A 55,839-nucleotide genomic window follows, 5' to 3' on the forward strand; every position below is an offset into this window, starting at 1 on the left:
CCGGCAACCCGGCCAAGGGCGGCACGATCTACCTCAGCGCCGCCGACGAGAGCGGCATGATGGTCAGCTTCATCCAGAGCAACTACATGGGTTTCGGCTCGGGCGTCGTCGTGCCCGAGTGGGGGCTGTCGCTGCAGAACCGCGGCCACGCCTTCAGCCTGGATCCCGGCAGCGCCAACGTCGTCGCGCCGGGCAAACGCCCGTTCCACACCATCATCCCGGGCTTCGTCACCGCCGGCGGCCGGCCGCTGATGAGCTTCGGCGTGATGGGCGCCAACATGCAGCCGCAAGGCCATCTGCAGACCCTGCTGCGCATGGTCGACTGGTTCCAGAACCCGCAGGCCGCCTGCGACGCGCCGCGCTGGCGCTTCAACAGCGGGCTGACGCTCAACATCGAAGCGGCGATGGACCCGGCCGTCGTGCAGGGCCTGGCCGCACTGGGCCACCGGCTGGACGTCATCGACGACAGCTACCAGGACTTCGGCGCCGGCCAGTTCATCTGGCGCCTGGGCGACCCGGCGGTCGAGGGCTACGTCGCCGCCAGCGACCCGCGCCGCGACGGCCTGGTCGCGGGCTGGTGATGGGCGCGGTGGACGCAGCGCGCGCCGGCCGCGACAAGCCGGTCGGCGCCGGCCTGGCGCTGGCCGCCGCCGGCTCGGTGGCCTTCTCGGGCAAGGCGATCATCGCCAAACTGGCCTACCGCCACGGCGTCGACGCGATCACGCTGGTCATGTACCGCATGCTGTTCGCGCTGCCGCTGTTCATGGCCATCGCCTGGTGGGCCGGGCGCGGCAAGCCGGCGCTGACACGGCGCGACTGGGGCGTGGTGCTGCTGCTCGGCTTCAGCGGCTACTACCTGGCCAGCACGCTGGACTTCGCCGGGCTGCAGTACATCAGCGCCAGCCTGGAGCGGCTGATCCTCTACCTCAACCCGACGATCGTGCTCTTCCTGGGCGTCGTGCTGTTCCGCCAGCGCGTGACCTGGTGCCAGCTTGCGGCGCTGGCGGTCAGCTACGCCGGCGTGCTGCTGGTCTTCGGCCACGAGGTGACGCTGGCCGGGCCGCGCACGGCGCTGGGCGCGGCGCTGGTCTTCGGCAGCGCGGTCAGCTACGCGATCTATCTGGTGGCCAGCGGCGCCGAGGTGCGGCGCCTGGGCGCGATGCGCCTCACCGGGCTGGCGAGCTGCGTCGCCTGCGTGCTGTGCATCGCCCAGTTCGCCTTGCTTCGGCCGCTGGCGGCGGCCGAGGTGGCGCCGGCGGTGCTGTGGCTGTCGGTGCTCAACGCCACGGCCTGCACGGTGGCGCCGGTGCTGATGGTGATGATGGCCATCGAACGCATCGGCCCGACGCTGACCGCGCAGACCGGGATGATCGGGCCGCTGTCGACGATCCTGATGGGCGTGGTGCTGCTCGACGAGCCGTTCAACGGCTGGATCGTCGCCGGCACGGGGCTGGTGCTGGCCGGCATCACGCTGCTGGCACGCGCCCGCTGAACTTGGGAAGGAAGAGCACATGGACCTGGGAATCGCAGGACGCTGGGCGCTGGTCTGCGCCGCCAGCAAGGGGCTGGGCAAGGGCTGCGCACGCGCGCTGGTCGGCGAGGGCGTCAACGTCGTCGTCACCGCGCGCGGCGCCGAGGCGCTGGAGGCCACCGCGGCCGAGCTGCGGGCGCTGAACCCGGCGGTCGAGGTGCGTGCGGTGGCCGGCGACATCACGACCGAAGCCGGCCGCGCCGCGGCGCTGGCCGCCGCGCCGCAGGTCGACATCCTCGTCAACAACGCCGGCGGGCCGCCGCCGGGCGATTTCCGCCAGTGGGAGCGCGAAGCCTGGATCGCCGCGCTGGACGCCAACATGCTGGCGCCGATCGCGCTGATGCGTGCCACGGTCGACGCGATGGCCGCACGCGGCTTCGGCCGCGTCGTCAACATCACCTCGGGCGCGGTGAAGGCGCCGATCGACGTGCTCGGCCTGTCCAACGGCGCGCGTTCGGGCCTCACCGGCTTCGTCGCCGGCCTGGCGCGCCAGCCGGCGCTGGCCGGGCGCAACGTGACGATCAACAACCTGCTGCCCGGCGCCTTCGACACCGACCGCCTGCGCGGCACGCTGGCCGCCGGCGCCGCCAGGAGCGGCCAGCCGCTGGAGGCGGTGATCGAGGCCCGCCGGCGCCAGGCCCCGGCCGGGCGCTTCGGCACGGCCGACGAGTTCGGCGCCTTCTGCGCCTTCCTCTGCAGCGCCCAGGCCGGTTTCTTCACCGGCCAGAACCTGCTGCTCGACGGCGGCGCCTACCCGGGCACGTTCTGAGCCCCGCGATTCCCATGACCACTCCCGACACCCTGCCCACCGACCGTGAACCGACGCGCGCCGAAGTCGACGCACTGGACACGCCCGTCGTGCTCGAGTTCGGCACCGGCTGGTGCCCGCACTGCCTGGGCGCGCAGCCGGCGATCACCGCCGTGCGCGCACAGTTCCCGGGCATCGCCCACCGCCAGGTCGAAGACGGCCGCGGCCGGCCGCTGGGGCGTTCGTTCGCCGTCAAGCTGTGGCCGACGCTGGTGTTCCTGCACCGCGGCCGCGAGCTCGCGCGGGTCGTGCGCCCGCAGGGGGAGGACGAGCTGCGCCGCGCCTGGCAGGCGCTGGCCGACGCGGCGGCCTGATCAGGCGAGCACGATCTTGCGGCCGAAAGGCGCCTCGGCGTGGGCGTCCTTCTCGGTCACCGCCCAGACCACCGGCCAGTGCGGGCGAAAGCGCGCCGGGCCGTCCAGGTCGGTCAGCACGACGCCGATGTCCGGCAGGTGCTTGTCGGCTTCTTCGAGCAGCGGCGTGAAGTCGGTGCCGCCGCCGCCCTGGAACTCGATGCCGCGCAGGTCCGACTGGCCGGGCTTGAAACGTTCGACACGCTGCACGCGTTCGTCGCCGACGATCAGCACCAGCCCGGTCTCCAGCCGCCGCGTGATGGCCTCGATCTCGCGCGCGAAACGTTCCATCAGCGTGGTGTCGATCGAACCCGAGACGTCGACGACGACCGCCAGCCGCGGCACGCGTTTGCTCTGCGACCAGCCGGGCTCGAAAGGCATGCGCCGCGAGCCCATGCGGCCCTGGTTGGCGATGTAGGAGCGCGCCGGGCGCGACCACGACACCTCGGCGCGCGGCGACAGCGCGCGGCCGAGCTGCATGCGCAGCACCTGTTCCCAGGGCGTGCGTGTCTTCGGCAGGTCGGCCAGCAGCGTGCGCAGCATCGAGTGCGCGCCGTCGCCGGCGTGCGCGCGCAGCAGGCGCTCGCGCCATTCGCGCGAGGCCTCGGCCTCGTCCTCGGGGCTGCCGGCGCCCTGGCGGCCGGGCAGCAGGTCGGGCACCAGGCCGCGCGCCAGCGAACGTGCGCGCGCCGCGCGCGGGCCGTCGGCCTGCTGGCCGCTGGCGTTCTCGCTCTCCTGGGCCGACTTGTCGCTGCTGCGCTTGGCGGCCTTGCCGTCCTCGCTGCCCTCCTGCTGCTTGCGGCCCTGGCGCTTGCCGTCGCGGCCGTCCTGGCGGCGGTCGTCGATCTCGCGGTACAGGCGCTCGACGTCCCATTCGAGCAGCGCCTTGTCCAGCGTCTGCTCGATGCCCAGCGAGGCGGCGAGCAGGCGGTCCAGCGTCACCGCGGCGGCCGGCAGTTCCAGCCAGCTGAGGTGGCTCAGCGTGCTGTCGACGATGGCGTCGGCGCAGAGGTTGAAAAGCTGCAGGTCGACGTCGCCGACCACCTGCTGGAGCTCGCTGTAGCGCTGCGGGTGGCGCAGCGCGACGTGCAGCACCTCGTGGGCGACGAGTCCGGCCTGCTGCGGCAGCGTCAGCGCCTCGAAGGCGGGGCCGTACCAGATCGTGTGGCCGTCGGTGGCGATCGTCGGCACCGGCTCGTCGGCCGCACGGTCGCGGTGGTGGGCCCACAGCGCCAGGCCGCCGGTGGACGGCGCGAACTCGACCAGACGCTGCACCGCGCGCGTGCCGCGGTGCAGGTGCACCGAGGACGGTTCAGGCATCGTGGCCTTCGCGCTGGCGGCGTTCGCTGTAGCGGCGGTAGGCCGGGCTGTCGAGGATCGTGCCTTCCATGCCGCCTTCCAGCGCCTTCTGCATCAGCAGCTCCATCGCCAGCGTCTGCGCCTCGCGGATCGGCAGCGCGACCTGGGTGCGTGCGTCGGGCAGCTGCTCGATGATCTCCAGCGCGCGGTCCAGCGTCGGGTCGTCGTTGGCCGCGGCCAGCAGGCCATAGATCATCCCGTACAGGCCGTCCAGCGTGCGCGGCAGCAGCGCCGCCGTCTCCTCGCCGGAACGTGCGGCCAGCAGCTTGATGACGTCGGCGCCGGACTGGATCTCGCGCAGCACGCCGAAGAACTCGGCGGCGTTGGCCGCGCCGATGCGGCCCTGCACGAAGACCCGCTTGGCGCTCTCGCCGAGGCCGCTCTTGAGCACGTTGGACACGTCCTCCCAGCCGCGCGGGCTGGCGCCGATCAGGTGGTCGGCGGCGAGCTGGGCCTGGGTGTCGTCGAGCTTGTCGGGCCGCACCTTCAGGTAGGCCATGACCTCGGGCGCGAAGTCGTTGGCCATCGCGTGCTGCAGGAAGGCGTCGACGACGGTCTGCACGTTGAAGTGGAACATGCGGTCGGCCAGCGCCGTGCCCATGTCGTGGCAGACCGCGCCGTGGAAGCTGGCGTTGCCCGCGGCCACCACCATCCAGCCCGGCGGCAGCTCGTAGCGGCCGACGCGGCGGTCCAGGATCAGCGAGTAGGCCGAGACCTGCAGCCGCTGGTCGGCGGCGGTCAGCTCGTCGAGGAAGAGCAGGCCCTCGGGCTGGTCGGCCTGGGGCAAGAACTCGGGCGGGAACCAGACCGTCTTCTCCAGCCGGTCGTCGGCGTAGATCGCGCCGCGGATGTCCACCGGCTCGATCGTCGTCAGCCGCAGGTCGATCAGCGGCACGCCGTGGTGCTCGGCGACCTGGCGCACGACCGAGGACTTGCCGACGCCGCGTGTGCCCCAGAGCATCGAGGCGCGACGGCGCAGCACGGGGTCGCCGAACTGCTCGACCAGCGCGGACTTGGCCGCGGCGATCGAGACCGGGGGGATGTTCATCGGGTTGCCGAGCATCGTGGGGCGTTCTTGTCGTGAGGGGGCCGATCAGGCCGAGTCGGCCTGCGCTTGCGGCTCCCAGGACCCGGCACGTGCGAGCCGCGGCACGGGCGGGATCTCCAGCCGGGGCATCTCGCCCAGGCAGAAGAACAGCATCAGCAGGAAGGCCGGCGAATGGAAGACCAGCATGCGCCAGATCGAGTTCTCCGACAGCTGCACCAGCGGCACCGTCGCGGCGCCGGCGATCAGGCCGATGCTGACCAGCAGCGGCACCGCGCGGCGCAGCGTGACGCGCCAGCGTTCGCGGTTCATCGTCTCGTGGAAGCGCCGCGGCGTGTCGGCCAGCGTGTGCGCGAGGTGTTCGAGCGTGCGCGCGAACTTGGTCTCGGCGTCGCGGCTGCGCTCGACGCCACCGCCCTTGAGCCGCAGCGCGCCGCGCCAGCCTTCGCGCCCGCGCGCCAGGCAGGTCCAGGGCCAGCCCATCACCGCCAGCAGGTCGTCGGGCAGGGCCAGCGTGCGCCCGTGCTCGGGCACCAGCTGCAGCTCGGCGTTGACGCCGGAGACGCTGGAGACCTTCATCGTCACATCCAGGCCGCAGACGCGGGCCTGTGCGGCGGTCAGGATGACGCTGCTGCTGCCATCGCCGGAACGGCAGGCGCGGTGCGACAAGGCCGCCCGCCAGCCGCCGCCTGCGACGAACTGGCGCTGCAGCGGCACCGCTTCCAGGCGCTGGACCAGCTCGTCGACGTCCGGGCCGTCGGCGACCAGCACCGCTTCGAGGCCGTCGGCACTGCGTGTGCGCCGCGTCAGGCGGTGGTCGTCGGCGTCGAAGCTCTCCAGCTCGAGCTCTTCGTGCAGCGCGGGCGCGTCGTCGGCGGCGGGATGCTCTTTCGGCTTGAAGCGCAGGCGGCGGGCGACGCGGTCGCTCGCGGCCAGGTCCACACGCCGCCCGCGCCGGCTCAGCGGTGCGACCAGCGTGAGGATCTCGTGGTGGGTCAGCGGGACAGGGCTGCTCATCGGCTCACCTCGTTCACGAACCAAGCGTAGCGCCGGAACGGGCGCTTGTGGGACGCAGCCACGGCAAGCGGTGTACCGTGCCGCCGGAGGCCGGATGGCACCGGACTCCGAACGTTAGCCTTCGGCTGCAAAGTGCGAGAATTGTGCGCGCTGTCGGCGGGGTTGTGCAGCACATTTGCCATATTGCGACCCGTCAAATCGGCCCTCGTGAGGCAGTGCACGCAGTCGGAAGGTGGCGGGGGCCGCAAGCCTCCAGGCAGACCCCGAGATACGGCTTGAGCGTCGTCAAGCGGCGTGTCAGGCCTCGCGCAGCACCCGCCGCATCGCCAGGCCGGCGCGCCGGCGGGCCTGGGTCGCGGCCATCGTGTACTCGCGTTCGGCTTCGGCGCGCAGCTCCAGCGCCCGCGCCAGCGCCTGCTCGAAGCGCTCGACGCTGTAGGTGTTCTCGCTGCCGATGTGCACGCTGGTGCGCCGCGACGGCGCGCCGAAGCGCGGCAGCAGCACCGACAGCACGGCGGTGCGCGTGCCGGTGCCGCGTTTGGTGCGGATGATCGGCCCGGAGATGCCCGGCGGCAGCGTGCTCGTCTTGTGCGCGCTGGGCGAGCGCTGCAGCGTCACCGGAGCGGGCAGGGCGGCGATGCGCCGCATCAGCTCGCGCGTGGCCTGGTCGAAGGCCTGGCGCGCGCCGCTGCCGTCGCGCGAGTGGTCGGAGAACAGCCGCGTGCCCTGGTAGCGCACCTGCCAGCCGTGGGTGGCGCCCGTGTCGATGCGCTGGATGCCCTGGGGCACCAGAAAACGTTCGCCGCTGAAGAGCACGAGTTCGCGGTACTTCATCGCCGGTCCTTGCGCTGCATTCTGCCGCGCCCGCAGAGCGCCCGGCGAAGCCCTCGCGGGCCCCGTGGATGCGTGGAACTGACCCCCGCGAACGGGTCAGTTCGACACATCGCCGTCACACGGCCGGGCTACGATGCGTTCCATTCAAGGCACGAAACCGACCGCACATTGGGCGGAACCGGGAACCCGTGACCCAGTGCCTGGAAGCCCGAGTCGATGCGCCGCCACGGCCTCGCCTCTCGACCCGGGACGAGCCCGCAGCCGGCAACGGCGAGCGGGCTTTGTTTTTTCAGCGCGAGCGGCCCAGGCGCCGGGCGTTGGCCACCGCCTTGCGGTGCACCGGCGCGATGCCGGCGGCCATCACCTGCTGCGCCGTGTTCTGCCAGTGGCGGTGCAGCGCCAGGCCTCCGCCGCCCAGCCAGGGCATCCACGCTGCCCGGCACAAGGCGAAGGCCAGCCGCTGCTGCGACATCAGCATCTGCCAGCCCATCGCCGTCCAGGCGTTGGCGAAGGCGACGCCTTTTTCGTTGACCATGCCGCTGAACTCGCGCCGGTCGCGCGCCCCGGGCATCGGCCCGGCCAGCGCCATGCGCGCCAGGCGGTGGCCGACGACTGCCGGCACCGCGAAAGCGAGTTCTCCGACCTGGCGCGCCAGGCGGGTCTGCTGCCGTCGCGCCGTCATGCGTCGCACTCCAGCGAAAGTGTGTGGGGGGTCATCGTGGCTCCAAGGCAAGGCGCCGTCCGCGGCGCCCGTTCCGGCCTACGGCAGGCGCCGTGCCCGCGTCAGGCGGGGGCGTCGGCCGAGGCCGGGTTGTCGCCGCCCAGTTCGTGCCAGCCGACGAGGGTGTCGCGGCCGCGGCGCTTGGCCGCGTACATCGCGTCGTCGGCGCGCCGGATCAGCTGCCGCAGCTCGGGCCGCTCGCCGGCTTCGCAGCCGGCGTAGCCGATGCTCAGGCTGAGCGCTGCGCAGCCTGCCGGCACCGCGATGCGCTCGGCCTCCAGCCGGCGCCGCAGGCGCTGCAGCAGCCGCGGCGCCTGTGCCGGCGCCAGGCCCGGCAGCAGCAGCACGAACTCCTCGCCGCCCCAGCGGCCGCAGCGGTCGGTGTTGCGCAGCGTCGCGCCGATCACCGCGCCCAGCCGGCGCAGCACCTGGTCGCCGGCGGCGTGGCCGCCGAGGTCGTTGATGCGCTTGAAGTGGTCGACGTCGACGAAGGCCAGCGTCAGCGGGTGGCCCAGGCGCGCGGCGGCGGCGATGCCGTGTTCGAGTTCGGCTTCGAAGGCGCCGCGGCGCAGCGTGCCGGTCAGCGTGTCGATGCGTGCCGCTTGGCGCGCGGCGACCACCTGGCGTCCGAGCATCATGCCCAGCCAGGTGATGTGGAAGATGCCCGAGACGATGGCAAACGGGATCAGCGAACGCGCGCCGCGCACCGGGTCGACCTCGAAGCGGCTGGGCACGACCTCCGGCTGCAGCGTGATCTGCACCAGGAAGGCCGCCACCGGCAGACTCATCAGCGCGAACGGCAGCAGCGGCAGCCAGCCGTAGCGGCCGAACTCGGCCAGGATGCCGGCGCGCAGCCAGATCAGCGGACCGACGAGCAGCAGCAGGAAGCAGCCCTGGTAGACCGCCAGCCGCAGCACCTGGTCGGCGCCGGCCGGCAGCGGCAGCCACATCGCCGTGACGCCGACGGCGCAGACGCCGAACCAGAAGCGCGCCTGGCGCAGGCGGTGGTGCACGAAGGCATCGGCGCCGCAGCAGACCAGCGTCGCGCTGGCCAGGCCCAGCGTCATGATCCACGGCGCCACCGGCCCGAGCGCGCCGTCCTGGCCGACGTGCAGCCAGGCGGTCGCCGCGTCGCTGGCGCACAGTGCCAGGAACATCAGCGCCGGGCGGCGCTCCTGCGGCATCAGCAGCGCGATCAGCCCCCAGCACAGCGCGAACAGCGCCAGCTGGATCAGCGCCAGCGCCAGGGCGAGCTCGTGTGCCACTCAGGCGCGGGCGCCGCGGCGGAGCAGCAGCCGCCAGACGAAGCGCAGCCCGAGCAGCGTCGCCAGCGCCTCGGCCAGCGTCGTGATGAAGGCCAGCGCCGGGTGCCGGCCTTCGGCGCGGCGGCGGAACTTGGCCAGCGCACGGTCGCGCGAGGTCTCGATGCTGTCGTAGAAGCTCGGGATGACGAGCAGCGTCAACAGCGTGCTGGTGATCGTGCCGCCGATGATGGCGACGGCCATCGGGCGGTAGAACTCGCCGCCTTCGCCGACGCCGACGGCCACCGGCAGCATGCCGGCGATCAGCGCCAGCGTCGTCATCAGGATCGGCCGCAGCCGCTGGCGGCCGGCGGCAGCCAGCGCCTCCTCGCGGTCCAGGCCCTCGGCCTCGCGGGCGCGCGCGGCATCCAGCAGCAGGATCGCGTTCTTGGCCACCAGGCCCATCAGCATGATGACGCCGATGAAGCTCATCAGGTTGAGCGTGCCGCCGGTGGCCAGCAGCGCCAGCACGACGCCGATCAGCGACAGCGGCAGCGACACCATCACCGCCAGCGGCGTCGTGAACGAGCCGAACTGCATCACCAGGATCAGGTACATCAGGCCGATGCCGGCGATCAGCGCCGTGCCCAGGTCGCGGAAGATCATCGCCTGGTCGCGCGAGGTGCCGGCCAGCTCCAGCGCGTAGCCGGGCGGGAAGTCCAGCGAGCGCGCGATCTTCAGCGCGTCGGCCGTCACCTCGCCGGCCGAGCGGCCCTGGGCGTTGGCGGCCACCGAGATCATGCGTTTGCCGTCGGCGTGCTGGATCTGCGACGGCCCGCGGCCGACGGTGACGGTGGCGATCTGCTCCAGCGGCACCAGCGCGTTGCTGCCGCTCACCGCGATCGGCAGGCGCTCGATGTTGCCGGCGTCGACGCGGTCCTCGGGGTGCAGGCGCACGGCGACGTCGCGCGTCTCGCCGCTGGGGTCGATCCAGTCGCCGGCCTCGACGCCGGCGAACGCCACGCGCAGCGCCTGCGCCGCGTCGCTGGCCGAGATGCCCAGCGTGTTGGCGAGCCCCCGGTCGAGCTCGATCTTCAGCTCGACCTGCGGGTCCTGCTCGGACAGCGCGACGTCGACCGCACCCGGCACCTGGCGCAGCCGGGCCATGAACTCGTTGGTGATCTCCAGCAGCCGGCGCGAGTCGGGGCCGGAGAAGCGGATCTGCACCGGCTTCTGCGCGCCGTTGTTCAGGTCATCGATGACGGCGTACTCGGCGCCGACCAGGCGCGAGACGCGGGCGCGCAGGTCGGTCGCGATCTCGGTGCCCGAGCGCCGGCGCTCGGTGCTCTTGCCGATGTCGACGAAGACGCGGCCGCCGTTCGGATTGACCGAGCTGTTGGTGGCCACGGTCTCGGGCATCTGGCGCGCCAGCGCCGCCGCGGCCTCGACCTTCAGCCGCGCGTATTCCAGGCTGCTCGAGGCCGGCGTGCGCACCTCGACGGCGATGGTGCCGACGTCCGAGGTCGGCAGGAAGCTCGTGCCGCCGAACTTGGCCTGCAGTCCCAGCGCGACGAGAAAGCTCGCCACCGCGAACGCCGTCATCCAGCGCCGGTGGTGCAGCGCCCAGCCGACGACACGCGAATAACGTTCGGCCAGTTCGTCGAACCAGGCGTTGAGGCGCGCCAGCCTGGCCTCGATGCCGCGTTTGGGCTGCAGATGCCGCCCCGGCGGGTCGCCCCAGTAGGCCGACAGCATCGGGTCGAGCGTGAAGCTGACGAACAGGCTGACCAGCACCGAGGCGACGACCGTCAGGCCGAAGGGCCGGAACCACTCGCCGGCCAGGCCGGGCATGACGCCGATCGGGATGAACACGGCGACGATGGAGAAGGTCGTCGCCGTCACCGCCAGGCCGATCTCCGAGGTGCCCTGCAGCGCCGCGGAGATGCGGTCCTTGCCCATCTCCAGGTGGCGCACGATGTTCTCGCGCACGACGATGGCGTCGTCGATCAGCACGCCGATGGCCAGCGACAGGCCCAAGAGGCTCATGAAGTTGAGCGTGAAGCCGCAGGCCCAGACGGCGATGAAGGCCGCCAGCACCGAGGTCGGCAGCGACAGCGCGGTGATCAGCGTCGAGCGCCAGGAGTTCAGGAACAGGTAGACGACGAACACCGTCAGCCCGGCGCCGAAGACCAGCGCGTGGATCACGTTGTCCAGGCTGCTCTGCGCCTCCTCGCCGCCGTCGCGCGTGACGGTCAGCGTCGTGCCCTCGGGCAGCGTCTTGCGGATGTCCTCGGCGACGCGGCGCACCTGGTCGGCGACGCTGACCGTGCTGGCTTCGCGGGTGCGCGTGATCGACAGGCCGACGTTGGGGTTGCCGTTGCGGATCGAGCGGCTGGTCAGCTCGGCGTAGCCGTCCTCGATCACCGCGACCTGCGACAGCCGCACCAGCTCGTTGCCGCGGCGCTTGATGACGATCTGGCCGAAGTCCGCCGGGTGCTCGATGCGGCCGACCAGGCGGATGCTCTGGTCCTCCAGCGTGCCGCGCACCTTGCCCACCGGCGCGGTGGCGTTCTGGGCGCGCAGCGCGGCCACGACCTCGGTAACCGAGACCTCGTACTCGCGCAGCTTCTGCGAGCGCAGCAGCACCGAGAGCTCGCGCGACAGCGAGCCGTTGACGTTGACCACCGCCACGCCCGGGATCGCGCGGAAGCGGTCGGCAAGCTGGTCCTCGGCCAGGCGCGAGATCTCGGCGTGGCTCTGCGTCGTCGACGACAGCGCCAGCTGCATGATCGGCTGGGTGTTCGGGTCCAGCCGCTGCAGCACCGGCTCGCGCATCTCCACCGGCAGCTTGTGGCGCACCGAGCCGATCGCGTTGCGCACCTCGTCGGAGGCCAGCACCAGGTCCTTGCCGAAGTCGAAGACGATGACCAGCGTCGCGCTGCCTTCGGCCGAGGTCGAGCGCAGCTGGTCGACGCCGGAGATGCCCTGCAGCGCCTTCTCGATGCGGTCGACGACCTCGCGCTCCACCGTCTCGGGCGAGGCGCCGGGGTAGGGGATGGTCACGGCCAGCACCGGCTGCTCGGCGTCGGGCAGCTGGTTGACCTTCAGCCGCGACAGCGCGAGCAGGCCCAGGGCCATCAGGCCGATGATGACGACGACCATCGCCACCGGCTTCTTGACGCTGAATTCGGACAGCAGCATGCCGCGCCTCACTTGGCGGCCGAAGCCGCGGCGGCGCTGGCGGCCGCGCCCAGCTCGTAGGCCTGGCCCGGCGCGAGCGTGCGCGACGGGTTGCGCAGCACGCGGTCGCCGGCGGCCAGCCCGGCGAGCACCGGGTAGAGCCCGCTGCGCTCGTCGCGCTCGCCCAGCTTGACGGCCACGCGCTGCAGCGTCTTGCCGTCCAGGCGCCAGACGGCGGCGGCCTCGCCGCTGCGCACGATCGGGCTCTCGGGCAGCGTCAGGCGGTCGCTGCTGCCGGTCTCGACGCGGCCTTCGGCGAACAGGCCGGCGACACGCGGCGCCTTGGCGGCGTCGGCGAAGTCGACGATCAGCGCCACCTGGCGCGTCGTCGCGTTGGCCGCGGCGTCGATGCGGCGCACGCGGCCGGCGAACTCCTCGTTGCCGTAGCCGTTGACGCGGAAACGCACCGTCTGCCCGGTCTTCAGCTCGGCCACGCGGTCGGCCGAGACCAGGCCCTCGAAGCGCATGCTCGTCGGGTCGATGACCTTCACCAGCTCGCGCCCGATCTGCACCGTGTCGCCGACCGAGACGCGGCGCTCGCTGACGACGCCGTCGAAGGGCGCGCGCACCAGCGTGCGCGTGACCTGCTGTCGTGCCGACACCGCGCGGGCGCGGGCGGCGACGAGTTCGCTCTGCGTGGTGTTGCGCCGGATCTCGGCGTCTTCCAGCGCCTGCGTGGAGATCATGCCCTGCTGCTGCAGCGTCCTCAGGCGCTGCACCTGGCGCTCGGCCTGCTCGTAAGCCTGCGTCGCCGCGCGCACCGACTCGTCGGCCGAGGTCTGGCTCTCGCGCAGCGCGGTGTCGTCCAGGCGCATCAGCAGGTCGCCGCGGCGCACCGCCTCGCCGTTGTCCTTGAGCACCTGGACGACGACCGCGGCCACCTCGGCGGCCAGGTCGGCGCGGCGTTCGGGCTGGATCGAGCCGGTGATCACCGGGCCGCCGGCGATCGCGCTGGACTGCACCGTGACGATGTCTTCCGGGGCGACGATCAGCGTCGCGGCGGCGGAGGAGGCGGCGCCGGCGGGGCCGGGGGTTCCGGGTTTGCCGCAGGCGGCGAGCAGGCAGGCGAGACAGACGGCGGTCAGGACGCGGCGCATGGATTCCGGCTTGGCCGCGGGGGGCGCGGCGCGGTCGACAAAAGCCGCGAGCGTAACGTCAGCCGGCACCGGCCGGGCGCCGGCTGCGACGAACGGGGGGTGGCGCGGCGCGGAGGCTCCGCGGCCGCGACGAACGCCGCCCCGTGGGGACATCGCCGGCCGCGCTACGCTTGGGCGCTGCGCCGCCGTGGCCGGCGCGCCTGCCGAGACGATGTTCGAGACCCTCAAAGACCTGTTCGACACCCTTGTCCCGCCGCGCGATGCGCGCGACGACGTCCCCCCGCTGCAGCTCGCCTGCGCCGCCTTGCTGGTCGAGGTGATGCGCTCCGAGAGAGAGGTCACACCGGCGGCGCGCGCCTCGGTCGTCGCCGAGCTGCGCCAGCAGTTCGGCCTCGCCGACGACGCGCTGCAGCAGCTCGTCGCGCTCGCCGAACGCGCCGTGGCCGAGGCCAGCGACCTGTTCGGCTTCACCTCGGCTGTCGACGAGGCCTGGGACACCGGGCAGAAGATCGCCATCGTCGAGGCGATGTGGCGCGTGGCCTATGCCGACGGCGTGCTCGGCGACCACGAGCAGCACCTGCTGTGGCGCATCGCCGACCTGCTGCACGTGCCGCACGGCGCCTACGTGCATGCCAGGCGCCGCGCCCGCGAGGCGGCCGGCGCATGAAGGCCTTGCGGCAGGCTTTGCCGTCGATGGCCGACCGGCGCACTGACCCAATCCGGTGCGCTGTCCCCTCCGGCCCCCGTACACTGGCGCCCCGGCTGCCGCGCGACGGCAGCGGTGATCGCCCATGACGACGTCTCTTCCGCCCCCCAAACCCTTTTCGATGATCCGCGAGTTCCATCTCGCGGACTGGTTCACCCTCGGCAACGCGATCTGCGGCATCGGGGCGCTGTTCTCGACGATGACCTATCTCGAGACCGGCGACGTGCTGCACGTGTACTTCGCCGCCGCGCTGGTGCTGGCCGCGCTGGTCTTCGACGTGCTCGACGGCCGCATCGCGCGCTGGCGACAGAAGAGTTCGGCGATGGGTCGCGAGCTCGACTCGCTGGCCGACGTGATCTCCTTCGGCGTCGCCCCGGCCATCATGGCCTACGGCGTCGGCATGCAGGGCCTGTACGACCGCATCGTGCTGGTCTACTTCGTCGCCTGCGGCGTGTCGCGGCTGGCGCGCTACAACGTCACTGCCGAGGCGCTGTCCGAAGGCACCGGCAAGGTCAAGTACTTCGAGGGCACGCCGATCCCGACCTCGATCCTGATCGTCGCGATGCTGGCCATCGCCGCCGCGCTGGGCGACGTGCGCCAGGAACTCTGGTTCGGCCACCTGCAGTTCGGCGGCTTCACGCTGCACCCGCTGGTGCTGGTCTACGCGATCTCGGGTTCGCTGATGATCAGCCGCATCCGCATCCCCAAGCTCTGATCGCCTGCCCGGCGGGCGCTGGCGCCTGCCGGGTTCTCCACGCGCCAGCCGCCGCCAGCCGTTCACGTTCGTCCCCGAGGATCCTGCCGTGACCGTCCTGACGCCGTCCGTCCCCTGGCGCCGTGCCGCCGCCGCCGTCGCCGCCTGCGCGGCCGTGGCCGCCTGCGCCGCCCCCGCACCGCTCGTGCCCGAGCGCCCCGTCGTCCTGCTCGGCGAGGTGCACGACAACGCCGCCGCGCACGCGCTGCGCCTGGCCGCTTTCGAGGCCTTGCTGGCGCGCGGCGCGCGCCCGGCGCTGGTGATGGAGCAGTTCGACCGCGAGCGCCAGGGCGCGCTCGACGCCGCACGCGCCGCCGGCGGCGACGCCGACGCGCTGATCGCCGCGGCCGGCGGCCCGGGCTGGGACTGGAGCTTCTACCGCCCCTTCGTCGCCGCCGCCCTGCGCGCCGGCGTGCCGATCGTGGCCGCCAACGTCTCGCGCGCCGATGCCCGGCTGGTGATGCGCGAGGGTCTGGCCGCGCAAGGCTTCGACGCCGCGGTGCCGGCGCCGGTGCTCGACACGCTGGCCGGCGAGATCGAAGGCTCGCACTGCGGCCAGCTCGACGCCGCGATGGCGCGCCGCATGGCGCTGGCCCAGGTGGCGCGTGACCAGAGCATGGCGCGCGCGCTGGAAGCCCACGCCGCCGGCGGCGCCGTGCTGCTGGCCGGCAACGGCCACGTTCGCACCGACGTCGGCGCGCCGCGCTGGCTGAGCCCGGCGACACGCGCGCGTTCCGAGGCGATCGGCGTCGTCGAAGCCGGCGACGAGGTCAGCGCCTTCGACCGCCGCGTCGAGGTGCCGCGCCAGAACCGCGCCGACCCCTGCGCCGCGATGCGCGCCGCGCCGGCGGCCTCGGCCGCGCGCTGATCAAACGGGCGGCGCCAGCAGGCCCTCGAACAGCGGCTGCAGCATCAGCCGCGCGACGTCTTCGCTGCCGGCCTCCGGCACCCACAGCGGCAGCTCGGCGCCGGCGTTGACGACGGCCAGCAGCACCTCGGCGGCCAGCGCCGGGTCCAGCGGCCGGATCGAGCCGTCGACCAGGCCGGCCAGCAGCAGCTCGGCGCAGCGTGCCGCCAGGCGTTCGCCGCTGCGCTGCACACGTTCGCGCTCGGCGGCGTCGGGCAGGGCGCTGGTGGCCGAGGCGCGCAGCAGCGGCCCCTGGGCCGACAGCTGGAAACGCGCCATCGCGCGCGCCGCCGCGCCGGCGCGTTGCCAGCCGCTGCCCGGCGCCGCCTCGGCGGCGCGCAGCGCCGCGCGCTGCAGCTCGAAGCTGCGGTCGAAACAGGCCGAGATCAGGTCGTGCTTGGTGTCGTGGCGGTGATAGAAGGCGCCCTTGCTGAGGTGCAGCCGCGCGGCGATGCGCTCCACCGACGCGCCGCGGTAACCCTGCTCGTTGACCAGCGCCGTGGCCGCCTGCAGAAAGGCCTCGGCCGCGGCGTCTTCGGCCGGCGGTGCCAGCACGATGGCCGGCCGCTCGGCCACCTGCGCCCAGCGTGAGCCCGGCGCCGCCAGCCCGTGCGCCAGCAGCTCGGCGACCCGCGCCGCAGCACGTTCGTAGCACTCCAGCTCGTGCCTGACGATCCAGGTGCGCAGCCAGTTGGCCACCGACAGCACGACGTGGCCACGCGCGTTGCGCTCGGCGCGCGACAGGCGCGGCGCGTCCTCGGCGTCGAGCAGCGCCCGCACCCGGCGGTACATCGTGTTGTAGGCCGCGAACACCGGCTCGGCCTGCGACTCGGGCAGCGCACGCACGTCGTTGAAGGCCACCAGGTCGGGGCGCCGCCCGGCGTGCACCTCGGCCAGCCGGGCGGCGAAGCCGCAGAAGAAGCGCCGCAGCCGCGCCTCCAGCGCCGGCTCGGCGGCGGCTTCGGCCGCCAGTTCGTCGACCGCGGCGACGGCGCGCAGCAGGCAGGCCGCGGCCAGTTCCTCCTTGCGCCGGAAGTAGTGCGTCAGGCTGTTCGTCGCCAGCCCGACGGCGCCGGCGATGTCGGCCAGCGTCGCGCCGCGCAGGCCTTGTTCGTTGAAGCGGCGCGCCGCGGCGTCCAGCAGCGCCTCGCGGCGACGGGTGCCGTGCGGGGCGTGGGCGGACGCGGCGTCGGGCGGCGGGGAGGCGGTGGTGCCGGGCATGGCGCAACGATGCCGCCCGAGTTCCGTGCCGCGCCCTGTGGTTTGTGCCGATGTCGGGTTTTCGAGGGTCCGGGTATGGTCGCTTCCGCGGTCGATTCCTTGTCTTTCTCTCGCTTGATCGGGGGCAACAAGGCCCCGGCCGAAAAACGGGTTTGTCCAGGCGGCGGGTGCCGCCGGTGCCGGAGACCACGCGATGCTGACTGCCGAACCGATCGAGCTGCCGCTGCTGCGCCGCCCGCTGCCCGCCTGGGCGACGCTGCCGGCGCACCAGGAACTGCGCCTGGGCGAGAAGGCCGCGCTGCAGTCCGGCCCCTGGTTCGCCGGCCTGTCGCCGGGGCTGCGCGACGCGATCCTGTCGCGCGGCCAGGTGCGGCGCGTGGCCGCCGGCGTGCGCATCGGCAGCCGCGGCGACCTGTCGGCCTGCTGGTTCGGCGTCGCGCGCGGCGCGGTGCGCCTGGGCACGGCGCTGTCCGACGGCCGCAGTTTCACGCTGGACTTCGTCGGCCCCGGCCAGTGGTTCGGCGACATCGCCGCCATCGACGACCGGCCCTCGGACCTGGACGCCGTGGCCCACATGCCGTCGACGCTGGTGGTGCTGGCCAAACCGACGCTGCGCGAGCTGATGGACCAGCACGCCGAGCTGCGCGACGCGCTGCTGCAGCTGAACTGCCAGCGCCTGCGGCGCATGTTCCGCCGCTTCGAGGAACTGCACACGATGCCGCTGGCCCAGCGCCTGGCGCGCCAGGTGCAGCGGCTGGCGCGTCAGTTCGGCCACGACGGGCCCGAAGGCACGCGCATCGAGCTCGACGTCTCGCAGGCCGAACTGGCGGCCAGCGTCGGCGGCAGCCGCCAGCGCGTGAACCGCGCCTGGCGCGCGATGCTGCAGCAGGGCCTGGTCGAACGTTCGGGCTCGCGCCTGGTCGTCGTCGACGAAGCCGGCCTGGCCCAGGTGGCCGCACACGGGCTGGAAGACTGCCCCGAATGAGCTTAGTGTCGGGGCGCCGATGACCGCCGCCTCGACCCCGTCCGCTCCGTCCCCGCCGCAAGCCGCCTGGCACGCGCTGGACGGCGCCGCCGTCGCCCAGGCGCTGCAGAGCGACATGACCCGCGGCCTGAGCGCCGCCGAAGCCGCGCGCCGCCTCGCTGCCCACGGCGCCAACACCTTGCCCGAGCCGCCGCCGCGGCCGGCCTGGCACGTGCTGCTGCAGCAGTTCCGCAGCCCGCTGATCTACATCCTGTTCGTCGCCGCGCTGATCGCACTGGCGCTGGGCCACTACGGCGACGCCGCGGTCATCCTGGCCGTCGTCGCCGTCAACGCCGCCATCGGCGCGGCGCAGGAAGGCCGCGCCGAACGCTCGATGGCCGCGCTGCGGCAGTTGTCGGCGCTGCGTGTGCGTGTGCGCCGCGACGGCGCCGAGACCGAGGTGGCGGCGCGCGAGCTGGTGCCCGGCGACCTGCTGGCGCTGGCCGCCGGCGACGCGGTGGGGGCGGATGCCCGCCTCGTCGACGCCGCCCAGTGCCGTGCCGCCGAAGCCGCGCTGACCGGCGAATCGGTGCCGGTGGCCAAGAGCACCAGCCCGGTGCCCGAGGCCACCGGCCTGGCCGACCGCCACGACATGCTCTATTCCGGCACCTACGTCACCGGCGGGCGCGCGCTGGCGCTGGTGGTGGCCACCGGGGCGCACACCGAGGTCGGCCGCATCGCCGGGCTGACCGAAGGCGCGGCCGACCAGCGCACGCCGCTGGAGCGCCGCATCGAACGTTTCGGCCGCTGGCTGGTGGGCGCGTCGCTGGTGCTGTTCGTCGCCGTGATGCTGCTGGGCCTGTGGCGCGGGCTGCCGGCCGTCGAGGTGCTGATGGTGGCGATCAGCCAGATGGTCTCGGTGGTGCCCGAGGGCCTGCCGGTGGCGGTGACGATCGCGCTGGCCGTCGGCATGCAGCGCATGGCCTCGCGCGGCGCGGTGATCCGCCGCCTGTCGGCCGTCGAGACGCTGGGCTCGACCACCGTCATCTGCAGCGACAAGACCGGCACGCTGACGCGCAACGAGATGACGGTGACGCGGCTGTGGTGGCCCGAGGGCGCCGCCGGCCTGCGGGCCGACGTCGCCGGCAGCGGCTACGCGCCCGAAGGCGCCATCAGCCGCGACGGCGCCCCGGCCGCCGGCCCGGCGCTGACGGCGCTGGCCGAGGCCGCCGCGCTGTGCAACGACGCCACGCTGCGCCAGGCCGCCGACGGCCGCTGGAGCGTGGCCGGCGACCCGACCGAAGGCGCGCTTTGCACGCTGGCCGCCAAGGCCGGCGTCGACGTGGCCGAGGTGCGCGCCGCCGCGCCGCGGCTGGCCGAGCTGCCCTTCGACGCCGACCGCCAGCTGATGGCGACGCTGCACGACGACGGCCGCGGCGGCGCGCGCCTGCTGGTCAAGGGTGCGCCCGAGGCGGTGCTGAAGCTCTTGCCGCCCGGCGAGGCGGTGGCCGCGGCGCGTGCCGAGGCCGAGGCGCTGGCCGGCGGCGCGCTGCGCGTTCTGGCCTTCGCCGCCGCCGACGGCCTGCCGGCCGACGCCAGCCCCGAGCCCGAAGCCCACGCCGGCCGGCTGCGCCTGCTGGGGCTGGCCGGCCAGATCGACCCGCCGCGCGAGGAAGCGCGTGCGGCGGTGGCCGCCTGCCACGCCGCCGGCGTGCGTGTCGTCATGGTCACCGGCGACCACCGGCTGACCGGGCTGGCGATCGCACGCGCGCTGGGCATCGCCGGGCCCGATGACCGCGCCGTCGACGGGCCGACGCTGGAGCGCCTGGGCGAAGCCGAGCTGCGCGACGGCATCGCGCATATCGCTGTCTTCGCGCGGGTGCAGCCGGCGCAGAAGCTGCGCATTGTCGAGGCGCTGCAGGCCGGCGGCGAGGTCGTCGCGATGACCGGCGACGGTGTCAACGACGCGCCGGCGCTGGCGCGTGCCGACGTCGGCGTGGCGATGGGCATCACCGGCACCGAGGTGGCCAAGAGCGCGGCGCGCATCGTCGTCACCGACGACGACTTCGCCACCATCGTCGGCGCCGTCGAGCAGGGGCGGGTGGTCTACGGCAACCTGAAGAAGGTCATCCTCTACCTCTTCGCCACTTCGCTGGACGAGGTGGCGCTGCTGCTGCTGGCGCTGGGCGGCGGCCAGCCGCTGCCGCTGCTGGCGGTGCAGATCCTCTGGATCAACATCGTCACCGAAGGCACGCTGACCGTGAACCTGGTGATGGACCCGCCCGACGGCGACGAGATGCGCCGCCCGCCGACGCCGCGCGACGAGCCGCTGGTGGACCGCGCGATGCTGGGCCGCATCGCGCTGATGGCGACCACCGCGGTGGCCGTGACCTACGGCTGGTACGCCACGCGCGTGGGCGCCGGGCTGCCGATCGAGCAGGTGCGCACCGAGACCTTCACGCTGATGGCGATGTGCCAGTGGTTCAACGTGCTGAACTGCCAGTCGCGCTGGCGCTCGGTGTTCAGCCTGGGTTGGTTGCGCAACCCCTGGCTGGCGGGCGGCCTGGCGCTGGGCATCGCCTTGCAGGTGGCCGTGGTGCACTGGGCGCCGCTGGGCGCGCTGTTCCACACCGTGGCGCTGCCGGCGGCCACCTGGGGCACGCTCGCCGTGCTGGCCAGCGCCGTGCTGTGGGTGGAGGAGGCGCGCAAGCTGCTGGCGCGGCTGCGGGGCGGCCCGCGCCGCGCCGCCCACTCCTCAAACTGAACGGAGCCTCCCTCACGGAGGGAGGCTGGAGGGTGCGGTTGAACATGCGGGAGCACCCTCTCGGAGGGGGCTCGGGGGAGCCGTGCATTCAACCGCAGGTGAGCAGTCTGGGCGGCAAGGCCGCCAGGACTGCTAACCGACTTGCACCGACACCGTGCGCGGCTTGCCGGGTGCGAGCTTGGGCAGCTCGACGCGCAGCACGCCGTTGCGGTAGCTGGCGCGGGCCTCTTCGCCGCGCACCGGCACCGGCAGCGGCACCGTGCGCTGGAACGCGCCGTAGGCGCACTGCATCACGCGCCAGCGGCCTTCGGTGCTTTCGCGCTCGAAACGCTTGCTGCCGCGCACGACCAGCGTCTCGCCCTGCACCTGGACGTCGAAGTCTTCCTTCTCCAGGCCCGGGGCCTCGAGGCGCACGACGAGGCGGTCGTCGTCCTCGAAGACTTCGCCGCCCATCATCGCCCAGCCGGCGCTGGGCATCCACAGCGTGTCGTCCACGTGTTCGCGCGCGGGCAGGGCGGTGTCGTCACCCGGCCGCAGCCGGGTCAGCGCGCCGGCGGCCGACTGGCGCAGGCGGTCCCAACCTTCGGTGACGCTGTCCCACAGCGTGCCGAAGCCTTGGCGGATCTCGTCGATCTTCATGGCGTTGCTCCGATGGGGATGGGGTGATGCTGCTGGAAAAAGCGCCGGCCGCGGCGGCGGCCGGCGTGTCGTCACGCGGTCAGGCGACCTGGACGGCGATCTTGCGCGGCTGGGCGTGCTCGGCCTTGGGGATGCGCACGCGCAGCACGCCTTGCGACAGCTCGGCGCTGACCTTCTCGGCGTCGAGCTCCTTGCTCAGCGTGAAGCCGCGGCGGTAGCGCGAGAGCTGCACCTCGGCGTGCTGCGGCTGCAGCGCCTGCGGCAGGGCCAGCGCCATCTCGGCTTCCAGCGTCAGCTGGTCGCCTTCGACGCGCAGGTGCAGGTTCTCGCGCGGCACGCCGGGCAGGTCGGCGTAGAGCGTGATGCCGGTGGCGTCCTCGACGACGTCCACCGGGGGCAGCAGCGCGGGCTCGCGGGCGGCGGTGGTGGCCGCGGTGTCACGGGTTTGGGTGACGGCGTTCATGGTGTCCTCCGAAGTCGGGCGTTCAGTTGACGGCGATGCGGCGCGGCTGGGCGGCGGCGCGGCGCTGGACGCTGACGCGCAGCACGCCGTCCTTGTAGTCGGCCGTGACGGCGTTGGGGTCGATGTCGTCGGGCAGGCTGACGACGCGGCGGAAGCGGCCGGTGAAGCGCTCCTGCAGGTGCACGGTGCGCTTGCTGTCGCTGCCGGCTTCGGCTTGCGGCGGCAGGCCGGCCTTGCGTTCACCGTCGATCGTGAGCACGCCGCGGTCGAGGTTGACGTCGATGGTGGCCGGGTCCAGGCCCGGTGCGAAGGCGTAGACCTCGAACGCGCTGTCGGTGCTGCCGACGTTGAGCGCCGGATACCCGCCGCGGCCGATGCCGCGAATGCTGGGTGAGCCTTCGAACACCGACGTCAGGTCGCGCTGCAGGCGATCCAGCTCGGCGAAGACGTCGCGCGGGAACAGGGTGCGGTACATGGTTGACCTCCTAGTGTCGGGTTGCGGCCGGCGGGGCTTGTTGGGTGCCGCCGCTGGCTGTACCGGTCAGTTAGGGGTCGGGTCTGGCGCTTTCAAGAGGGGTCTTGTTGCGTGCCTTGGGGGCGTCTTGTCGCTACTTGTTGGCGCTCGGGACCGTGTTTGGGTGGTGCGGCTGTGTGGATTTGATCTGGCGCAGTCGGCGGCGCCGGGTCGGTTGCACGCTGGCGCTCGCTGTATGCCGCGGTCGTCGGGTGGCCGGTTCCGGTCATGTCCCCCGGCCCGGCTGCGCCGGGCCTCCTCCTAATACTTCTACAGGGACTTCCCACCGAGTCAACACGCGATGGCTCCGGTCAATCGTCTTCCAGCTGAGGCGTGCGCCGCGAGGCTGCATCGGCACAGAGAACAGACTGCACATCTACAGACGGCCTTGTTGCACGGCTTGCCCGTGCGGGCCCAGATACGAACCGCTCGGCGGGGCTCCATTCCCTACTCGTCGACGCCTGTGGCGCGACATTGGATTAGTCGAGCTTGCCCGCCGCCGGTCTGACCTGTGTGATGCATCTTCTGCCGCACGCCTGGAGGAAGTCGGTGAATTCGGGGCCGGTCGCGTCAACAGGCGGCGGCCGCGCCGCCGGGTTTGCTGCTGACGTGGTCGGGATCGAAGCGCTGTCCCTTGGCGAGTACCGCCCAGAGGATGCGGGCGTTCTTGTTGGCCATGGCCACGACGGCCTTTTGCCAGCCCACGCGCGCGGTGAGTTGCACCAGCCAGCGCGAGATCCGGTCGTCGCGTTTGTGCGCGGTCATGACAGCGGACTTGGCGCCCTGGATGAGCAGGGTGCGCAGGTAGGTGTCACCGTGTCGGGTGATGCGTCCGAGTTTGGCTTTCCCGCCGCTGGAGTTCTGGCTCGGCGCCAGGCCGACCCAGGATCCGAACTGCGCGCCGCTCTTGAACTGGCGGAAGTCGCCGACGGTGGCCACCGCTGCCGAGGCGCCCACCGCTCCGATGCCGATGAGCCTGGCGGCCGTCTGCACCTGCGCGTCGGCCTTGAGGTGTGCGGTGATGCGCTCGTCGCACCAGGCGATGTGGCAATCGAGTTCGACCCACTGCAGCCGCGCACGTTGCAGTGCCACGCGAGCCAGCCACGGCATCTCGCTGGTGGCGTCTTCCAGCGCGTCGGCCAGGCCTTCGCGCAGCGCCTCGGGTGTCTGAGCGAAGCTGATGCCGAACTCGGCGAGCAGGCCGCGGATGCGGTTGATGCAGGCCGTGCGCTCGACCTTGTAGCCCTCGCGCAGCCGGTGCACGGCCAGCACCGCTTGCTGCTCGGCGCTCTTGACCGGCACGAAGTGCATCTGCGGGCGGCTGGCTGCCTCGCAGATGGCCGCCGCGTCGTTGGCGTCGTTCTTGGCGCGCCGGCCCTGCAGTCGGTACGGCCCGACGAAGTGGCCCGCCAGCAGCCGCGGCTGCAAACCCATCTCTTGCAGCCGGCGGGCCCAGTGGTGCGCGCCGCTGCAGGTCTCCATCGCCACCGTACAGCCCGGCGGCAGTTGCGCGCACCAGGCCAGAAACTTCTCGCGCGGCAGCGCTCGGGCCACCACCACGTGCCCGGCGGCATCCACCGCGTGCACCTGGATCACGCGTTTGGCCAGATCCACGCCTACTCGGACGACAGGCATTGCAGGAGGCTTTTCCACGGACTTCTCCTTTCCAGCGTCGGACTGATCCCTCCCTCAATCCTGGCGTCTCGGCGACGTGCTGGTTGCGGGAAGTCCCTTCGTATTCCCTACACCGGCCACCCGACGTCCGCGGCAGGGCTGGGTTGTCCTCTTGATCGTGTTGGCGTCCCCCCCAAAGGGGGCGGTGTGCTTGGCGGACCTCGGAGAGCGCCTCAAAATCAATTATCTGAAGTCTTGTGGAACGCGAAGTATGTCGACTGAAGTTATATCGCAGAGTCTTGCGATTAATCTGAAATCTAGCAAGATTGCGCACAACCATGGGGTCGTCGTTAGCTTCCGTGAGTGGGTGGGAGGTGATCCAAAACTTGTGGTTGGGTCTCCCGGACAGCCGAACGTAATCCGTGTAATGCAACTGGGGGATGCGGTGCTCTATGAGACGCTAACCCACGGCCTGATTGAGGTCCGTCTCACGGATTCTCGGTCCTCGGACATTGTTGTTCTCTTGACTTGTGTTAGTCCGCGTCTGGGGTTTTCTGCTGCTTTCGATGAGTCGGATATTCAGAATGCGCCGTTTTCAACGGATGAAGTGACGCGAATTGAAAGCGACATAGCGTCAATCAAGGAGTCAATGTCAAGTCGTGCTGACATTGAGGCTGACAAGCTGGAGCTTTTGTACCGCAAACTGGATGAGATTGCGGCGGCGTCCCGGCGAATGGGAAGAAAAGACTGGGCAATGTTCGTCGCTGGCACTCTTACAAACGTGATAGTCGGTGCAGCATTCTCGCCGGAAGCTGCTCGTGCGCTTCTGGTGGTCACAAATTCGGCGCTGGGTTGGATATTCCAGAATGCTCTTCGCTTGTTGTCTGCCTGAAGTATTGGGTATCGAGTTTTTTGGCCGCAGCAAGCTGGGCGAAAGTGCCTATCGTTGATTCTTCGTTGGGCGCCCTGGGTAAAAACTACTGCGAGTTCTATGACTATAAGAAGAGCATCAATTCGGTTGCCCGTCATCCCACGCCCGGTCGAAGGATCGGCGGCTGTTTTTGTCGCGGGCGAAGGATTCTCCGGCCCGTTCTTCAAGGGTGATGGTGCCATTGATTTGGTTTGTGGTCGTTGCTTGCATCGACTTGCTGAAGCACTTCACCCTGGTCAAATTCAGAATCTGGTTCTCCAGTGTCCGGCGTGTCACGGTCACAACGTTGTTGTATCAATCCACGCATTAGAGAATTTCGTCTCTCAAGTACAGTCCGTCCCTGCTGCGCCGGAGAAGATAACTCATCTTAAAGTCGCTCTTGAGAACGCGCGCGAAAAGAAGTCATCCACGCAAGAAGTGATGGCGCTGATTGAAGAGATCGCGCCAGACTTTGACACAATAAAAGAACTTCTGGTCCCTAAGGGTCCTGGTGATTTCTATGGTCTTCTAGGTTTTGTGATTGGATTCTTGGCTTGGCTTCAAGCACGAAAGCAGTCAAAACAACCTCCATCCGTAGTAATCAACAATTACTTCTCGGAGAGAGATCCATTCCGCGGAGTAGGACCAAACGAAATATGCCCTTGCGGCAGCGGGAAGAAGTACAAGCGGTGTCACGGCAAATGATGCCCAAGTCGCCATTCCATCGGCCCGCCTCCGGCGGCTGGTGAATTCAAACATTAGACAACTCGAGTATCTTTCTGTTCTCTAGCGAGCCATGTCCAAGACATCAAATCCGAGACCCAATCCAGATTCTGTAAACGAGCAGATGGCGGAAGACAAGCAAGCCCTCTCGGATATGTACCCCGCGCTAGCCGAGCAAAAGCCGCAGCATCCGATCGAGCAAGCGATCGAGCGCTATTTGCTATCGCTCCGGAATATTGGCCAAACTATCACCATTGTGATGCCCCATTTGCAGAAGTGGCAGATCGCGGAGATCAACAAGTGCGAGAAGAAGCTCAGCCACTTCCTGCCGAACGAGGGCGCTGGCCCCGAGCCGCATACCGTTCAGCTTGACTCCGCTCGAGACTTCGCTGAACTTACCTCGACGTTGAGGCAGTTGGAAGAACTGCACACCAATAAGTCTCTTCCTGTGCTGGCTCGAAGTCTCTTTATGCAGATGTTCTGCGAGTTTGATGCCTTCATGGGATCTCTTTTGAAGGCTGTATACATCAAGAACCAAGAGCTACTTAAGGGTATTGCGAAAGAGATTACTCTTCGGGAGCTCTTTGCGTTCCGTGATCTTGATGCGGTAAAACGCGCCATGCTGGATAAGGAGATCGAGACATTTCGCAGAGATAGCTACGTCGAGCAATTTGCAAGTCTTGAGAAGAAATTTCAGATAACACTGCGGAAGTTCGATGAATGGGCGGAGTTTGTTGAGTTGGGTCAGCGAAGAAATGTATTCACTCATAACGATGGAACGGTAAGCGATCAGTATCTCACTGTCTGCGAGAGGGAGGGGCTGCAATTCCAGTCTCGTCCACTTCTTGGTTCAACGTTGCAGGTTGATGCTAAATACTTTGGACGTGCGTTAACCGTTATGTCAAAGGTGGGCTACATGATAGGTCACACCCTTTGGGCAAAGGTTTTTCCCGGCGAGCATGATCAACTGCATGAGTCCCTCAACGACCGTCTTTACCAAGCGCTGGAGCACAAGCGCTGGAAGACGGCGACCGAACTCGGTTCTTTTGCGTTATCGGATCCAATGCGCAAGAACGCTTCTGACATACAAGTTCGAGTACGAGCAATCAATTGCGCCATCGCATACAAGTTTGCCGGCGACGATGCGTCATGCAAGAGGCTTCTTAATTCTTTCGACTGGTCGGCCAGTTATCGCGACTTTAAGCTCGCGATCCTCGTCTTGACAGATGAGTTTGATAATGCGGTAAAAATGATGGAGCGCATTGGCAGGTCCGGCGAAATCCTTGAGCAATCTTCGTATTACACTTGGCCGCTCTTCAATAAGTTTCGGGAGCGGCCTGAGTTCTATGTAACATATGAGAAGATTTATGGTGAGCCGTACCTCGCGCAGGTATCAACCGACGGGAAGAGTGCAATGGTCGGGGTTCACGATACTGGCATGAGGTCAGATACTAAAAAAGCAGAGTTTCAACGGGCAAAAACCGATAAACCTTCGTTCGCTCGGTCAGATAACGGGACGCAGCGGCAGTCTGCTGCAACGTCGAGGTCGCGTCGTAAATCCGCATCGGCCAAACGCGTCGCCTCTCAAGAAGCTCCTTCTAAGTGATTGCGGCACAGTGGTTCGTGGCGAGGTGCCGTCCCCGATGAACTGTCAGAGTGCCGGCTTGCGGGTGGCTCGGGATCAACACATCGGCATGCCTCGTCTCCCATCGATAACCAGGATAGATATCTTTCATGAGCGTGGGTGTGAAAACCGGGATCGCAAACGCCGTGCGGCTCGACAGGAGGACCGGGTACAGGGGCGAGCGAAGCCGGCGGCCTCGTTCGCGCTTGGTGGTGCCGTCGTGGCTGTGCCTCGTCGTCGCCGCGGTGACGCTCCTCATGGCCGCACCCGCCGCCGATGCAGCGTCGATGAACAAGTGCGTCATCAACGGCACCGTCACCTTCCAGCAGGCGCCGTGCCCTTCGACGCAGCCGCGCAAGGACCCGACGCTCGAAGAGTTGAATGCCGCGGAGAAGGCCCGTCGGGCGGCAGCGGCATCGGCGGCGGCCTCCGACCGCAGGGGGACGGCGCCGATGCCGGCCGCCACGTCGTCCCGCTTCAGTTGCGACGGCCGCACGCGGTGCACGCAGATGCACTCGTGCGAGGAAGCCAAGTTCTTCATCGCCCACTGTCCCAACACCGAGATGGACGGCGACCACGACGGCATTCCCTGCGAGCAGCAGTGGTGCCACTGACGCTCTGACAAGGCGCGCCGCAACCTGCCAGCGCCCCTCCACCGCACGGGAGCCGGTCGCCGGGGCGTGTCCCGCAGTGAAGTATTAGGAGGAGGGCGGGCGCAGCCCGCCCGGGGGACATGAACGGAGGGACACGCCCCGGTGACCGGCTCTCGCGCCAATGCCGGCGTGCCGCCGCAACCCAACCCAGAAGCGGCCGAACCGCAACAAAAACGAAGAGGCCCGCCTCGCCCACCCAGAGCAGCAGCGGCCCAAGAACCTCAAATCAAGGCGCCGAAGCCGCGAGACCCGCAAGCCCCGGCGCCCCAGCCACCGATCAGAAGCTGTCCACCAGCCCCATCCCCGGATCGCTGACCGAGTGCCGGCCGGTCTCCATGCGCCCCGCCAGGCGGCGCAGGAAGCTCGGGTCCTGGTCGCTGGTGACGATGAAGTCGTACCACCAGCCGGTGGCGTCCAGGTTCCAGTACAGGGCCTGCTCGCCGCGGCCGCTGAACTTCAGCTCCCAGGCCGTGCCGCTGCCGCCGGCGGCGCCGCCGCTGCCGGTGGCCGTCAGGCTGCCGTAGACCTTGTTGGAGCGCACGCGCAGCGTCACCGGGCCGGTGCCGTCGTTGCGCGCTTCCAGGCGCAGGCCGCCGTTGCGCGGGTCGTAGCTCAGCTGCACCTCGGGCGACGGCGCCACGCGCGCGCGCAGCGCCGTCAGGTCGCCCTTGAAGCGGCGGTGGAAGCCGTTCGGGCCCAGCACCCAGAAGTCGTAGCGGCCGGCGTTGTCGGTCTGCACGTTCCACACGTCGTCCAGCAGGCGGCGCGGCTGCACCATGTAGCGGTGCGGCACCGGGTACTGCTGGTCGCGGAAGGCCAGCAGCGCGGCCGGGTCCGTCGGGATCGGCTGGCGGCTCGGCATCGCGTCGAGCTTGAGCTTGTCGTAGACGTGGAACACCGCCGCGGCGCGGCCGCTGTTGCGGAAGACGAGGCGCAGCCTGCCCAGGCGCTCCTGCACCTGCGCCACCACGTTCAGCTCGTAGGGCAGGGCGCGCGACGGGCGGTAGCCGGTGGCCTGGGCGGGCAGGCTGCGGCCGGCCGGCGGCGTGATCTGCGGCAGCGCCTGCTGCGCGGCGCGCAGCGCGTCGGCCTCGGCCTTGGTCTTGCGGCCGGCCAGCGTCGGCAGCGGTTCGCGGTTCGGGTTGGCGAAGTTGAAGGCGCTCGTCAGGTCGCCCAGCACCGCGCGGCGGAACGGGGCGATGTTCGGCTCCTTGACGCCGAAGCGCGCTTCCAGGAAGCGGATCACCGAGGTGTGGTCGAAGGCCTGCGAGTTGACCCAGCCGCCGCGGCTCCACGGCGAGATCACGTACATCGGCACGCGCACGCCGGGGCCGTAGACGCGGCCGTCCTGGGCGCCGTAGTCGTAGTTGCTGCCGCCCTTCTGCGGCTGGCCGGTGGTGCCCGGGGGCGAGGGGTAGTTGTTGTATTCGTAGGCCAGCTCGGCGGCCGACAGCGTCGTCTTGCCGGCCAGGCTGCCGTCGGGCAGCGGCGCCGGCGCGGCCGGCGAGGGCACGTGGTCGAAGTAGCCGTCGTTCTCGTCGAAGTTGACGAAGAGCACGGTCTTGCTCCAGACGTCGGGGTTGGCCGTCAACGCGTCCAGCACCTGCTGGATGTACCAGGCGCCTTGCACCGGGCTGGACGGGCCGGGGTGCTCGGAATAGGTGGCCGGCGCCACCACCCACGACACCTGCGGCAGCTTGCCGTTCAGGCAGTCCTCGCGGAACTTCTTGAAGTAGCCGTCGACGTCGCCGGCGGTGCCCGGCATCGTGTTGGCCACGCCCTTGTACAGCGGGTTGTGGGCGTCGTCGCTGGCCGGGTCGTAGGCCGGGTAGGGGCCGCCGTCGGTGCCCACCGGCTTGCCCGAGGCCTGGTTGGCGGCGCGGTACTGCTTGAAGCCGACCAGCGAGTTGTCGCCGTAGTTGTCGGGCATGTTCTCGTAGACGATCCAGCTCACGCCGGCGGCCTGCAGGCGCTCGGGGTAGGTCTTCCACTCGTAGCCCACGCTGCCGTCGTCGCTGGGGCTGAAGCCGTCCCACTCGTTGTTCAGCGAGGCCACGCCGGTGCCGCTGGGGCCGTTGGTGCCGGTCCACAGGAACATGCGGTTCGAGTTGGTGCCGGTGTGCATCGAGCAGTGGTAGCCGTCGCAGACCGTGAAGGCGTTGGCCAGCGCGTACTGGAAGGGCATCTCGGCCTCTTCGTAGTACGACATCGAGGCCGTCTTCTTCACCGCCGGCCAGTAGCCGTAGCGGCCGTCCAGCCAGGCCAGCTGGCCGTCGACCCAGCTGTGCGGCGTGCCCGAGACGCGCTGCGCGTTGCCCTTGGTCCAGTCCAGGTGGTAGGGCGTCACGGGGTTGCCGCTGGCGTCCAGCTGCTCCCAGACGCTGCGGCCGCCGGGCTGCGGCACCGTGAAGCGGTCGCCGAAGCCGCGCGTGCCCTTCAGCATGCCGAAGTAGTGGTCGAACGAGCGGTTCTCCTGCATCAGGATGACCACGTGCTTCACGTCCCGGATCGTGCCGGTCTCGTTGTACGCGGGGATGGCCAGCGCCTTGCGGATGCTGGGCGGGAACGCGCTCAGGGTGGCCGCAGCGATGCCCGAATGGGCGGCGCCCTGGAGGAACTTGCGACGGGAGGTGGTCACGGTGGTGAGCTCCTGGGTTTTGGATGAAGCGCTGCCCGGCACGCGGCCGCGGCAACGGGTTTTCGTCGGCTCCGGCTCGGGCGGCCGGGGCGTGTGCATCCTTGGCGGCGCGGGTGACAGCGGCGTGTCGGGCAGATGCCGGCGGCGCCGGCGCGGGGCCTGTTCCGGGGGCTTGATTCCGGCGCCGATCTGTGCGGCGGCCTCTTGAATCAGCCGCCCCCGCCGCCATCTGCAGGGTCGGAGGCATCACACGGTGGAGTTCAAGGACTATTACCAGGTGCTGGGCGTGGCCCGCGACGCGACTCAGGACGCGGTCAAGAAGGCCTATCGCAAGCTCGCGCGGCAGTTCCACCCGGACGTCAGCAAGGCGCCCGACGCGGCGGCGCGCATGAGCGAGGTCAACGAGGCCTATGCCGTGCTGTCCGACCCCGAACGCCGCGCCGCCTACGACCAGGTCGGCCGCGGCCACCAGGCCGGCGAACGCTTCACGCCGCCGCCCGACTGGGACGCCGGCTTCGAGTTCCAGGGCCGCGCCCCGGGTGCCGGCGCCGAGTTCGGCGGCGACTTCAGCGACTTCTTCGAGCAGCTTTTCGGCCGCGCCGGCATGCAGCGCGGTGCCGCCCGCCATGGCCGCGGCGGCGCGATGCGCGGCGAGGACCACCACGCCAAGATCGTGCTCGACCTCGAAGCCGCGCTGCGCGGCGGCGTGCACCGCGTCTCGCTACGTCAGCCGCAGCTGGGGCCCGACGGCCACGTCGTGCTCGCCGAACGCACGCTGGAGGTGACGCTGCCGGCCGGCGTGCGCCCGGGCCGGCTGGTGCGCCTGGCCGGGCAGGGCGGGCCGGGTCAGCCGCCGGGCGATCTGTTCCTGGAAGTGGTGCTGCATGACCACCCGCGCTGGCGCGTCGACGGTGCCGACCTCGTCGGCGAGCTGCCGGTCGCGCCCTGGGAAGCGGCGCTGGGCGGCGTGCTGCCGGTGGCGCTGCCCGACGGCAGCACGCTGCAGGTGCGGGTGCCGGCCGGCGCCCAGGCCGGCCAGCGGCTCACGCTGCGCGGCCGCGGGCTGCCGGGCACGCCGCCGGGCGATCTGGATCTGGTCGTGCGCGTCGTGCTGCCCAGCGCGCTGGACCCGCGGGCGCGCGCGCTGTACGAACGCATGGCGCAGGAGCTGCCGGACTTCGACGCGCGCAAGGTGGCCGCCGCCGAAGCCGAACGCCGTGGTGGAGACGAGCGATGAGCGAAACGACGCTGCGCCTGCTCGACGAGGCGCTGCTGACCCTGGACGAACTCTGCCGCGCCGCGCCGGTGGCGCCGGGCTGGGTGGCCGAACGCATCGAGGCCGGCTTCGTGCGGCCGGCCGGCGGCGGCCGTGGCGACTGGCGTTTCGACGCCGTCGCGCTGCGCCGCGTGCGCCGCATGGCGCTGCTGGAGCGCGAGTTCGACGCCGTGCCCGAGCTGGCCGCGCTGGTGGCCGACCTGGAGGACGAGATCGCCCGGCTGCGCCGCCGGATGCGGTGAAGACGCGACACGGCGCGTGACAGAATCGCGCGCCGCCGGCGCTCGCCGGCAACCGCTGATCACCGCCGTGGCCGACACCCCCACCACCACCTCGCCGGGCTCCGGCCTCGAAGGGCGCGCGCTCGCCTGCCGGCGCGGGCGCCGGCTGCTGTTCGAAGGCGTCGACATCCAGTTGAAGCCCGGCAGCATCACCTGGCTGCGCGGCACCAACGGCAGCGGCAAGACCAGCCTGATGCGCATCCTCGCCGGGCTGTCGACGCCCGAAGCCGGCGAGCTGCTGTGGAACGGCCGCCCGGTGCGCGAAGCCGGCGCCGCCGCGCGCGAGGCGGTGCTCTACATCGGCCACGCCAATGCGCTCAAAGACGACCTGACGCTGGGCGAGTCGCTGGCTTTCCTCGGCCGCCTGGGCGGTGTGCAGGACGCGAGCGAGCGCGCCGCCGCAGCGCTGGAGCAGGCGGAGCTGGCCGACCGCCGCGCCGCCGCGGTGCGCACGCTGTCGCAAGGCCAGCGCCGCCGCGGCGCGCTGGCGCGCCTGGCGCTGGACGAACGCGCGCGCACCTGGATCCTCGACGAGCCTTACGACGCGCTGGACGCGCAGAGCACCGCGCGCCTGTCGGCGCTGCTGCTGGCGCACGCGGCGCGCGGCGGTGCGGTGCTCTTGACCAGCCACCAGGTCGTCGAGCTGGCCGGCGCGGTGGAATACGACCTGGAAACGCGCCGCGTCCAGAACGCACGCCGCGGCCGCGTAACGGTCTGACAAACATCAAGAAAGCCGCGAAGATCGCGGCACGGTCGGTGCGGCGCGGTTAAGGTCTGGACTCAGTCCAGATCGGCTGTCGCTGCCCCCGCCGCGCCACCGCTGCAGCGGGTCCGACACTTTTGCCGAGACGAACCGTGACCGCCCATTCCCGCCATCCGCGCCGTGCCGCGGCCCTCGTGCTGATCACCGGGCTGGGCCTCGCCGCCCCGGCCTTCGCGCTCGACGAGGGCGCCGCCGAAGCCTTGGTGCGACGCAACAACTGCCTGAAGTGCCACGGCGTCGACAAGGACAAGGACGGCCCTTCGTTCCAGAAGACGGCCAAGAAGTACCGCGGCAAGGCCGGCGCCGTCGACCGCGTGGTCGAGCACCTGACCAGCGGCGAGAAGGCCAAGTTCCCCGACGGCCACGAAGAGGATCACAAGATCGTGCGCGCCGAGCGCGCCGACCTGGAGAACCTCGCGCAGTGGATCCTGTCGCGCTGAGTCGCTGAGGAAGGCCGCTCTTGGCGCGTGATTCCGGTCGACGTCGCTCCCGCTGGCCCTGGGCCGTGCTGCTGCTGGGCATCGTGCTCGGCGCGCTGGGCCTGGCCGGCGCGTCGGTGGCGCTGGACCGCGTCGAGACGCAGGCTTTCTGCACCTCCTGCCACACGATGCAGACGCCGGCGGCCGAGATGAAGTTCTCGCTGCACCACGCCAACCGCAGCGGCGTCGCCGCGGGTTGCGCCGACTGCCACGTGCCGCCCGGCACCGTGGCGCGTGTCTGGCGCCATGCGCAGGCCTCGCGCGAGCTCTGGCACGAGTGGAAGGGCACGATCGCCACGCCCGAGATGTACGAGATGCAGCGCCTGGAGATGGCGCAGCGCGAGTGGGCGCGGCTGGAGTCCAACGGCTCGGCCGAGTGCCGCGTCTGCCATTCCTTCGAGGCGATGGCGCCCGACGTGCAGAAGAAGAGCGCCTACGCCCGCCACCAGCGTGCGCAGGCCGAGGGCAAGAGCTGCATCGCCTGCCACAAGGGTGTCGCGCACGAGCTGCCGCGCGAATGGATCGACCCCGACGAGGACGCCTCGGCGCGCCCCGCGGAAAGGCCCGCGGCGGGGTGAGCCTGCGCATCCCGGTGATCCCACGCCTCCTTACAATCGTTGGTTTGCCCCGCATGAGCCTCATGTTCCGTCTCCCACGTCGATCCCGAGCATGAGTTCCGTGTTGCTGGCCACCACGCAGCGTGACCTGCTGCTCGCCGGGCGTCGCCGCATCGAGGCGCTGCTGCCGCTGGGCTTCTTCATCGTCGCCGCGTCGCTGTTCCCGATCGGCGTCGGCCCCGAGCCGCAGACGCTGCGCCAGATCGGCCCCGGCGTGGTCTGGGTCTGCGCGCTGCTGGCGGCGATGCTGTCGGTGACGCAGATGTTCGCCTCCGACCACCAGGACGGCTCGCTCGAGCAGATGCTGCTGGCGCCGCAGCCGCTGGTGATGCTGGTCACCGGCAAGGTGCTGGCGCACTGGCTGACGACCGGGCTGCCGCTCGTGATCGCCGCGCCGCTGATCGGCCTGCTCTTCGACATGAACGGCGCGGCCATCGTCGCGCTGACCGCGACGCTGCTCGTCGGCACCCCGGTGCTGAGCCTGCTGGGCGCCGTCGGCGCCGCGCTGACGCTGGGCCTGCGCAGCGGTGCCGCGCTCGTCTTCCTGCTCGTGCTGCCGCTGACGGTGCCGACGCTGATCTTCGGCACCGGCGCCGTCGGTGCGGTCGAAAGCGGCCTGTCGCCGGCCGCCCATTTCTCCTTGCTCGGCGCGGTGCTGATCCTCACCGCGCTCGGCGCGCCGCCGGCCACCGCCGCGGCGCTGCGCATCTCGCTCGACTGACCCCTCGGACCATGACCCAACGCCTGCGCTGGTCGACGTTTTCCGCGCCTTCGCGCTTCTATTCGATGGCCGGCCGCCTCGTGCCCTGGTGCTGGGCGGTGACGGTGCTGTTCGCCATCGCCGGCCTCTACATGGGCTTCGGCATCGCGCCCACCGACTTCCAGCAGGGCGACGCCTACCGGATCATCTTCATCCACGTGCCGGCGGCCTGGATGTCGATGGTCATCTACCTCGTGATGGCCTTCTTCGCCGCCGTCGGCTGGGCGATGAACGCGCGCATGGCGTCGATGTACGCCCGGGCGCTGGCGCCCACCGGCGCGATGTTCACCTTCCTCGCGCTGTGGACCGGCGCGCTGTGGGGCAAGCCGACCTGGGGCACCTGGTGGGTCTGGGACGCGCGCCTGACGTCCGAGTTCATCCTGCTGCTGCTGTACTTCGGCTACATCGCGCTCACCGAAGCCATCGACGACGCCCGCCGCGCGGCCAACGCCGGCGCGCTGCTGGCCATCGTCGGCGCGGTCAACGTGCCGATCATCTATTTCTCGGTGAAGTGGTGGAACACGCTGCACCAGGGCGCCACGGTCAGCATGACCGCGGCGCCGAAGATGGCCTCGACCATGCTGACGGCCATGCTGCTGATGACGGTCGCCTGCTGGGCCTACAGTTTCGCCGTCGTGTTCACGCGCGCCCGCGCCATCGTGCTGGAGCAGGAGTCGGACACCGATTGGGTCCGCTCGCTGACCGGCGCTCGTTGAGGGACCTCTGATGTACTGGAACTCCTGGGACGAATTCCTCGCCATGGGCGGCTACGGCCTCTATGTCTGGGGCTCCTACGGCGTGATGCTGGCCGCGATGCTGGCCGAGTCGCACTTCGCCGAGCGCCGCCGGCGCAAGGCCTTCGCCGCCGCACGCGACGGAGGCGAGCAATGAAGCCGCGCCACAAACGCGCCGCGATCGCGCTGGGCGTGCTGGCCGCCGTCGGCGTCGCCGCCGCGCTGGTGCTCAACGCCTTCAACAGCAACCTCGTGTTCTTCTACACGCCGACCCAGGTCGCGACGAAAGAGGCGCCCGAGGGCCGCACCTTCCGCATCGGCGGCATGGTGCGCGAAGGCAGCGTCGTGCGCGACGGCGTCACGGTGCGCTTCGTCGTCACCGACACCGCCAGGGACGTGCCGGTGCGCTTCGAAGGCGTGCTGCCCGACCTGTTCAAGGAAGGCAAGGGCGTCGTCGCCCAGGGCCAGCTCGGCTCGGACGGCGTGTTCACCGCGCGCGAGGTGCTCGCCAAGCACGACGAGAACTACATGCCGCCCGAAGCCGCCGACGCGATGCAGCGCGCCGAGAAGATGAAGCACTCGGCCGACACGCTGTCCAAGGGGGACTCGAAATGATTCCCGAACTCGGCCATCTGCTGCTCTTCTTCGCGCTCGCCGTCTCGCTGGTGCTGGGCGTGCTGCCGATCGTCGGCGCGCACCGCGGCCGCGGCGACTGGATGGCGCTGGCGCGCCCGCTGTCGGGCTGGCTGGCGCTGCTGGTCTTCGCCGCCTACCTGGTGCTGACGATCTCGTTCCTGCGCCACGACTTTTCGGTGGCCTACGTCGCCGAGAACTCCAACTCGACGCTGCCGACGATGTATGTCGTGGCCGCGGTCTGGGGCGGCCACGAAGGCTCGCTGCTGCTGTGGGTGCTGATGCTCGCCGTCTGGACGGTGGCGGTGGCGCTCTTCAGCCGCTCGCTGCCGCTGGCCTTCGTCGCGCGCATCCTCGGCGTGATGGGGCTGGTGGCCGCGGGCTTCCTGCTGTTCATGCTGCTGACCAGCAACCCCTTCGACCGCCTGATCCCGGCGGTGCCCGACGGCCGCGACCTGAACCCGCTGCTGCAGGACCCGGGCATGGTCTTCCACCCGCCGATGCTCTACATGGGCTACGTCGGCTTCTCGGTGGCTTTCGCCTTCGCGATCGCGGCGCTCTTGGGCGGCAACCTCGACGCCGGTTGGGCGCGCTGGACGCGGCCCTGGACGACGGCGGCCTGGATCTTCCTCACCTTCGGCATCGCGCTGGGCTCGTGGTGGGCCTACAACGAGCTGGGCTGGGGCGGCTGGTGGTTCTGGGACCCGGTCGAGAACGCCTCGTTCATGCCCTGGCTGGTGGGCACGGCGCTGATCCACTCGCTGGCCGTGACCGAGAAGCGCGGCAGCTTCAAGGTCTGGACGGTGTGGCTGGCGATCACCGCGTTCTCGCTGTCGCTGCTGGGCACCTTCCTCGTGCGCTCGGGCGTGCTGTCCTCGGTGCACGCCTTCGCCACCGACCCGCGCCGCGGCCTGTTCATCCTCGGCTTCCTGGTGATCGTCATCGGCAGCTCGCTGGCGCTGTTCGCCTGGCGCGCGCCCAAGGTCGGCCTGGGCCAGCGTTTCGGCCTGCTGTCGCGCGAGTCGCTGCTGCTGGTCAACAACATGGTGCTCACGGTGGCCACCGGCGCGGTGCTGCTGGGCACGCTGTACCCGCTGTTCCTCGACGCGCTGGGCATGGGCAAGATCTCGGTCGGCCCGCCGTACTTCGACACCGTCTTCGGCCTGCTGATGGCGCCGCTGGTGCTGGTGCTGGGCATCGGCCCGCTGACGCGCTGGAAGCGTGACGAAGCCGGCCCGCTGCTGCGCCGCCTGGTGCTGCCGCTGGTCGCGACGGTGGCCGCCGCGCTGGCCACCGGCTGGGCCGCGGGCCACATTTCGGCGGTGACCACCGGCGGCCTGGCGATGGCCTACTGGATCGTCTTCGCGACGCTCGTCGACCTGCGCCAGCGGCTGTGGCCGGCCGGCGGCCAGGCCGGCCAGCTGCTGCACCGCGCACGCCTGATCCCGCGCGCGATGGCCGGCATGATGCTGGCCCACCTCGGCGTGGCCGTGTTCGCCTTCGGCGTCTCGATGGTCAAGACCTACGAGACCGAACGCGACGTCAAGATGGGCCCCGGCGACACGACGACCGTCGGCGGCTACACCTTCACGATGAAGGAAGTGCGCGAAGTCCAGGGCCCGAACTTCGTCGCCGCCGAAGGCGTGCTCGACATCACGCGCGACGGCAAGCCGGTCGGCACGCTGTCGCCGCAGAAGCGCATCTACCGCGTGCAGCAGATGCCGATGACCGAGGCCGCGGTCGACGGCAACCTCTGGCGCGACCTGTACGTGTCGATGGGCGAGCAGCTCGAGGGCGGCGCCTGGGTCGTGCGCGTGCACTACAAGCCCTTCGTCTCCTGGATCTGGGGCGGCTGCCTGCTGATGATGGCCGGCGGCCTGCTCGCCGCGGCCGACCGCCGCTACCGCGTGCGCCAGGCTGCTCCGGCCGGCGCGGCGCGTTCCGCTTCCGCCGAGAGCCTCGCATGAACCGTTTCCTCTGGCCGCTGGTGGCCTTCCTGGTGCTGGTCGGCTTTCTCGCCGTCGGCCTGAACCTGAACCCGCGCGAGGTGCCGTCGCCGCTGATCGACAAGCCGGCGCCCGAGTTCCGCACGACGCTGCTGCACGAGCCCGAGCGCAGCGTCGGCAAGCAGGACCTCGTCGGCAAGGTCTGGATCCTCAACGTCTGGGCCTCGTGGTGCACCGCCTGCCGCGAGGAGCACCCGGTGCTCGTCGAGTGGACGAAGAAGGCCGGCGTGCCGGTCTACGGCCTGAACTACAAGGACGAGCCGGGCGCCGCCAAGCAGTGGCTGCAGCGCCTGGGCGATCCGTACACGGCCTCGCTGGTCGACCGCGACGGCCGCATCGGCATCGACTTCGGCGTCTATGGCGTGCCCGAGACCTTCGTCGTCGACAAGACCGGGGTCATCCGCTACAAGCACATCGGCCCGGTGACGCCGCAGGCGCTGCGCGACACGATCGAACCGCTGGTGAGGAAGCTCAACAATGGCTGAACGCGTGATCGCCTGGGCGCGCCGCGTCGCGCTCGCTCTGGCCTGCTGCGCCGGCGTGACCGCCTTCGCGGCCGAAGCGCCGCCGGTGGCGCAGGACCCGGTCGTCGAGGCGCGCATGATCAAGCTCGCCGAGGAGCTGCGCTGCCTGGTCTGCCAGAACGAGACCATCGCCGCCTCGCACGCCGACCTCGCCGTCGACCTGCGCCAGCAGATGCGCGAGATGCTGCAGAAGGGCATGAGCGAGGACGACATCCGCGGCTACATGACCGACCGCTACGGCGACTTCGTGCTCTACAAGCCGCCGTTCAAGCCGACGACCGCGCTGCTGTGGGTCGGCCCGCCGGTGCTGCTGGTGCTGGCGCTGGCCGCCCTGTTCATCACCTTGCGCCGGCGCCAGCGTGCCGCGCCCGAGGCTTTCGACCCCGACACCCCCGACGATGATGACGAACCCCGCCTCCCTCGATGAGCTCAAGCGCCAGCTCGCGGAGCTGGACGAGCTGAGCCGCCAGGGAGTGCTGACCGGCGATGCCGCGCGCAGCGCCCGCGAAGACCTGGAACGCCGCATCGTCGCCGCCGTCACCGCGCAGGGCGCGGCCGCGGCGCCGGCGCCTGCCGCCGAACCGGCGCCGCGTGTGCCGATGAAGCTGTCGCTGGCGATCGCCGCCTTCGTGCTCGTCGTCGGTGCCGCCGGCTACGCCGTGCACGGCGACTGGCAGGGCTGGAAGGTCGGCCCGCCCGATCCGGCGCTGCGCGAGCAGGCCGCCGCGGCGCAGGACGGCCAGCCCAGCCAGCAGCAGATCGAAGGCCTGGTCGGCGCGCTCGAGGAGCGGCTGAAGTCCACGCCCGACGACGTGCAGGCCTGGCAGATGCTCGGCCGCACCTACGCCGCGCTGGGCCGTGCCGACGACGCGCTCAAGGCCTTCCGCAAGGTCGGCGAGCTGAAACCCGGCGACGCCCAGGCGCTGGCCGACCTGGCCGACGCGATCGGCATGGTCAACAACCGTTCGCTCGACGGCGAGCCCGAGAAGCTGATCGCCCAGGCGCTGAAGGCCGATCCGAACAACGTCAAGGCGCTGGCGCTGGGCGGCACGATCGCCTTCAACCGCGAGCAGTACCCGAAGGCCGTGGACCTGTGGGAGCGTGCGATCCGCAACGCCGGCCCGGCGGGCGAGTTCGCCCAGCAGCTGCAGGGCGCGGTCGACGAGGCGCGCAAGCGTGGCGGCATGCCGCCGGCGGCGCCGGTGGCCCAGGCCGCGCCGCAGGCGCCGGCCACGCCGGCCAGTGCCGGCGCCGTGGCCGCCGCGGGCGCGACGATCACCGGCCGCGTCGAGCTGGCGCCGGCGCTGCGCGAGCGCATCGCCCCGGGCGACACGGTCTTCGTCTTCGCGCGGCCGGCCGACGGTTCGCGCATGCCGCTGGCCATCGTCAAGCGCACCGCCGGCGAGCTGCCCTTCGAGTTCACGCTCGACGACAGCCAGGCGATGACGCAGGAGATGCGGCTGTCGACGCAGAAGAACGTCATCGTCGGCGTGCGCGTCAGCAAGACCGGCGACGCGATGCCCAAGGCCGGCGATCTGCAGGGCACGAGCCAGCCGGTGGCCGTCGGCAGCAAAGGCGTGCGCCTCGTCATCGACGAGACCGTCCAATGAAGCAGGCCCGCCGGGGGCGGGCCTGAGGCTTCAGACGGCTTCGAGCACCGGCCGCGGCGCGGCCGGCGCCGGTGCGGCGAGGAAGTTGTCCAGCTCGTTGAAGAACGGCCGCGGCACTTCGAAGTACGGCATCGCGCCGGTCGGGTAGACCGAGAAGCGCCAGTTCGGCTTGCCGGCGACGCTGGACATCGCGCGGTAGTCGGTGAAGTCGCCGAGCACGCCGTGGCTGGCCCAGACCGGCTGCGTGATCGAGTCGTAGACACGCTGGATGTCGGCGCTGAACAGCTTGCCGGACAGGAAGGCCAGCGGCGCGAAGCGGGCGCCGGGCTGGCGCGCGGTGGCCACGCAATAGGCCCACAGCGTCTCGTCGATGCGCTTGCTGCCCCAGGTGCGTTCGAGGAAGTAGCGCACGACGCCGGGACGGGTCAGCCCGCGGTACAGCGGGTCGGCCCAGAGCTTCATCGTCAGCAGCTTGTACAGCCAGGGCTTGCCCAGCGTGCTGCCGGTCGGGCCGCGCAGCGTGCGCCGTCCGCTGAAGCCGGTGGGGCTGACCAGCGCGATGCGGCCGAAGGCCTCGGGCGCCACCAGCGCGGCGCGGGCGACGAACTCGCAGCCCAGCGACACGCCCAGCACGTCGACCGGGCCGGGGCCGCAGCGCTCGCGGATCGGGCCGAGCATCGCCAGCACGGCGTCGGTCATCAGCTGCGGCGTGTAGTCGCGGTCGCTGCGCTCGCTGCTGCCGAAGCCGGGCAGGTCCAGCGCGAAGACCGTGCGCTCCTGGACCGCGTGGTCGAAGATCGGCCGCACGTCGGCCGCCGAACCGGCGGCGTTGACGCTGTGCACCAGCAGCAACGGGCGGCCGCGACCGGCCACGTAGTAGCCGAGGTCGCCCAGGCGGTGGTGCTCGCCGGCCAGGGCCGGCGGCAGCGGGGTGTGCGGGGCGGCGGATTGGGGCGAGGTGTGCTTGTCCATGGCGACATCGTTGCCCGAAGCGCTGCCGCCGGTGGTCGGTCCAGCGCGCAGCCCCGTGTAGGACAGGGGCTCGCGTGAATCCTCAACGCCCGCGGGGGTCGTCGCGGCGCGGGAACCAGTGTTCGATCAGCGCCGCGGCGCGGTCGCGGCCGCCGATGCCGAAGGCCAGCGCCAGCGCGAAGACGATGCCGGTGAGCAGGATCAGGAAGGTCTGCTGCACCAGGCCGCCGCCGATGTCGAGATGGTCGATGGCGATCAGCAGCACGAAGGTGACGATCGCGTACTGGACGATGCGCGCCAGGATCTCGGCGTCGCCGATGCCCGAGGCGCGGCACCAGGCCAGCACCGACTGGCCGACGAAACGCGCGAAGTACAGGCCGAAGACCAGCACCAGCAGCGCCACCAGCAGCCGCGGCAGGAACAGCAGCACGCGCGACAGCAGCTCGGTCACCTGCGACAGCCCCAGGCCGTTGAAGGCCACGACCAGCGCGCCCAGCAGCACCAGCCAGAAGACGATCAGCGCGAACAGGTCGCTGGTCGTCTTGTCGGTGCCGCCTTGCTGCAGGAAACCGTCGAAGCCGGCGCGTTCGGTCAGCACGTGGAAGTTCAGCGCCTTCAGCGCGCGGCCGGTGGCGTAGCGCGCGGCCTTGGCGAGCAGCCAGCCGGCCACGGCGATGGCCAGCGCGATGCCCAGCCGCGGCAGGAAGACGCCCGCCTGCGCGAGCAGCGTGCGCAGCGGGTCGAAGGCGAGTTCCAGCGAGTCCATGCAATGTCTCCGTCTACGGGCCCAGGCGCTGGGCGAGCGTCGCCAGGGCGGCCAGCGGGGCGGTGGCGCCGGCCGGGCGGCGCCGCAGTTCGTCGTGCAGCTCGCGCAGCGCGGCGTCGATCTCGAACAGCGCCAGCGTCGAGGCCGGGCCCTCGAAGGCGTCGGCACCGGCGACCAGGCCCAGCGCCAGCGCCCGCTCGGCATAGCTGTCGACGAAGGCGCGGCGCAGTTCGCCGGCCCAGGCGTCGGCCAGCGCCTCGCGGCGCCGGTTCTCGGCTTCGGTGTGGGCGCCGCGCTGCAGCGCCGCGGCCCGCACCAGGTCCAGCGAATGCAGCAGGCCGGCGACGTCGCGCAGCGGCGACTGGCGCGCCCGGCGTTCGGCCGGCGGCAGCGAGGGGTCGCCCTCGAAGTCGGCGAGCACGAAGTCCTCGTGCACCAGCAGCACCTCCTGCAGCCGCAGTGCGCCGTGGATGCGCAGCTTGGGCCCGCCGGCGCCGTGCGCGGCGCAGGCCGCCAGCCGGTCGCGCAGCGTGCGTTCGCCGGCCGCCAGACGGCGCGCCAGCGGCTGCTGCGCTGCAGGCAGGCGCGGCGTGGCCTCGGCCAGCAGCGCCAGCGTCGTGTGCGCGAGCTGCGCCGTCGCGGCGGCCGCGCGGCGCAGGTCTTCGGGCTGCAGCGGCTCGGGGTCGAAGGCGGCGTCGCCGCGGCGCAGCGCCAGCGCCTCGTGCAGCGCGGCCAGCCGTTCGGCCAGCGCCCGCACGCGCGCCATCAGCCCGCCTTCGGCGGCGCCGACCGACTCGGCCGGCGCCGGGGCGGCACGTTCGAGGTGGCGCGTCAGCTGCATCAGCGCGAAGTCCCAGGCGTTGCCCTGGTGCACGACCCAGGGCTGCAGCACCGCCAGCGTCGACACCGTGCCGTCGGCGGCGACGTGTTCGACGTGGCCGACCGGCACGACGGCGTGCTCGAAGTGCGCCACCTCGCGCAGGTGGCGGCCCATCTCGACCTCGACGTTGACGCCCGGCCGCAGCCGGCGCAGCAGCTTGACGAAGAGGCGGTCGCCGAGCTGCAGCGTCGTGTTGCGGCCCTGCGGCACGGCGCGCACCGCCAGCGTGTCCAGCTCGGCCGCGATGCCGGCGTCGAAGCCGCGCAGCGCGACGAAACGGATCTGGCCGCCGCCAGCCGCCGGCAGGCTGCGCCCGGCGGCGACCGCGGCCACCAGCGCGCGGCAGAAGGCCTCGTCGCCGCCGGCGTCGCCGAGCAGGCCGATGCGCGCCTGCATGCGCGCCTTTGCCAGCGCCGCGGGGCCGAGCTGGCCCAGCCGGCCCTGGTCGGCCTCGTCGTCCTCCCAGGCCACGGCCAGCGGTGAGAACCAGCGTGCATCCTCGTGCGGGCCGCCGCGCGTGTCGACCAGCGCCAGCAGCCACTCGCGCCCGTCCTGGGCCAGCGTCGCGTGCGTGCCGATGCGCGCCTGTGCCGGCGGCTCGCCGGCGTCGAACCAGCGCTGGCGTGCCAGGTGCGGCGGCAGCAGCTCGTCTTCGAGCTGGGCCAGGGTCTTGCCGGCCATCGCGATGCGCCAGGGCACGACGCGGTCGCGGAAGAAGCTGTTCCAGCCGTCGAACATCACCAGCACCGGCAGGTGCTCGACCGGGCGGCGGTCGGCGTGCCAGTCGGGCGGCGCGGCGTCGGTGGCCAGGCGGAACCAGAAGAAGCCGTGGCCGGCCAGCGTCAGCAGATAGGGCAGCTCGCCGATCGGCGGGAAGGCGGTGTGCGCGCCCATCTCGACCGGCACCCGGCCCTTGTAGCGCGAGAGGTCCAGCTCCACCGGCTGCGGCGCGCGGCCGAGGTTGGCGACGCAGAGCACGACCTCGTCGCCCAGCTCGCGCAGATAGGCCAGCACCTTGCGGTTGCCCGGGTGCAGCATGCGGATGCGGCCGCGGCCGAAGACCTGGGTCGAGCGGCGGATCGCCAGCATGCGCCGGGTCCAGTTCAGCAGCGAGGAGGCGTCGCGGCTCTGGGCCTCGACGTTGACCGCCTCGAAGCCGTAGATCGGGTCCTGGATGGCGGGCAGCACCAGGCGCTGCGGGTCGGCGCGCGAGAAGCCGCCGTTGCGGTCGCTGGTCCACTGCATCGGCGTGCGCACGCCGTCGCGGTCGCCGAGGAAGATGTTGTCGCCCATGCCGATCTCGTCGCCGTAGTACAGCACCGGCGAGCCCGGCATCGACAGCAGCAGGCTGTTCATCAGCTTGATGCGCTCGGCGTCGTTCTCCAGCAGCGGCGCCAGCCGCCGGCGGATGCCGAGGTTCAGCCGCGCGCGCGGGTCGGCGGCGTACATCGAGTACATGTAGTCGCGCTCGCGGCTGGTCACCATCTCGAGCGTCAGCTCGTCGTGGTTGCGCAGGAAGATCGCCCACTGGCACTGCGGCGAGATGTCGGGCGTCTGCTGCAGGATCTCGACGACGGGGTGGCGGTCCTCCTGCGCGATCGCCATGTACATGCGCGGCATCAGCGGAAAGTGGTACGCCATGTGGCATTCGTCGTCTTCGCCGAAGTACTCGCGCACGTCCTCGGGCCACATGTTGGCCTCGGCCAGCAGCAGCTTGCCGGGGTACTTGGCGTCCAGGCGGCGGCGGATCTCCTTGATGACCTCGTGCGTCTCGCGCAGGTTCTCGTTGCTCGTGCCCTCGCGCTCTACGAGGTAGGGAATGGCGTCGAGGCGGAAGCCGTCGACGCCTTGTTCGAGCCAGAACTCCATGATCCCGAACACCGCCTCGCGCACCGCGGGGTTGTCGAAGTTCAGGTCGGGCTGGTGGCTGAAGAAGCGGTGCCAGAAGTACTGGCCGGCGACCTCGTCCCAGGTCCAGTTCGACTTCTCGGTGTCGGTGAAGATGATGCGCGTGCCGGCGTACCTCGTCGGGTCGTCGCTCCAGACGTAGAAGTCGCGCTCCGGCGAGCCGCGCGGCGCCCGGCGCGCGCGCTGGAACCAGGGGTGCTGGTCCGAGGTGTGGTTGACGACGAGCTCGGTGATGACACGCAGCCCGCGCGCATGCGCCTCGGCGACCAGCCGGGCGACGTCGGCGGCCGTGCCGTAGGCCGGGTTGACGGCCATGAAGTCGGCGACGTCGTAGCCGTCGTCGCGCAGCGGCGAGGGGTAGAAGGGCAGCAGCCAGATCGTGTTGACGCCCAGGTCACGCACGTAGTCGAGCTTGGAGATTAGGCCGGCCAGGTCGCCGATGCCGTCGCCGTTGCTGTCGGCGAAGGACTTGATGTGCAGCTCGTAGATGACGGCGTCCTTGAACCACAGCGGGTCCAGCGCCGGTGCGGCGGCGTCGGCGGGTGGCTGGGTCTGGGTCGCGGTGATGGCGCTGAGGTCTTCGCCCTTCATGGTCCTCTTGGCGGGTACGGCATGGAGCCGCGTCGCGCGGCCTGCGGGGGACCGTAACCGATCGCCCTGCCGGGGACGAAATCCTCCGGCGGGGGAGGGGGCTTAGGGGGCGCTCAGCCGTGGTCCCAGGCGGCGCCTTCGCCGAAGCGCTCGCCCAGGTACTCGACGAAGGCCCGCACGCGCGCCGGCAGCAGCCGGCGCTGCGGCATCACGGCCCAGATGCCGGTCGTCGACGGCGGGTGGCCGGGCAGCACGATCTGCAGACGCCCGGCGCGCAGGTCCTCGGCGACGTGCCAGGTCGAGTGCATCGCGATGCCGTTGCCGGCCACCGCGGCGTCGCGCAGCAGCTCGCCGAAGTTGCTCTCGACGCGGCCCTGCACGCGCACCGCGACCTCGCCGCCGTGGCCGTCGGCCAGCGTCCAGTGCGTCGGCCGGCCCTGGGCGCCGGTCAGCACCAGGCAGTCGTGCTGCGCCAGGTCGGCCGGCAGTTGCGGCGTGCCGCGGCGGTGCAGGTAGTCGGGCGAGGCGACGAGCACGCGGCGGTTGGGTGCCAGGCGCCGCGCCACCAGCGTCGAGTCGTCGAGCGCGCCGACGCGGATCGCGAGGTCGAAGCCGGCGGTGACGAGATCGACGACACGGTCGTCGAGATCGACGCTGAGCCGCAGCTGCGGGTGGCGGGCGAGGAACTCCGGCAGCAGCGGCGACAGGTGCAGCCGGCCGAAGGTGGCCGAGGTCGTGACGCGCAGCGTGCCGCTGACTTCGCCCGACGCCTGGCGCAGCCCGGCGACCAGCGCGTCCAGATCCTCGACGAGGCCACGGCCTTGTTCGGCGAGCACGCGGCCTTCGGGAGTCGGGTGCAGGCGGCGTGTCGTTCGGTGCAGCAGGCGCACGCCCAGCTCCTGTTCCAGCCGCGCCAGGCGCTGGCTGGCGACGGCCGGGCTCAGGTCCAGCGCGCGAGCGGCGGCGCTGATCGAGCCTTCGTCGAGCACGCGCAGGAAGAGGTTCAGATCGGCAAGACGGTTCACGACTTTCAATGAAAGTTTGAAGCTGATTGTGGATTAGGAGACTGTTTCTGCAAAGCGCGAGCGCCGAGCATTCGCGCCTCACAAACACCTGCCTCGCGATGAACGCCCCTGCCACCCGTCTCCCCGTCGCGCTGTATGCGCTGACCGCCGGTGCCTTCGGCATCGGCACGACCGAGTTCGTCATCATGGGCCTGCTGCTGCAGGTCTCGGCCGACCTCGGCGTGTCGGTCGCCGCCGCCGGCTTGCTGATCTCGGGCTACGCGCTCGGCGTCTTCGTCGGCGCGCCGCTGCTGACGGCGGCCACCGCGCGCCTGCCGCGCAAGACCGTGCTGCTGGCGCTGATGGCCGTCTTCACGCTCGGCAACCTGGCCTGCGCGCTGGCGCCGGACTACCCGCTGCTGATGGCGGCCCGCGTGCTGACCTCGCTGGCGCACGGCAGCTTCTTCGGCGTCGGCTCGGTCGTCGCGACGCGGCTGGTGGTGCCCGAACGCCAGGCCAGCGCGATCGCGGTGCTGTTCACCGGCCTCACCGCGGCGACGCTGCTCGGCGTGCCCGCCGGCGCATGGCTGGGCCTGCAGCACGGCTGGCGCGCCACCTTCTGGGCCGTCGCGGCGCTGGGAGTGCTGGCGACGCTGGTCATCGCCTGGTGCGTGCCGGCCGACCGCGCGCCCGAGGCCGCGCCGTCGCTGGCCGAGGAGATCAAGGTCGTCGTGCGGCCGCAGGTGCTGCTGGCGCTGGCGGCCACGGTGTTCGGTTACGCCGGCGTGTTCGCGGTCTTCACCTACATCCAACCGCTGCTGACGCGGCTGGCGGGTTTCGACGACGCCGCGGTGTCGCCGATCCTGCTGGTCTTCGGCCTCGGTTTCGTCGTCGGCAACCTGCTCGGCGGGCGTCTGGCCGACCGCCGCCTGGTGCCGACGCTGCTCGGCACGCTGGCTGTGCTGGCGCTGGTGCTCGGTGCGATGGGCGTGGCACTGTGGCATCCGTGGAGCGCGGTGCTGTTCACCGGGCTGCTGGGCGCGGCCGCCTTCGCCACCGTCGCACCGCTGCAGATGCGCGTGCTGCAGCAGGCCCGCGGCGCTGGCCAGAACCTGGCGTCGAGCCTGAACATCGCCGCCTTCAACCTCGGCAACGCGATCGGCGCCGCGTTCGGCGCGCAGGTCGTCGACAGTGCGCTGGGCCTGGGCGCGCTGCCCGCGCTGGCGGCGCTGCTGACGCTGGCCGGCCTGGCGCTGGCGGCCGTCGGCGTGACGCTGGAGCGCCGCCTGCCGCAGCCCGACGCCGCCGCCTGCACGGCGGCGTCCTGAACTCTTTGCAAGGAGCCATGAGATGAATGCGACGCAAACCCGCACGACGCGACCGGTGCTGATCGTGCTGACCAGCCACGGCAGCAAGGGTGCCAGCGGCGAGCCCACCGGCTTCTACCTCGGCGAAGCCACGCACCCGATGGCGGTGCTGCAGGACGCCGGCATCCCGGTCGAGCTGGCCTCGATCCAGGGCGGCGAGCCGCCGGTGGACGGCCTGGATCTCGACGACCCGGTGAACCGGCGCTACTGGGACGACCCGGCGTTCCGTGAGACGCTGCGCCACACGCCGCGGCTGGACGAGGTCGACGCCTCGCGTTACGCGGCGATCCTGTTCGCCGGTGGTCACGGGGCGGTCTGGGACTTCCCCGACAGCCCGGCGGTGCAACGCCAGACGCGTGCCGTCTGGGAGCAGGGCGGGGTGGTCGCGGCGGTCTGCCACGGGCCGGCGGCGCTGGTCAACGTCAGGCTCTCCGACGGCTCGTTCCTGGTCGCCGGCCGCCACCTGGCCGCCTTCACCGACGACGAGGAGCGCGCGGTGAAACTCGAGCGCGTCGTGCCGTTCCTGCTCGCATCGACGCAGGCCGAGCGCGGTGCGATCCACCACGCGGCGCCGAACTGGACGCCCAGCGTGCAGGTCGACGGCCGGTTGGTCACCGGGCAGAACCCGCAGTCGGCGCACGGCGTCGGCGTGGCCCTGCGCGACCTGCTGCAGCGCGACGCAGGTTGAGGATTCAGCGGCAGACGCGGTAGGGGCCACGGTCCAGGTGCAGGTGGTCGGCGTGGGCGCGGTTGTAGTCGGGGCCTAAGACCCCGTCGAAGAAGCCGCAGGCGCCGGCGTGCAGGTCGTGCAGGAACGCGGCCTCGGCGCCGCGGCCGGTCCAGTCGGCCGCGACGCGCACGCGGCGGCCGTCGGCCAGCACGACGCCGGCGAGGTCCAGCGCGTCGGCGCGTGCGTGGCGACTCCAGGAGCCGCTGTCGCGGCCGTAGACGCGGCGGCAGGCATAACTGCCGAAGTGTTCCAACCGTCGCACCGGCATGCCGAAGTGGCGCTGCGCCGCCGGCTGCAGCACGTGCCGCTCCCACAGCGCCAACGACGCCGCGGCGCGGCAGGACAGCAGCGTCGGCGCCAGCGCCGCGCCGGCGGTGCGGCGCAGCAGCAGCGCGTCGTCGAAGCCGCAGCCCTCGGCGGTCTCGCGCGGCGCCGCCGGTGTCGCGGCGAAGCCGGCCGCGTCGACGAACGCCCGGCAAGCGCCGGGCTGCTGGTCCAGCCGCTCGAGCTTGTACCGCGTCAGCCAGCCGGGCGCCTCGTGCAGCGACAGCGGCGCCCAGGGCTTGTGGCGGTCCGGGATCGTCCACAGCCGGCCGTACGACAGGCCGAGGGCGAGCAGCAGGGTCAGCACGACGGCGAACAGGCGCATCCGGGTCGGAGGCGGCGGGCCGTGCCGCGGTTCCGTCACCGCGCCGGGCCGACAATCGCCGCATGGTCCAGCCTCCCCAAGCCCTGCTGTTCGACGTCGGCGGCGTGCTGATCGACGTCGACTTCGCCCGCGTGCTCGCCGCCTGGGCGCCGTATTCGGCCTTGCCGCACGACGAACTGCGGCGGCGTTTCGGCGTCGACGAAGCCTACCGCCGCCACGAACGCGGCGAACTGGCGGCGGAGGCCTACTTCGCGCACGTCGCCGACACGCTGCAGCTGACGGCGACGCCGGCCCAGATCGAGGCCGGCTGGAACACGATCTTCGGCCCGGAGATCGTCGCCACGCGCCGCTGGCTGCAGCAGGCCGCGCGGCGGCGGCCCTGCCATCTGTTCTCCAACACCAACGCCAGCCACGCGCGCGAATGGTTGCGCCGCTATCCGGAGCTGGTGGCCAGCGTCGAGCGCCTCTTCCTGTCGCACGAGATGGGCCTGCGCAAGCCCGAGCCGGCGGCTTTCGCCCGCGTCTGCGACACGCTGGAACTGGCGCCGGGCGCGGTGCTGTTCTTCGACGACCTGGCCGAGAACGTCGCCGCGGCGCAGGAGGCCGGGCTGCAGGCGGTTCAGGTCGGCTCGCCGGCCGACGTCGAGGCCGCGCTGCGCGCGGCGGGGTTGGTCTGAGTCACCAGACCCAGAAGATAAGCGTCCAGCTGGTGACGGCCAGGCCCAGCGGCAGCGCGTAGAGCGCCGTCGCGGCCAGGCGGTTCGTCCAGCCGGCGCCGCCGCGCGCCAGCAGTCGCCAGCCCAGCCACAGCGACCAGACGGCCGCGCCGGCCAGCAGCAGCGCGCGCGCACTGGCGACGCCCGGCGGTACCCAGCCTTCGGCGCGCAGCTGGGTCAGCGTCGTCATCGTCAGCCCGAGGAACAGCCCGGCGCCGGCGACCGGCACCAGCCCCATCGCCAGCGAGTCCCAGCCGATGCCGCCGGCCAGCCGTGCCGCGGCGCGCAGCGCGGCCCAGCCGAGCACGCCGGTGACGAGGGCGTAGACGCCGATGTAGCCGCTGACCAGCAGCCCGTCGAGCCAGGTGAAGGCGTCGTTGACCTCGGGGAAGTGGGTCAGCAGCCACCAGGGCGCGTTGTCCTGCAGCAGGACGAAGGAATCGTGGTCGATCAGCCAGGTGGCGGCGGCCTGGCGCGCGGCGGTGAACCAGGGGCTCACGCTCCACTGGAAGGCGCCGACGGCCACCCCCAGCGTGCCGAAGATCAGCAGCAGCGCCAGCGCACTGTCGGTGCGCGACGGCGTTGCCGCCAGCACTTCCTGGCTCGGCGAACGCGCGGCGAGCTCGATCGCGTCGCGGTGGCCGCTGCAGCGCCCGCAGGCGTGGCAGTCCGAGGCGCCGGTCATGTGGCGCAGGTCGACGAGCGGCGCGCAGTCCACCCGCGGCGGCGGGCCGGGGTAGGCCTTCCACGCCGCTTCGTCGACGCGGTAGTGCAAGGGCGCGATCTTGGCCAGCAGCGAGAAGACGCCGCTGACGGGGCAGAGGTAGCGGCACCAGACGCGTTTCTCGCGCCCGTAGACGAAGCCGACCGCGGCGGCCAGCAGCGTCGAGCCGCCGAGGATCAGCAGCGCCGGCGCGGCGTACTGGTAGACGCTGACCAGCTGGCCGTAGACCGTCGTGCAGACGAAGGCCACGACCGGCCAGCCGCTCCAGCGCACCCAGCGCGGAATCGACAGCCCCAGGCCGTGGCGGCTGGCGTATTCGGTCACCGCGCCTTCGGGGCAGAACACGCCGCACCAGACGCGGCCGAACAGCGCCGTGCTGAGGATCACGCCGGGCCACCACAGGCCCCAGAACGCGAACTGCGCCGCCAGCGTCAGGTTGGAGACGATGCTCGAGCCGGTCGGCGGCAACGGCAGGAACACCGGCAGGACGACGAGCGTGGCATAGAAGGCGACGACGAACCACTGGATGCCCAGCACCCAGCGGCGGTGGCGGCGCAGCGCGTCGCCGATCCGCGCCAGCCGCGTCTTGCGCGGGCGGGCCATGAAACGGATCGGGACGGCAGCAGTCATCGTGGTCTCAGGCCGCGGCAGCGCGCGGCGTGGCGCCGCGGCGCATGGCCCAGATCGTGGCGCCCCAGAACACGAGGTAGCCGATCAGCACCGTCGCCGACGGGCGGGCGCGGTAGCCGAGGAAGTCGGCGAGCACACGACCCAGGCCGCTGCCGTCGTCGAGCAGGCCGGAGCTGTCCCAGACCGGGTCGACCAGCGGCGGGATCCAGTCCATGCCGATCATGCGGTCCAGGCCGCCGGCCAGCAGCGAGGCGGCGATCAGCAGCAGCAGAACTTCGCTGATCCCGAACAGCACGCGGTAGCTGAGGAAACGTGCGCCGCGTGAGATCAGCCAGGCGGTGGCGGCGGCGAGCACGAAGCCCGCGGTGGCGGCGCCGGCGTTGGCGGCCAGCGCCGAGCCGCCGGACTCCAGCCCCAGGCCGTAGAGGAAGACCACGGTCTCGGCGCCTTCTCGCGCGACGGCGAAGGCGGTGACCAGGCCGACGCCCAGGGCGCCCGAGGCCTGCCCGGCCTGGCGTTCCAGTTCGCGTTTCATGCCGCGGCCGTGGCGGCGCATCCACAGCACCATCTGCACGATCAGCGCGGCGGCGGTGAAGACCATCACGACCTGGAAGATCTCCAGCGCCTGGCCTTCGAGTTCGCTCTGCACCGCGAAGGTCGCGGCGCCCAAAGCGGCAGCCAGCAGCAGGCCGCCGGCCGCGCCCAGCCAGAGGCCGCGGCGCAGCGGTGCGGGCTGGTCCTGGCGCGAGATCCAGGCCAGCAGCACGCCGATGACGAGCATCGCCTCGAGGCTCTCGCGCCAGACGACGATCAATGCATTGAACATGAGAACGATTATCCGTCCGATTACGGATTCACTTCGCGACGATCAGCATCTCCGAGTGCTCGGGATGGAACTCGTCGAAGAACTTGTAGCTGCCGGGGCGCAGCGGATGGATGACGACGAAGGAGCTGGCGCCGGGGCCCAGCACCTTCTCGACGCGCAGGTCGAGGTTCTCGAACTCGGCAGGGCCGGGGCCCTCGTTCTTGATCGTCAGCTTGATCTTGACGCCCGCCGGCACTTCCAGGCGCGCGGGCTCGATGCGGCCGTTCTTGATGACGACGGCGTAGGTGGCGAGGCTCTGGGACCACGCGGTGCCCGCCGCAAGGGCGAGCACCGCGGCCAGGGCCGCACGGCGCGTGACGCGGGCGGCCACGGCGGTCAGAACCCGAGTGTGGCGCGCAGGCCGAAGGCCTTGACGTCGCTCGCGCCGTCGTCGCCGCCCGGGCGGGAGATCCACTGGAAGTCAGGCGTCAGCGCGATCTTCTCGTTGACGTGGTAGCGGTAGTAGATCTCGGCGACCCGCTCGTTGCCGCTGGAGGTGCTGACGCGGCGATAGTCGTTGCTGGTGCGCAGCAGGCCGGCGGCCAGACCGATGCCGTCGGAGGCGCGGCCCCAGGCGTCGCCCGAGAACTCGCCGCCCAGCGTCAGCGCGCGGTTGAAGCTCGCCGTGCCCGAACTGCGGTTGCCGTAGCGGCCGAACAGCGTCAGGTCGTCGGTGACTCGCTGGTCGAGCGACAGGCCCCAGCCGCTGTGCGCCTGCTCGTTGCCGTCCAGGTCGGTGGCGCGGCCGTTGCGCCAGGCGTAGAGCCGGTAGTTGCCTTGCAGGCCGTCGAACAGCCGCGTCGAGTACTCGAGCTGACCGATGACGAAGGGCTTGCCCAGCGAGCCGGAGAAGTTGGTCGCCGGCCCGGAGCCGAACACCGCCACCGAGGCGCTCCAGACGCCGGACTTGTCCGTCTCGTTGACGTAGGCGGCTCGGAACCCCGGCGTGAAGCCGTAGGCGTCGACCCCGGCGTCGCCGCCCGAGTCGAGCAGCGGGTTGTGCACGAAGGCGTTGTTCAGGAAGAACGCCGTCTCGTCGTCGGCCGTCGCGTTCTGGTCGAAGAACACGAACGGGTCCATCTTGCCGACCGTGAACTCCAGGCGCTGGCGCGAGTACGGCTTGTAGCCGTCGAAGGGCAGCGGCACGTTCAGCTGATACCAGGCCTGGGCCAGCACCGCGAACGAGGAGTCGGGGTCGTTGACGCCGGCGACCTGGAAGGTCGACGAGTTCGTCGTGCTGGTGTAGGTCGGACGCAGCGCGACGCCTTCGCCCTGGCCGAAACGCAGCTGGGCGTAGATCGTGCCTTCGGCCTGGCCGATCTCGCCGCCGGGCAGCGTGACCTCGATGTCGCCGCGGTAGTTCAGGCGCGACTCGCGCTTGCCGGTCTCGGTGCCGGCGCCGTTGACACGCTGGGCGACGGCGACGAGGCCGCCTTCGACCTTGATGCCTTCGAGCGCCTCGACCTGGCGCACCGGCTTCTGCATCGCCAGCGTCTGCGTCTCGACGGCCTTCAGGCGCGTGACGAGTTCGGGCTCGTTCTCGCTCAGGCGGTCGGTCAGCAAGGCCTGGTCGGTCGCGGCCTGGGCCTCTTCCAGCGCCTTGACGCGGGCCTCGATCGGCGCGGCCTTGGGCGCGGTGGCGGAGAGCTCGCCGACCTTCTTCTCGAGCTCCTGGTTGCGCTGCTCGAGCTGGCCGAAACGCGCGGCCAGTTCACGCAGCTGGGCCTTCAACTGCTCGATCTCGCTGCCGGCGGCCTGCGCGCCGCCGGCCAGGCCGGCCAGCGTCAGCGCGGCGACGAGCCGGGCGTTGCGCAACACGAACCCGTGTCTCGGGGGCAGGGTGGACATGGTTCAGTACCCGCCCTTCTTGCCGATGCCGGCGTAGGTGAAGTCCCATTCGACGGTGAAGGGCTTGAACCAGGGGCGCACGCCAGTCTCGCGGTCGGTGTGGCGGCCGTACAGCGGCGAAGCCGGGTTCTCCTTGGCGTTGGGCGGGTAGACCGTGTACTTGACCTTGTACTTGCCCGGGCCCTGCAGCTTGACGTTGTCGCCGTAGTGCGGGCCGTCGCTGGCGACCATCGCCATCATGTTGCCGGCGATCGGGGCGCCCGAGCCGCCGATCTTCGTGATCTCGTACTTGATCAGCAGGTAGGGGATCCAGAAGCCTTCGGGGTAGCCGTTGGCGTTGTTGGCCAGCGCGTGGATGTCGGCTTCGATGTGGATGTCCGACTCCGCGGCCTTGCGCATGTGGCCCTCGGGCTCCATGTCGATCGGCTGCAGGTAGACCGCGGCGATCTCCATGCCGGCCAGGTTCTGCGGCGTGCCGATCGGGTACTCGAGCGCGTAGGCGGAAGACGTGAAGCAGGCGGCGGCAACGGCCAGGGCGGCACCCCAGTGGGACGGTTTCATCGATAAGCCTTCTGTTAGGAGAGATGCAAATGCGATTGGTTCGCAATAACAAACGCAATGCTGCCCCTCCAAACCGGCGGCGTCAACCGCGTGGCTTGCCCTTTGTCAATTGATCGGCCCCAGGATGCCAAAGCCTTCCTCAAAGCGACGCAGTGCGTGGCGCCTGCGCATCAGTGCGCGGCCGCCGGCCGCGGCTTCAGTTCCAGCGCCAGGTCCAGATGACGTCGAAGGCGCTGTCGTCGCCGGTCTGGGCGCGCACCGTGAAGCGCCGGGCGACACGGTAGATCAGCTGCCAGGAGCCCGCGGTCGCGTTGACCCCGCGTTCGTAGCCCACGTAGAGCCGATCGCTGAGCTGCTTGCCGATCGTCACGACGGTGTCGCGTGCGTCGCCTTCGCCGCTCTGCGACACCGAGAGTTCGTCCAGCCCCAGGCGCTGCAGCAGCCCGGTCGACGGGCCGCCGCCTTCGCCGGCCAGCAGCGCCAACGCCGCCTGCTGCAGGATCGCCGTGTCGGCGCGGCCCAGGCCCTCGGAGGCGCGCCCGGTGACCAGCCAGGACAGCTTGTCCAGCTCGCTCATGTCGGGCTCGCTGTACAGGCGCACGCGCGGGTCGCTGGCGCTGCCCTGGACCGTCACGCCGACGCGCACGTCCAGATCGGGGCGCACGGCCAGGATGTCCAGCCGGGGGGCGGCGACCTCGCCGCTGAAGCGGATCAGCCCGCGTTCGATGACCAGGTTCTGGCCGTAGGCCCGGTAGCGCCCGCCGACGGTGCGCACCAGGCCGTTGATCGCCAGCCGGCCTTCGGGCGTCGACACGCGCAGCGTGCCGGTGAGCCCGGTGTCGATGCCTCGGCCCTTGAGGCGCAGGTCGTCGCCGAGCGCGATCTCGAGCGCGACGCGGCTGTTCTTCATCAGCGGGCTGGGCTCGCGTGCGGCGGCCGGTGCCGCCGGCCGCTGGCCCGGGGCGAGCGGCCGGTTCTCGACGACGACGTCGGCGTCCAGCGACGGCGCCTCGCTCTGCGAGATGTCGATGCGGCCGCGGTCGACGGCGAACTTGCCGTCCACCGTCAGCGACTGCGCGCGCAAGCCCACCGCCGCACGGCCGCTGACGGAGACGCGCCTGTCGACCCGCGTCAGCGCGTCGAAGCGATCGGCGACGATGCTCAGGTCGGCCGCCGGCTGCGTACCCAGGCGCGCGCTGCCGTCGATCGCCAGGCTGCCGTCGCCGCCGCGGAAGCGCAGGTGGTCCAGCCGCACTTCGTCGCCGCGCAGCGTGACGAGCAGCGAGCCGCCGCTCAGGTCCACGCCCTGCAGCAGGTTGCCGAGTTCGAGCCTGGAGCCTTCGACACGGCCGCCGAACTGCGGCGCCGCCGCGGTGCCCGAGACCTGCGCCGTCGTGAACAGCGTGCCGCCCAGGCGCCAGCCGGCCGGCAGCCAGGCGCTCCAGACGTCGACGTCCGGGATGCGCATCTCGACCACGCCGTCGACCGGCGCCTGCGGCGCGGGCCAGGCCAGCGACGGTTCGGTGCGCACCGTCTGCGAGCCGGCGATGACGCCGATCTGCGTGCCGACCACGGCCTGGGTGGTCTCCCAGCGGCCGTCGTGCG

General features: G+C 71.2%; 54 protein-coding genes (2 of these 54 cut by a window edge). 29 read left to right on the top strand and 25 right to left on the bottom strand.

All coding sequences use genetic code 11. From position 1 onward, the window contains the following. The 4 genes in view from RGE_RS10605 to RGE_RS10620 are tightly spaced (at most 19 nt apart) and all read left to right on the top strand, a layout consistent with a single transcriptional unit that may run on beyond the window. Positions 1-581 carry the final stretch of a gamma-glutamyltransferase family protein gene (locus RGE_RS10605; protein ID WP_014428377.1) on the top strand. 1,057 nt of this gene lie to the left of the window's left edge, so only the last 581 of its 1,638 coding nucleotides appear in the window; the start codon falls outside the window, past its left edge; its stop codon occupies positions 579-581. Continuing rightward, complete coding sequence (locus tag RGE_RS10610) at positions 581-1,492, top strand: DMT family transporter (RefSeq protein ID WP_014428378.1); 912 nt, start codon at positions 581-583, stop codon at positions 1,490-1,492. Before RGE_RS10605 ends, RGE_RS10610 begins: the two co-directional genes overlap by 1 nt. 19 nt (positions 1,493-1,511) lie before the next feature. Further along, positions 1,512-2,300: an SDR family oxidoreductase gene (locus RGE_RS10615; protein ID WP_014428379.1), complete on the top strand. Its 789-nt coding sequence runs from the start codon at positions 1,512-1,514 to the stop codon at positions 2,298-2,300. A 14-nt stretch (positions 2,301-2,314) separates the two neighbouring features. Next, positions 2,315-2,653, top strand: a complete 339-nt coding sequence (locus RGE_RS10620) for a thioredoxin family protein (RefSeq protein ID WP_014428380.1) — start codon at positions 2,315-2,317, stop codon at positions 2,651-2,653. Here RGE_RS10620 and RGE_RS10625 read toward each other — a convergent pair whose 3' ends face one another. The 8 genes from RGE_RS10625 to RGE_RS10660 form a co-directional block, all read right to left on the bottom strand. Then, a complete protein-coding gene (locus tag RGE_RS10625; protein ID WP_014428381.1) occupies positions 2,654-4,012 on the bottom strand; it encodes a vWA domain-containing protein in 1,359 nt (452 codons plus the stop codon). Further along, positions 4,005-5,099, bottom strand: a complete 1,095-nt coding sequence (locus RGE_RS10630) for an AAA family ATPase (RefSeq protein WP_232505010.1) — start codon at positions 5,097-5,099, stop codon at positions 4,005-4,007. The genes RGE_RS10625 and RGE_RS10630 overlap by 8 nt, the downstream gene beginning before the upstream one ends. 45 nt (positions 5,100-5,144) lie before the next feature. After that, positions 5,145-6,113, bottom strand: coding sequence for a hypothetical protein (locus tag RGE_RS10635; RefSeq protein ID WP_014428383.1), 969 nt, complete (start codon positions 6,111-6,113; stop codon positions 5,145-5,147). A 297-nt stretch (positions 6,114-6,410) separates the two neighbouring features. Next, positions 6,411-6,947, bottom strand: coding sequence for a hypothetical protein (locus RGE_RS10640; protein WP_014428384.1), 537 nt, complete (start codon positions 6,945-6,947; stop codon positions 6,411-6,413). Between the two features lie 289 nt (positions 6,948-7,236). Next, positions 7,237-7,629 carry a polyhydroxyalkanoate granule-associated phasin gene (locus RGE_RS10645; RefSeq protein ID WP_014428385.1) on the bottom strand — a complete coding sequence of 131 codons (393 nt, stop codon included), beginning with the start codon at positions 7,627-7,629 and terminating at the stop codon, positions 7,237-7,239. Between the two features lie 101 nt (positions 7,630-7,730). After that, positions 7,731-8,933: a GGDEF domain-containing protein gene (locus tag RGE_RS23175; protein ID WP_014428386.1), complete on the bottom strand. Its 1,203-nt coding sequence runs from the start codon at positions 8,931-8,933 to the stop codon at positions 7,731-7,733. Beyond that, positions 8,934-12,110 carry an efflux RND transporter permease subunit gene (locus tag RGE_RS10655; protein WP_014428387.1) on the bottom strand — a complete coding sequence of 1,059 codons (3,177 nt, stop codon included), beginning with the start codon at positions 12,108-12,110 and terminating at the stop codon, positions 8,934-8,936. A gap of 8 nt (positions 12,111-12,118) precedes the next feature. After that, a complete protein-coding gene (locus RGE_RS10660; protein ID WP_014428388.1) occupies positions 12,119-13,246 on the bottom strand; it encodes an efflux RND transporter periplasmic adaptor subunit in 1,128 nt (375 codons plus the stop codon). Between the two features lie 211 nt (positions 13,247-13,457). On the opposite strand from RGE_RS10660, the gene RGE_RS10665 reads away from it, so the two are divergent. From RGE_RS10665 to RGE_RS10675, 3 genes are all read left to right on the top strand, one after another. Further along, the gene (locus RGE_RS10665; RefSeq protein ID WP_014428389.1) at positions 13,458-13,913 is read left to right on the top strand and encodes a tellurite resistance TerB family protein; all 456 of its coding nucleotides are present in this window, start codon (positions 13,458-13,460) and stop codon (positions 13,911-13,913) included. A 160-nt stretch (positions 13,914-14,073) separates the two neighbouring features. Beyond that, positions 14,074-14,667, top strand: coding sequence for a CDP-diacylglycerol--serine O-phosphatidyltransferase (gene pssA / locus RGE_RS10670; protein WP_173391623.1), 594 nt, complete (start codon positions 14,074-14,076; stop codon positions 14,665-14,667). 88 nt (positions 14,668-14,755) lie between these two features. Further along, positions 14,756-15,574, top strand: a complete 819-nt coding sequence (locus tag RGE_RS10675) for a ChaN family lipoprotein (protein WP_014428392.1) — start codon at positions 14,756-14,758, stop codon at positions 15,572-15,574. On the opposite strand, the gene RGE_RS10680 is transcribed toward RGE_RS10675, so the two are convergent. Beyond that, on the bottom strand, positions 15,575-16,834 hold the full coding sequence (locus RGE_RS10680; RefSeq protein WP_014428393.1) for a TetR/AcrR family transcriptional regulator: 1,260 nt from the start codon (positions 16,832-16,834) through the stop codon (positions 15,575-15,577). 193 nt (positions 16,835-17,027) lie between these two features. Here RGE_RS10680 and RGE_RS10685 point away from each other — a divergent pair, with 193 nt between their 5' ends. Then, complete coding sequence (locus RGE_RS10685) at positions 17,028-17,819, top strand: Crp/Fnr family transcriptional regulator (RefSeq protein ID WP_014428394.1); 792 nt, start codon at positions 17,028-17,030, stop codon at positions 17,817-17,819. 19 nt (positions 17,820-17,838) lie between these two features. Next, on the top strand, positions 17,839-20,562 hold the full coding sequence (locus tag RGE_RS10690) for a cation-translocating P-type ATPase (RefSeq protein ID WP_014428395.1): 2,724 nt from the start codon (positions 17,839-17,841) through the stop codon (positions 20,560-20,562). Positions 20,563-20,694: 132 nt separating this feature from the next. Here RGE_RS10690 and RGE_RS10695 read toward each other — a convergent pair whose 3' ends face one another. From RGE_RS10695 to RGE_RS10710, 4 genes are all read right to left on the bottom strand, one after another. Continuing rightward, positions 20,695-21,201 carry an Hsp20/alpha crystallin family protein gene (locus RGE_RS10695; protein WP_014428396.1) on the bottom strand — a complete coding sequence of 169 codons (507 nt, stop codon included), beginning with the start codon at positions 21,199-21,201 and terminating at the stop codon, positions 20,695-20,697. A 79-nt stretch (positions 21,202-21,280) separates the two neighbouring features. Next, a complete protein-coding gene (locus RGE_RS10700; protein ID WP_009855655.1) occupies positions 21,281-21,664 on the bottom strand; it encodes an Hsp20/alpha crystallin family protein in 384 nt (127 codons plus the stop codon). Positions 21,665-21,686: 22 nt separating this feature from the next. Then, positions 21,687-22,139: an Hsp20/alpha crystallin family protein gene (locus tag RGE_RS10705; RefSeq protein ID WP_014428397.1), complete on the bottom strand. Its 453-nt coding sequence runs from the start codon at positions 22,137-22,139 to the stop codon at positions 21,687-21,689. Between the two features lie 609 nt (positions 22,140-22,748). Next, positions 22,749-23,813, bottom strand: coding sequence for an IS110 family RNA-guided transposase (locus RGE_RS10710; protein WP_014428399.1), 1,065 nt, complete (start codon positions 23,811-23,813; stop codon positions 22,749-22,751). 250 nt (positions 23,814-24,063) lie between these two features. Here RGE_RS10710 and RGE_RS24050 point away from each other — a divergent pair, with 250 nt between their 5' ends. The 4 genes from RGE_RS24050 (at position 24,064) to RGE_RS10720 (ending at position 27,663) form a co-directional block, all read left to right on the top strand. Further along, positions 24,064-24,684, top strand: a complete 621-nt coding sequence (locus tag RGE_RS24050; RefSeq protein ID WP_014428400.1) for a hypothetical protein — start codon at positions 24,064-24,066, stop codon at positions 24,682-24,684. Positions 24,685-24,810: 126 nt separating this feature from the next. Next, complete coding sequence (locus RGE_RS23680) at positions 24,811-25,407, top strand: SEC-C metal-binding domain-containing protein (RefSeq protein ID WP_158443088.1); 597 nt, start codon at positions 24,811-24,813, stop codon at positions 25,405-25,407. 142 nt (positions 25,408-25,549) lie between these two features. Next, positions 25,550-27,031 (top strand): hypothetical protein, encoded by a 1,482-nt coding sequence (locus tag RGE_RS23685; RefSeq protein ID WP_148280161.1) that lies wholly within the window; start codon positions 25,550-25,552, stop codon positions 27,029-27,031. A 128-nt stretch (positions 27,032-27,159) separates the two neighbouring features. After that, on the top strand, positions 27,160-27,663 hold the full coding sequence (locus RGE_RS10720) for an excalibur calcium-binding domain-containing protein (protein ID WP_081528233.1): 504 nt from the start codon (positions 27,160-27,162) through the stop codon (positions 27,661-27,663). A 316-nt stretch (positions 27,664-27,979) separates the two neighbouring features. Here RGE_RS10720 and RGE_RS10725 read toward each other — a convergent pair whose 3' ends face one another. Beyond that, positions 27,980-30,340, bottom strand: coding sequence for a phosphocholine-specific phospholipase C (locus RGE_RS10725; protein ID WP_014428404.1), 2,361 nt, complete (start codon positions 30,338-30,340; stop codon positions 27,980-27,982). Between the two features lie 253 nt (positions 30,341-30,593). Here RGE_RS10725 and RGE_RS10730 point away from each other — a divergent pair, with 253 nt between their 5' ends. From RGE_RS10730 to ccmI, 13 genes are all read left to right on the top strand, one after another. Further along, positions 30,594-31,577, top strand: coding sequence for a DnaJ C-terminal domain-containing protein (locus RGE_RS10730; protein WP_014428405.1), 984 nt, complete (start codon positions 30,594-30,596; stop codon positions 31,575-31,577). Beyond that, entirely contained in the window at positions 31,574-31,858 is a 285-nt protein-coding gene (locus RGE_RS10735; protein ID WP_014428406.1) for a chaperone modulator CbpM, read from the top strand. Before RGE_RS10730 ends, RGE_RS10735 begins: the two co-directional genes overlap by 4 nt. A gap of 67 nt (positions 31,859-31,925) precedes the next feature. Continuing rightward, positions 31,926-32,615, top strand: a complete 690-nt coding sequence (ccmA, locus tag RGE_RS10740) for a cytochrome c biogenesis heme-transporting ATPase CcmA (RefSeq protein WP_014428407.1) — start codon at positions 31,926-31,928, stop codon at positions 32,613-32,615. A 137-nt stretch (positions 32,616-32,752) separates the two neighbouring features. Continuing rightward, complete coding sequence (locus tag RGE_RS10745) at positions 32,753-33,100, top strand: c-type cytochrome (protein WP_148280162.1); 348 nt, start codon at positions 32,753-32,755, stop codon at positions 33,098-33,100. A gap of 20 nt (positions 33,101-33,120) precedes the next feature. Then, positions 33,121-33,717: a NapC/NirT family cytochrome c gene (locus RGE_RS10750; protein WP_014428409.1), complete on the top strand. Its 597-nt coding sequence runs from the start codon at positions 33,121-33,123 to the stop codon at positions 33,715-33,717. A 91-nt stretch (positions 33,718-33,808) separates the two neighbouring features. Beyond that, positions 33,809-34,477, top strand: a complete 669-nt coding sequence (ccmB, locus tag RGE_RS10755; protein WP_043783996.1) for a heme exporter protein CcmB — start codon at positions 33,809-33,811, stop codon at positions 34,475-34,477. A gap of 11 nt (positions 34,478-34,488) precedes the next feature. Continuing rightward, positions 34,489-35,232, top strand: a complete 744-nt coding sequence (ccmC, locus tag RGE_RS10760; protein WP_014428411.1) for a heme ABC transporter permease CcmC — start codon at positions 34,489-34,491, stop codon at positions 35,230-35,232. 10 nt (positions 35,233-35,242) lie between these two features. Further along, a complete protein-coding gene (gene ccmD, locus RGE_RS10765) occupies positions 35,243-35,407 on the top strand; it encodes a heme exporter protein CcmD (protein WP_014428412.1) in 165 nt (54 codons plus the stop codon). Continuing rightward, positions 35,404-35,865: a cytochrome c maturation protein CcmE gene (gene ccmE / locus RGE_RS10770; RefSeq protein WP_014428413.1), complete on the top strand. Its 462-nt coding sequence runs from the start codon at positions 35,404-35,406 to the stop codon at positions 35,863-35,865. The genes ccmD and ccmE overlap by 4 nt, the downstream gene beginning before the upstream one ends. Next, positions 35,862-37,850: a heme lyase CcmF/NrfE family subunit gene (locus tag RGE_RS10775; RefSeq protein WP_014428414.1), complete on the top strand. Its 1,989-nt coding sequence runs from the start codon at positions 35,862-35,864 to the stop codon at positions 37,848-37,850. The genes ccmE and RGE_RS10775 overlap by 4 nt, the downstream gene beginning before the upstream one ends. Next, on the top strand, positions 37,847-38,374 hold the full coding sequence (locus tag RGE_RS10780; protein WP_014428415.1) for a DsbE family thiol:disulfide interchange protein: 528 nt from the start codon (positions 37,847-37,849) through the stop codon (positions 38,372-38,374). The genes RGE_RS10775 and RGE_RS10780 overlap by 4 nt, the downstream gene beginning before the upstream one ends. After that, positions 38,367-38,840 carry a cytochrome c-type biogenesis protein gene (locus RGE_RS10785; RefSeq protein ID WP_014428416.1) on the top strand — a complete coding sequence of 158 codons (474 nt, stop codon included), beginning with the start codon at positions 38,367-38,369 and terminating at the stop codon, positions 38,838-38,840. Before RGE_RS10780 ends, RGE_RS10785 begins: the two co-directional genes overlap by 8 nt. Next, positions 38,812-40,023, top strand: a complete 1,212-nt coding sequence (gene ccmI, locus RGE_RS10790; RefSeq protein WP_081528235.1) for a c-type cytochrome biogenesis protein CcmI — start codon at positions 38,812-38,814, stop codon at positions 40,021-40,023. Before RGE_RS10785 ends, ccmI begins: the two co-directional genes overlap by 29 nt. A 30-nt stretch (positions 40,024-40,053) precedes the next feature. Here ccmI and RGE_RS10795 read toward each other — a convergent pair whose 3' ends face one another. From RGE_RS10795 to RGE_RS10810, 4 genes are all read right to left on the bottom strand, one after another. Continuing rightward, positions 40,054-40,995, bottom strand: coding sequence for an alpha/beta fold hydrolase (locus RGE_RS10795; RefSeq protein ID WP_014428418.1), 942 nt, complete (start codon positions 40,993-40,995; stop codon positions 40,054-40,056). 82 nt (positions 40,996-41,077) lie between these two features. After that, entirely contained in the window at positions 41,078-41,761 is a 684-nt protein-coding gene (locus RGE_RS10800) for a mechanosensitive ion channel family protein (RefSeq protein WP_014428419.1), read from the bottom strand. A gap of 13 nt (positions 41,762-41,774) precedes the next feature. Further along, on the bottom strand, positions 41,775-45,140 hold the full coding sequence (gene treS, locus RGE_RS10805) for a maltose alpha-D-glucosyltransferase (RefSeq protein ID WP_014428420.1): 3,366 nt from the start codon (positions 45,138-45,140) through the stop codon (positions 41,775-41,777). Between the two features lie 113 nt (positions 45,141-45,253). Continuing rightward, positions 45,254-46,165 (bottom strand): LysR family transcriptional regulator, encoded by a 912-nt coding sequence (locus tag RGE_RS10810; RefSeq protein ID WP_014428421.1) that lies wholly within the window; start codon positions 46,163-46,165, stop codon positions 45,254-45,256. Positions 46,166-46,263: 98 nt separating this feature from the next. On the opposite strand from RGE_RS10810, the gene RGE_RS10815 reads away from it, so the two are divergent. Both RGE_RS10815 and RGE_RS10820 read left to right on the top strand, forming a co-directional pair. Next, on the top strand, positions 46,264-47,472 hold the full coding sequence (locus tag RGE_RS10815; RefSeq protein WP_014428422.1) for an MFS transporter: 1,209 nt from the start codon (positions 46,264-46,266) through the stop codon (positions 47,470-47,472). A gap of 22 nt (positions 47,473-47,494) precedes the next feature. Beyond that, positions 47,495-48,199 (top strand): type 1 glutamine amidotransferase domain-containing protein, encoded by a 705-nt coding sequence (locus tag RGE_RS10820; RefSeq protein ID WP_014428423.1) that lies wholly within the window; start codon positions 47,495-47,497, stop codon positions 48,197-48,199. 4 nt (positions 48,200-48,203) lie between these two features. Here the strand turns inward: RGE_RS10820 and RGE_RS10825 are convergent, their stop codons facing one another. Further along, positions 48,204-48,890, bottom strand: coding sequence for an extensin-like domain-containing protein (locus RGE_RS10825; protein ID WP_014428424.1), 687 nt, complete (start codon positions 48,888-48,890; stop codon positions 48,204-48,206). 62 nt (positions 48,891-48,952) lie between these two features. On the opposite strand from RGE_RS10825, the gene RGE_RS10830 reads away from it, so the two are divergent. Then, positions 48,953-49,567 (top strand): HAD-IA family hydrolase, encoded by a 615-nt coding sequence (locus RGE_RS10830; protein ID WP_014428425.1) that lies wholly within the window; start codon positions 48,953-48,955, stop codon positions 49,565-49,567. A gap of 1 nt (position 49,568) precedes the next feature. Here RGE_RS10830 and RGE_RS10835 read toward each other — a convergent pair whose 3' ends face one another. The 6 genes from RGE_RS10835 to RGE_RS10860 form a co-directional block, all read right to left on the bottom strand. Beyond that, positions 49,569-50,933, bottom strand: coding sequence for a 4Fe-4S binding protein (locus tag RGE_RS10835; protein ID WP_014428426.1), 1,365 nt, complete (start codon positions 50,931-50,933; stop codon positions 49,569-49,571). A gap of 34 nt (positions 50,934-50,967) precedes the next feature. Then, a complete protein-coding gene (locus RGE_RS10840; protein WP_014428427.1) occupies positions 50,968-51,786 on the bottom strand; it encodes an FTR1 family iron permease in 819 nt (272 codons plus the stop codon). Between the two features lie 28 nt (positions 51,787-51,814). After that, positions 51,815-52,156: a cupredoxin domain-containing protein gene (locus tag RGE_RS10845; protein ID WP_014428428.1), complete on the bottom strand. Its 342-nt coding sequence runs from the start codon at positions 52,154-52,156 to the stop codon at positions 51,815-51,817. Positions 52,157-52,161: 5 nt separating this feature from the next. Continuing rightward, entirely contained in the window at positions 52,162-53,673 is a 1,512-nt protein-coding gene (locus tag RGE_RS10850; RefSeq protein WP_070099453.1) for a carbohydrate porin, read from the bottom strand. A 3-nt stretch (positions 53,674-53,676) separates the two neighbouring features. Then, positions 53,677-54,234, bottom strand: coding sequence for an iron transporter (locus RGE_RS10855; RefSeq protein WP_014428430.1), 558 nt, complete (start codon positions 54,232-54,234; stop codon positions 53,677-53,679). 196 nt (positions 54,235-54,430) lie between these two features. After that, a protein-coding gene (locus RGE_RS10860) for a translocation/assembly module TamB domain-containing protein (RefSeq protein WP_014428431.1) crosses the window boundary here: on the bottom strand, positions 54,431-55,839 show its final stretch. 2,707 nt of this gene lie beyond the right edge of the window; the window shows 1,409 of its 4,116 coding nt (coding positions 2,708-4,116); the start codon falls outside the window, past its right edge — the gene reads right to left on this strand; its stop codon occupies positions 54,431-54,433.

Origin of the sequence: Rubrivivax gelatinosus IL144 (assembly GCF_000284255.1) — a bacterium.
GTDB classification, from domain to species: Bacteria; Pseudomonadota; Gammaproteobacteria; order Burkholderiales; family Burkholderiaceae_C; genus Rubrivivax; species Rubrivivax gelatinosus_A.

Excerpts from the sequence above, each read along its gene's own strand:
- ccmD (WP_014428412.1), top strand. The coding sequence starts at position 35,243 with ATGTACTGGAACTCCTGGGACGAATTCCTCGCCATGGGCGGCTACGGC.
- ccmE (WP_014428413.1), top strand. The coding sequence starts at position 35,404 with ATGAAGCCGCGCCACAAACGCGCCGCGATCGCGCTGGGCGTGCTGGCC.
- RGE_RS10645 (WP_014428385.1), bottom strand. The coding sequence starts at position 7,629 with ATGACGGCGCGACGGCAGCAGACCCGCCTGGCGCGCCAGGTCGGAGAA.
- RGE_RS10625 (WP_014428381.1), bottom strand. The coding sequence starts at position 4,012 with ATGCCTGAACCGTCCTCGGTGCACCTGCACCGCGGCACGCGCGCGGTG.
- RGE_RS10655 (WP_014428387.1), bottom strand. The coding sequence starts at position 12,110 with ATGCTGCTGTCCGAATTCAGCGTCAAGAAGCCGGTGGCGATGGTCGTC.
- RGE_RS24050 (WP_014428400.1), top strand. The coding sequence starts at position 24,064 with ATGTCGACTGAAGTTATATCGCAGAGTCTTGCGATTAATCTGAAATCT.
- pssA (WP_173391623.1), top strand. The coding sequence starts at position 14,074 with ATGATCCGCGAGTTCCATCTCGCGGACTGGTTCACCCTCGGCAACGCG.
- ccmB (WP_043783996.1), top strand. The coding sequence starts at position 33,809 with ATGAGTTCCGTGTTGCTGGCCACCACGCAGCGTGACCTGCTGCTCGCC.
- RGE_RS10705 (WP_014428397.1), bottom strand. The coding sequence starts at position 22,139 with ATGTACCGCACCCTGTTCCCGCGCGACGTCTTCGCCGAGCTGGATCGC.
- RGE_RS10700 (WP_009855655.1), bottom strand. The coding sequence starts at position 21,664 with ATGAACGCCGTCACCCAAACCCGTGACACCGCGGCCACCACCGCCGCC.
- RGE_RS10635 (WP_014428383.1), bottom strand. The coding sequence starts at position 6,113 with ATGAGCAGCCCTGTCCCGCTGACCCACCACGAGATCCTCACGCTGGTC.
- RGE_RS10710 (WP_014428399.1), bottom strand. The coding sequence starts at position 23,813 with ATGCCTGTCGTCCGAGTAGGCGTGGATCTGGCCAAACGCGTGATCCAG.
- RGE_RS10615 (WP_014428379.1), top strand. The coding sequence starts at position 1,512 with ATGGACCTGGGAATCGCAGGACGCTGGGCGCTGGTCTGCGCCGCCAGC.
- RGE_RS10620 (WP_014428380.1), top strand. The coding sequence starts at position 2,315 with ATGACCACTCCCGACACCCTGCCCACCGACCGTGAACCGACGCGCGCC.
- RGE_RS10685 (WP_014428394.1), top strand. The coding sequence starts at position 17,028 with ATGCTGACTGCCGAACCGATCGAGCTGCCGCTGCTGCGCCGCCCGCTG.
- RGE_RS10840 (WP_014428427.1), bottom strand. The coding sequence starts at position 51,786 with ATGTTCAATGCATTGATCGTCGTCTGGCGCGAGAGCCTCGAGGCGATG.
- RGE_RS10630 (WP_232505010.1), bottom strand. The coding sequence starts at position 5,099 with ATGAACATCCCCCCGGTCTCGATCGCCGCGGCCAAGTCCGCGCTGGTC.
- RGE_RS10720 (WP_081528233.1), top strand. The coding sequence starts at position 27,160 with ATGAGCGTGGGTGTGAAAACCGGGATCGCAAACGCCGTGCGGCTCGAC.
- ccmC (WP_014428411.1), top strand. The coding sequence starts at position 34,489 with ATGACCCAACGCCTGCGCTGGTCGACGTTTTCCGCGCCTTCGCGCTTC.
- treS (WP_014428420.1), bottom strand. The coding sequence starts at position 45,140 with ATGAAGGGCGAAGACCTCAGCGCCATCACCGCGACCCAGACCCAGCCA.
- RGE_RS10640 (WP_014428384.1), bottom strand. The coding sequence starts at position 6,947 with ATGAAGTACCGCGAACTCGTGCTCTTCAGCGGCGAACGTTTTCTGGTG.
- RGE_RS23685 (WP_148280161.1), top strand. The coding sequence starts at position 25,550 with ATGGCGGAAGACAAGCAAGCCCTCTCGGATATGTACCCCGCGCTAGCC.
- RGE_RS10820 (WP_014428423.1), top strand. The coding sequence starts at position 47,495 with ATGAATGCGACGCAAACCCGCACGACGCGACCGGTGCTGATCGTGCTG.
- RGE_RS10665 (WP_014428389.1), top strand. The coding sequence starts at position 13,458 with ATGTTCGAGACCCTCAAAGACCTGTTCGACACCCTTGTCCCGCCGCGC.
- RGE_RS10780 (WP_014428415.1), top strand. The coding sequence starts at position 37,847 with ATGAACCGTTTCCTCTGGCCGCTGGTGGCCTTCCTGGTGCTGGTCGGC.
- RGE_RS10610 (WP_014428378.1), top strand. The coding sequence starts at position 581 with ATGGGCGCGGTGGACGCAGCGCGCGCCGGCCGCGACAAGCCGGTCGGC.
- RGE_RS10695 (WP_014428396.1), bottom strand. The coding sequence starts at position 21,201 with ATGAAGATCGACGAGATCCGCCAAGGCTTCGGCACGCTGTGGGACAGC.
- RGE_RS10735 (WP_014428406.1), top strand. The coding sequence starts at position 31,574 with ATGAGCGAAACGACGCTGCGCCTGCTCGACGAGGCGCTGCTGACCCTG.
- RGE_RS10830 (WP_014428425.1), top strand. The coding sequence starts at position 48,953 with ATGGTCCAGCCTCCCCAAGCCCTGCTGTTCGACGTCGGCGGCGTGCTG.
- RGE_RS10825 (WP_014428424.1), bottom strand. The coding sequence starts at position 48,890 with ATGCGCCTGTTCGCCGTCGTGCTGACCCTGCTGCTCGCCCTCGGCCTG.
- RGE_RS10800 (WP_014428419.1), bottom strand. The coding sequence starts at position 41,761 with ATGGACTCGCTGGAACTCGCCTTCGACCCGCTGCGCACGCTGCTCGCG.
- RGE_RS10815 (WP_014428422.1), top strand. The coding sequence starts at position 46,264 with ATGAACGCCCCTGCCACCCGTCTCCCCGTCGCGCTGTATGCGCTGACC.
- RGE_RS10850 (WP_070099453.1), bottom strand. The coding sequence starts at position 53,673 with ATGTCCACCCTGCCCCCGAGACACGGGTTCGTGTTGCGCAACGCCCGG.
- RGE_RS10680 (WP_014428393.1), bottom strand. The coding sequence starts at position 16,834 with ATGCCCGGCACCACCGCCTCCCCGCCGCCCGACGCCGCGTCCGCCCAC.
- RGE_RS10775 (WP_014428414.1), top strand. The coding sequence starts at position 35,862 with ATGATTCCCGAACTCGGCCATCTGCTGCTCTTCTTCGCGCTCGCCGTC.
- RGE_RS10795 (WP_014428418.1), bottom strand. The coding sequence starts at position 40,995 with ATGGACAAGCACACCTCGCCCCAATCCGCCGCCCCGCACACCCCGCTG.
- RGE_RS10690 (WP_014428395.1), top strand. The coding sequence starts at position 17,839 with ATGACCGCCGCCTCGACCCCGTCCGCTCCGTCCCCGCCGCAAGCCGCC.
- RGE_RS10660 (WP_014428388.1), bottom strand. The coding sequence starts at position 13,246 with ATGCGCCGCGTCCTGACCGCCGTCTGTCTCGCCTGCCTGCTCGCCGCC.
- RGE_RS10785 (WP_014428416.1), top strand. The coding sequence starts at position 38,367 with ATGGCTGAACGCGTGATCGCCTGGGCGCGCCGCGTCGCGCTCGCTCTG.
- ccmI (WP_081528235.1), top strand. The coding sequence starts at position 38,812 with ATGATGACGAACCCCGCCTCCCTCGATGAGCTCAAGCGCCAGCTCGCG.
- RGE_RS10835 (WP_014428426.1), bottom strand. The coding sequence starts at position 50,933 with ATGGCCCGCCCGCGCAAGACGCGGCTGGCGCGGATCGGCGACGCGCTG.
- RGE_RS10855 (WP_014428430.1), bottom strand. The coding sequence starts at position 54,234 with ATGAAACCGTCCCACTGGGGTGCCGCCCTGGCCGTTGCCGCCGCCTGC.